Raw genomic sequence first — 57,671 nt, forward strand, 5'->3', positions numbered from 1 at the left:
TAACTGAGCATACCTGGATTCTTCCCCCCTATCCTCTGTTCCCTATTTCTTTTCTTTTTATGTAAATGCTTCCTGCAATTCAACCAGATAGCTATATAAAAATTTAATATTTGCTTCCCATCTACCCAGTAATAATTTATATTCTGGAACTGCTTAGTAAAGCTCAGGCAAACAAACTTAAGTATATATTTTTGTAGCAAACAATACCTGTTATATTTGCTTGACAGAAATACTGGGAGAATTGTAAAGTTAAAATCTAACAAAGGTATTATTTTTATAAAGTCACTTAAATAACTACAAAATGATCCTCAATACATGGCATAATTAGTTACTTACAAGGTTGAAGTCAAAACAGTATCAATTTCATCAAAATTTGCTTTGCTTCACAGCAATTATGGTAAACACTGATTTAACCATATATCAGCCTGATATTAACACTTTAATAGTGAAAAGATTTCATGGTATTATTGCCACTCTTTGTTATCAGCATAGGTTTTTATTTAAGGAATTTTCTTTACGTAAAAACTACTAGGTGCATTACTGAAGCAGAGAAACTCCATGTAGCTATTGTAATGAAATCAATAAGGGTTTCCAAGTTATGAGGTAGAAAATTTTTTACAACATATTCATGATTTGGCAGCCCACACAGATTGTTTGAGCTTTTACCTGTTCCCTATTAATTACTATGTGTTTACCGAAATCAAGCTACTTGCTTGGGAATCAGGAACACAAAAGAAAGTTAGCACTAGGAAGATCTATCAGCAAGTATCCCGAAAATTGTAATTATGAGATATTGAGACTCAAAATCAAAATCCGGTAATCGCAGATAGAACACCTAAAGTAGTTACGAAGAAATGGGTAATAAATATTAGAAAAATATATTTTATTATCCCCAAGGTGCAAGGTAATGTTAACCTATCTACCACTCAATATCAGGGGTGATATCGTATCTACTTTTCTAGCTATCTTTTCCATAAAATAAATGAAAATTTATTAATTTCCAGTCACGATTTTAAAACCTGGCTTGAAGTTCAGTATTAAATATTAAATATTAATCTGACTGGATATTGATACTTGCATATTTTAGGGTAATTTCATTGACTGACAGGTGAAAATTTTTTATGAACAATAGGCTTCATGGCAACAATACTTTGACATCAGAGTATCAGCCATCATCTTTAAACCCACCCGTAAACCTTGAGCAGCAGAGTAATTACTCCCTAGGATTAGGAGCGCCAATTCCTCAACATCAACAGGCACAGCAAGGATTAATTAAGTCTTTATTCCAGCGATTTTATAATCTTTCTATTGGACGCAAACAACTGATTGCTTTAATAGCATCAGAATTAGTATCGATTGTCGGCATTAGTTTAGTTGGTCGATACTTAATTACGAGTAACTTACAAACTCTCTCACTTGAACAAGCCAAGTCAGAGTTAGCTGTTACAGATATTAATTACAATATCAAAATTAATCAGATGGGCTTTGGTTTCCGTGGTCAATCTGATAATCCAGCAATTATTCAAGCTGCGGTTTTGCATAGCTCAGGGCAAGGATTAACGCCAACATTAAAGCAAGAAGTTAAGCAAATTCTCTCCAACGAACTTAAAGCCAGAAAAATTGAATACGCCACCTTAGTGGGCAAAGATTTCAAAATTATTGTTAATGGCAATAATAATCGGGAAGGCGAGATTTTCAACCCCGATAATTTAGTGAATGAGGTATTAAATAATCCGCAACAAATTAAAGCCACAAGAATAGTTAATTGGGCAGAAATTAGCAAAGAATCACCTGTTTTACCAGAAGGTTTTAGTAACCAAAATGCCCTGATTCGCTATACTGTCACACCTGTCAAAAACTCCAAAACCCAAGAAGTCGTTGGGGCTTTAATTTCTGGAGACATTGTGAATGGCAAAGAACCCATTGTTAGAGGAACATTAAAAGCTACTGGTGGTGGCTATAGTGCGGTTTACCTACGCCAACCAACAGGTGAATTTTCTTTAGCCACAGCTTTAGATCAAGGCTCATCTAAAGATATTAATCAAGCACAAACAAATGTGCCATTACCCGCAACCGGGAAAAATTTCTTGGCAGCAGCAATATCAGCCAATGGTAGCCCAGTTACCGGCAGGATAAAAGTAGGTAACCAAACTTATACAATGGCAGCTAAAGCAGTGCCAAATAAAATCATTGAAACCAATGATGGTTTAGCTACTGTAGTAGATGAAAACTCGGTAGCAGTGTTAGTGCGAGGAACTCCAGAAACTGCCCTCAATCAATTGCTAGAAAATAGCTTTTGGGTAGAAGTTCTGACCATAGTTTTAGCATTATTAATCATATCGTTTTGGGCACTCGTATTTCGGCGCGGAATTGTCAAACCAATTCAGCATCTAGAGCAAACAGCTCAAAAATTCGCCACAGGCGATCGCACTGCTCGCTCTGAGATTTTTGCCACTGATGAAGTCGGGCAATTGGCTAACACTTTTAATCAAATGGCAGATAAGCTAACAGAACAAGCAATTCGCCAAGAAAATGAAGCCAACCTAGCACAAATAGTCAATGAAATTACCGCTCGCTTCCGGGGTACGCTCAACGCTAAAAAAATCCTCAATGTAGCAGTCAGCAGCACTAGAGAAGCCATCAAAGCTGATCGCGTCATTGTCTATCGCTTCAACGAAAATTGGGAAGGCACAATTATTGCCGAATCCGTGGGAGCTGATTGGCCATCCTCTTTAGGAGAACAAATTACCGATCCTTGTTTTGCCAGGGATTATGTTCAAAAATATCAAAGAGGCCGGGTGCAAGTGCTAGAAAATATCTATGCAGCCGGCTTGAGTGACTGTCACCTTGTGCAACTAGAAAGATTTGCAGTTAAAGCCAATTTAGTAGCACCAATTTTGATTGACAACAAACTCTATGGTTTGTTGATTGCTCACCAATGTTCTGGTTTCCGTGAATGGCATGATTTAGAAATTAATTTGTTAAAGCAGGTAGCAATTCCTATCGGCTATGCACTAGAGCAATCATCTCTCTTAGAACAAATCGACACATCACGTTCCCGCGCCGAATTAACTGCACTAGAACAACGCCAATACAACGAGGCTTTACAACAGCAAATCCTCACACTCCTCAGCGATATCGAAGGCGCATTCCAAGGAGATTTGACAGTGCGATCGGAAGTTACCTACGGAGAATTGGGAACAGTTGCAGACTTTTTCAACTCCATTGTCGAAAGTTTGCGTGTGATTGTGACAAAAGTGAAAGCCTCGGCTATACAGGTAAATACAGCCCTGGGTGACAACGAAGTAGCCATCCGTCAACTTGCGGATAAAGCCCTCAAACAAACAGATGATATCAGCCTCGGCTTAAATAGCATTCACCAAATGAAAGTTTCTATTGAAGCTGTAGCCGAAAATGCCCGACAAGCTGCGCTAGTGGCTCACAGAGCATCTTCTACGGCTCAACAAAATGGCGAGGCGATGGATTTAGCTGTACAAAACACCTTAAAATTGCGTTCTACAATTGGTGATACAGCGAAAAAAGTTAAGCGTTTGGGCGAATCTTCACAACAAATTTCCCATGTAGTCGCCTTGATTAACCAAATCGCTATGCAAACCAACTTTTTAGCCATCAATGCTGGTTTAGAAGCCACCAGATCAGGTACAGAAGGCGAAGGTTTTGCAATAATTGCTGAAGAAGTTGCTTCCCTAGCAGCCCGTTGCGCTGATGCTACCCAAGAAATTGAGCAGATAGTCAAGAAAATTCAACGGGAAACTACAGAAGTAGTGAAAGCGATGGAACAGGGAACTCAGCAGGTAGTAGAAGGCACTCACATTGTGGAAAATGCCAAAACCTCCCTAAATCAAATTCTCAATGTATCAGCACAAATTGATGAGTTAGTCCAGTCAATTTCTGCAGCCACAGCATCTCAGGTAGAAACATCGCAAGCAGTCAGCAAATTGATGCAGGACATTTCCAAAGTATCCGTACTGACTAGCAATGACTCGCGCAAAGTTTGCCAATCTCTACAACAGACTGTGGAAATTTCACAAGAATTACAAGCAACTGTAGAGATGTTCAAGGTCAATTAATCAACTTCACTCTAATTTTGGCTTGTCAACAGGTCATCCCTTACTAGAGATGACCTTTTACTATTTTGGTATAAACAGATTCCATTCCCAATACTGCTCGGTTAAGGATTTTATACTCGGAATTTGGTTTGGGGAAAAGGTGAAAGGTTAAGGGTTAAAGGTTTTTCTTGCCCCTTTTCCCCTTCCCCTTTCCCCCTTAACCGACAAGTATTGATTCCATTCCTAGTTGATGAAAAAAAATAGAAAAATTTTTTCTAAGACGCACCCGCAGCAGAAAAAAGTATCCTCATCAAATCCTCTAAATCTATATGGGGATTACCTGTATTACCCAATGCAAACATTTCCCTACATCAAGCAAGCAACACTGAGATAGCGGTAATATCCTCATGAAATTGCCGTGCAGAGACAGTAGCGGATTATAAAGAATTGGTATTAGCTCATCATTGATATATAGTCATAATTGCTACTCGAATGGTAAAATGTCCCTACAATATCAAGTAATCAAAGAAAAAGTTATTCTATTTCCCTATTTTCATGACTTAGCTTAAATATCCGCTCTTTTTTATGAAGCCCCTTGGTAAAGTTCTACAACAAGCTGACCTCATCTCATCAGCACAGATAGAGATCGCTCTTCAAGAGCAGACGCAGTATGCTGGCGTGAGGATCGGTGAGATTCTCGTCTCGCATGGATGGCTCAAACAAGAAACAGCTGATTTTTTCTCTGAGCAATGGCCTGCTGTATTGCAACAGCAAGCAAAACAGCCTTTGGGAGCGTATTTAAAAGATGCTGGTTTGTTAGATGAGCAGCAAATTGTCACTATCCTTGCAGAACAACCACATAAAGGATTGCGCTTTGGCGAATTAGCTATATTTAAGGGTTGGCTGAAACCAAATACAATCAAATTTTTTCTGGAGCATCTGGTTTTGGAAGCACAACAACAGGGAGAAGAATCCACAAATAGCTCTCCAGAGCAAATAGAGCGATCGCATTTGCCAGGAGAAGAAGCACAAAATAACCTGAACACCTCGAATTACGTTTCTCAATCAGGTTTAGATCCGCATTCGGCAGAGTCGGAATTTACAAGATTAAGATTGTTTAATCGCAGCACAATTAAATTATTCAAATTAGAAGAAAAAGCTGCTTCTCCAGAAGCAGTGCTGACAGAAGTGCTTTATTGGACTGATGGCCAGCCAATTCTTACCCAAAAGCTGTGTCGATTAATTGCCGAGTCCGACGATTTTATTGCCACAGGGAAAGAAGCGGCAAAAGTACAACAGCTAGTAGAAAACCGCTTGATTAACAATTGGGAAACGCAAGTAGCAGCTGAACATTTACAAACAATTCGCAACAGCATCCTCAAAAATCAGCAATGCAAACCTTCATTGTTGTTGCAACTGTACCAACAAATCTGGCAGCAAGGAGAAGTTGAGGCGCATAACTCTCCAGAACAAACTGAGCTTTTGCAGTTGCGATTAGTAGTGAAGCAAAATCACAAGCTCAGAGTTGCTAATCGCATTTACCAGTTGGTTTTTGATGATAACTGGATTCAGCAAGAATTAGCCAAATTAAAACTGTTTAGCCGTAGCACAATCAAATTATTTAAATTAGAAGAAAGAGCTAGCTGTCCTGATATTGTTTTAGCAGAAGTCCTATCTTGGACAGAGGGTCAGCCATTACTCACACAAAAAGTTTGTCAATTGCTGTCTGATTCCCAGGACTTTATTGCCCAAGGTGCAGAAGCCGAAAAAGTGCAACAGCTAGTACAAAGCCGCTTAATTAATAATTGGGAAACCAAAATAGCTGCGGAACATTTACAGAAAATTCGCGACAGCATCATCAAAAATCAGCAATCCAACCCTTTAGCACTGCTGGAATTTTACTTAAAAATTTGGCAACAGGGCGAGGTAGCCACCAATGACAGCCCAGAACAAACAGAACTCTTAAATTTGGGATTGATCGCCAAACAACATAGCAAACTGAAAGTTGCTAACCGCATTTACAAATCAGTGTTTGATGCCTATTGGATTAAACAAGAATCAGCTAAATTAAGACTGTTTAGTCTCAATACCATTAAATTATTTAATTTAGATGCTAAAGCCAGTTCCCCAACAGATTTGCTCGTTGAAGTCCTGTATTGGACAGATGCTCAACCAATTCTGACTGAAAAACTTTGCCGATTACTGTCAGAAACCGACACTTTTATTCCGGCTGGTGCAGAAGCCGCCAAAGTGCAACAGTTAGTCCAAACCCACTTAATTAATAATTGGGAAAATCAGATAGCATCTGAGCATTTACAAACAATTCGTGACAGCATTATTGCTAATCAGGAATTCGATCCCTTATCTTTATTAGAGCTATATCAACAAATTTGGCAACAAGGAGAAATCGTTGCTAATAATAGTCCAGAAGAGGCAGAACTCCTGAATTTGGGGTTAATAGTGCAACAGCACGATAAATTGAGAGTGGCGAATCGAATTTATCAATTAGTATTTGACCGCCAGTGGATAGAACGGGAATTAGAGAAAATTCTCCATCCCGCAATGGCAAAAACAGCTATATCCAATTCCACAGCCAATTCTACCGCCGCAGTTACGGCTTTGAGTGGTGCTAAAACTACCATTGCTTCTGAGCATCGGGGAGAGAAAAAATTATGGGCTTTACTAGGAATAGCAGCCTTGATGGTATGTGGTTCCGGCTTGATGTTGTTTGGGTTAAATGTCTTTAAGTGGTTAGAAGTAGAAACAATTTTTAAACGCGGTAATGATTTATTGCACCAAGGAGAGTATCAAGAAGCGATCGCCAAATACAACAAGCTGTTAAAAATTGATAGCAACTACTATCAATCTTGGACTAATCGGGGCTATGCTCTAGCAGGCATGAAAGATTACAAGCAAATGCTAGAATCTTGCACCACAGCCACAATTATTCAACCAAGCGCTGTTTATGCTTGGAATTGCCGTGGTGAAGCCCTATACAATCTCAAGCAATACGAACAAGCGATCGCAGCTTTTGATAAAGCCATTGCCCTTAACCCCAGAGATCCGGTTTTCTGGGTGAATAAAACTGACTCCCTTCTCGCACTCAAGCAACCAGAGGCAGCAATTACCGCCATTAGCCAAGCAATTGAGATGTTGAAAAAGCTGCAAGAAGCAGAGGGACAAGAATCTCATGCCAAAGAGTTATCAGTGGCCTTTAGTTATCAAGCTAAGGCATTTTCTCAAAAACAAGACCACCAAGCAGCACTGAACGCCTATGACCAAGCATTAAAGTATAATCCCCAATACTTTACAGCTTTGCGCGGTAAAGGCATCGCCCTACAAGGATTAAAACGAGACGATCAAGCGATCGGGCAATTTTATTTAATGCTAGAGCGTCCACAACTGAGCAATTCCCAAAAAGCCGAAACTTGGTATTACCTAGGCTTGAGCCTGTGTGAATTCAACCAACCAACAAAAGCGATCGCAGCTTTTGATCAAGCTTTAAAGCTGCAACCAAATTACGAAGCCGCAGAGCAAGGAAAGAGAAATTGCCGATAGCTTGGTGGTTTGACAGACAGGAGGGAGGAGGTAGAAGGGTTTCGCCGTATGAACGGCGCTTGCAATTGGGAGGAGTTTGAATCTTCTCCCAAGGGACTTCCAGAAATTAAATTATCCAGTGTTCAGAGCGAAGGCTGTATATAATATTCCTCCTCTGCTCCCTCTGCATCCTCTGCTCTCTCTCCTCCCCTGCTCAAGCGCGCGATTGATTATTTTTTATTTGGAAGTTCCCTGTAGTGATAGTTGTGCGAACCGTAAAAACAAAGACTAGTATTATTTTTGACTGCAAATTATCCAAGCCACAGGGAAATTATTTAAATGGCCACCAAGAAGGTTTGGTATCCGTATAAATACGGCTAATAGTTCGCACATCAGGAGCTTGTACTTGCTTAAAATCATTACCTAAAATTGCGTACAGAGCTTGAGAGGGGTTATCTGTAGGTTGGAAAGTAAATAAAAGCTGGGCACTGTAGTGATCACAACCAACACCTCTACGGGCTACAGCACACACGGTAGATTGACCATTGAGCTTGTCAGTTGTCAAATATTGAGCAGTGCCTTTGTCATAAACAGCCTGTAAATTTGTAGCTGCATTCTGACAGGTTTTTAGAGCATCTTTGTCAGAGAAATATTGGGGCAGAAATTTAAAAAGAGTGTGTTCTTTAGTAGTGCGTTCTTGAAGTAAAGTAACAACTACCGTAGGAGTACTGGCATCATTCTGACAGCTAACTTCTACTGTGCTAGTAGCTGTACTGGGTACTGAGAGAGCCGCTACTGCGCCTAAAGCCCAAAGCGGAACTGTTCCCATTGTCAACCAAGAGTGGTTTTTACTCATTTTTACTGACTTCCTTTCTTGACCGAAAATTACAGTTGCATATAGACTCAATATTATTATTTTTTTAGTTGAATTTACTGAAATTCAACCTAAAAAAAGCTTTAAGTAAATTTTAAGTAAAGTTTACGTGGGGTTTATTTTCCCCTGTAGAAAATGAAACAAGTTCCTCGCCAAATTCTGATTACCTGTAGTGTTTATCTATGCTCTTTATTTGCTGCTTACTCTGCCTCTGCACAAATTTCTTCAGATAGCAGCGTTGGTACCCAGGTGAATATTTCAGGTTCTGCTAGCAACATCTATGAAATTACTGGTGGTTCACAAGTAGGTAGCAACCTTTTTCACAGCTTTCGAGAATTTTCTGTACCCACTGGCGGCGAGGCTTTTTTCAATAACAATACAAATTTAAATAACATTACTAACATCATCAACCGCGTCACTGGCGGTTCAATTTCTAATATTGATGGTTTAATCAGAGAAAACTATGGTGCCAATTTCATTTTGATTAACCCTAGTGGAATTAATTTTGGTGCTAATGCCCAACTGAATATTGGTGGCTCTTTTTTAGCAAGTACGGCGGCAAGTGTCAAATTTGCTGATGGTGCAGAATTTGGTGCTACTAATATTGCCACTCCCCCGTTACTAACAGTTAGCGTGCCAGTGGGTTTGCAATTTGGGCAAAATCCCGCAGCTATTAGACTGCAAGGACAGGGGCATAATATCACACTGCAAAGTCCCATTTTCTCCCCCTTCACTAGAGGCACAACTAATGGCTTAAAAGTGAAACCTGGTAATACATTAGCTTTAGTCGGCGGAGGAATTATCTCTGAGGGTGGCACACTCATAGCTGAGGGCGGACGCATTGATTTAGGTAGCGTCGCGGGTGGTCTAGTCAGCCTCAATCCTAATGCTCAAGGCTGGAGTTTAGGCTATCAAGGTGTGAGCAATTTTGGGGATATTTCTTTATCTCAAAAAGCATTAGCTGATACTAGTGGCCCAGGTAGCGGCTCAATTCAGTTGCAGGGAAGAAATATTGGTATCCGCGACGGTTCAGTAGTATTAATTCAAACCCAAGGAGCAGAATCCGCTGGTAGCATCAATGTAAAAGCCACTGATTCCTTAACATTAGTGGGTACTACCACCGATGGGCAAATCTCTAGCAATTTATTTACCGAAACTCTAGACGCTGGTAAAAGCGGCGATATTAATGTTTTCACCCCCCGCTTAGTCATCCAAGATGGTGCTGCTATTTCTGCGGTTACCTACACGGCAGCTCCTGGTGGCAATATTAATATCAATGCCGATCAATCTGTGCAGGTAATTGGCTTTTCACCTTTTAACCTTAGCCGATTTACTAATATTACTGCCGCAACTTTTGGTGCTGGTGATGCTGGCAGACTCACAATCTCAACTACACAGTTGAGTGCTTTATCTGGCGGGACGATTACATCAGTAACTGTTGGTGGCACGGGTTCTGGTGGAAATTTAAATATAAATGCCGATAAATTAGTGGAGTTAATTGGTGTTGCACCAGGTGTTTTTACACCTAGTGCCATTTCTGCTGGCACTGCTGGCCCAGGTAAAGCAGGCAGTGTGGCAATTAATACCGAGCGTGTAGTCATCAAAGATGGCGGCAGAATAGATGCTTCCACCCTAGCAAGTGGCCCAGCTGGCAGCATTACCATTAATGCGAAAGAGTCAGTAGATTTGAGTGGTAAAGTCTCCGGCTCTGTGAATCCTAGTTTGATTATCTCCTCTGCAAATATTGTCGATCCAACTTTGCAACAGTTATTAAGGGTACCCCCTGTACCCAGTGGGGCATCAGGCGACGTAACAATTAACACGGGAAGATTCACCGTTACAGATGGGGCGCAGGCAACTGTGAGGAATGATGGTTCGGGGGATGCAGGGACGCTGCGAGTCAATGCTGACTCGATTTTGCTGAATAATCAAGGTGGTATTACCGCAGTCACTAGCGGGGGTAAGGGTGGCACAATTGATTTAAAAGTCAAAGATACTTTAGAGATGTCTGGTAGCAGCCAGATATCTAGCGATAATTTGGGTGCAGGAGCCGCCGGCAACTTAACGATTGATACAGGTAAATTAAAAATGAGCGATCGCTCGTTTTTCTCTGCACTTACCTATGGTGAAGGTAAGGGTGGAGACCTCAACATCCGTGCTGCTGATTCTATCGACATAGTAGGTACTGGATTTGCCGAGTTCCAAGGTACTTTTCAGGTGGGAGCTTTATTAGGAACGCTGAAACCCACCGATAGAGGCACTGGTATTTTTATTGGCTCTGTGGGTGCAGGTACTTCTGGTAACCTCAATCTAGAGACTCGCTCGCTCAAGATGCAGAATGGCGGCATTATCTTCAGTCCCACATTCACCTCAGGGGTAGGAGGAACTGTTAATATCCGCGCCAGCGATGTTGTAGATGTGAATGGTTCTGCTATTCAAACCGGAAATGTCCGTGGCAGTACTGGTACAGCGAGTGACATCATCATTGATACCAAGCAGTTAAGATTGCAAGATGGCGGTACAATTGTTAGTCCTACCTTAGGCAATGGTGCAGGTGGGGATGTATTGATCAAAGCCAGTGATTCTGTGCAAATAGAGAGAACGCCACCCGGTGCGGCATTGTTAACAGGTATCTACACTAACACTACCTTTGGTACAGGGCAGGGCGGCGACCTGCGAATTGATACAGGCAAACTATTTGTCCAAGATGGCGTAATTGGTAGTAATACAGGCAGTTCCTTACCATTTGGTGTGATTCCCTTTGGTGGCACTGGGGGTAATGTCATAGTTAATGCCACTGACTCTGTAGAAATTGCTGGTATTCTACCTGATGCGAGATTTCCTAGCGGTTTGGGTACTACAGGGTTTAGTGCCTCTCGCTCCGGCGACTTGACGATTTCTACCAAGAAACTGATTCTGCGCGATGGAGCAGATGCATCAACTGCTACCTTGGGTGCAGGAAAGGGGGGAACCTTAACTGTCAACGCTTCAGAGTCAATTGAACTTAGCGGTACCAAAGTCGGCGATTTAGTGCTTGGGGGTATCTCAGCGGCAGCGGGACGTGCTAACTTACCCGAACTGCCAGCGACAGGTGCGTCTGGTGATGTCAGGATATCTACTGGCAAACTGATTGTCAGAGATGGTGCCAAAATTGACGTACAAAGTTTAGGGCCAGGCAATGCAGGTAATATGCAAGTTGTCGCTAACTCCATCTTTTTAGATAATCAAGGCACTATATCTGCAACCACTACATCTGGTGAAGGTGGCAACATCAACCTGCAAACTAGAACTTTGCTGATGCGTCATAACAGCCAGATATCTGCTACCGCAGGTGGCAGTGGTAATGGGGGTAACATTACCATTACTGGCTTTAGTCCAGCTAACTTTGTGGCGCTACTAGAAGGTAGTAAAATTACCGCCGATGCTTTCCAGGGTAGGGGAGGAAACATCAGCATTAACACTAGAGGTTTATTTACCTGTCCAGAATGCCAGATTAGTGCCAGTTCCGCACTGGGGGTAGCTGGTGAAATCAAAATTATTACACCAGAAGCAGAAAGTAACTTTGAAATTGTGGATATTCCCCAAGAAGTAGCGCAACCAGAACAGGTGGTAGCACAAGCTTGTCGAGCCACAGCCAGACAAGCACGGAGTGAATTTACTATTACCGGACGTGGCGGATTACCACCCCGTCCTAGCGAAGCCCTCAGTAGTGGAGCTTTAGTCAGTTTTGAACCTGCTGTTCCTAGCACCGCTACAGAGGTAAATCGTACCGCCCAGCTACCAGAGCCAGCGCGTGGTTGGTATGTGAACAGCCAAGGAGTATTAGTTCTCGCCAGTCAAGCACCATCTGCTAGTCCCTATAGTTCTGGATTACCTTCATCTAACTGCCATGCAAATTAAAGAAATAGGGGGAAAAGGGAAAGGGAAAAAGGGGAAAGGGATTGAATTACCGATGTTGTTTCCATTGATCTCAGGTAGTGCGTCATTGAATGCGAGTGTGAGGAGACCGAAATTTTCTTGGTCTCCGTATCTTTCTTTGATGGTGCTGGTGACTCTACTAAATCAGACAAACGCTGTGCGGGGACAAACAATTAATCCTGTAACACCGCAGCCGCCAGAACTACCGCCACCCCAGCCTCTACCGCCGACAACTGCACCGATTCAAATACCGCCAACAGCGCCACCATCACCCGATGAAGTGCGTGATATTCCCGGGAATATCACAGTAAAACAGTTTGAGTTTGTCGGCAATACGGCATTTAGCCAAGCAGAATTAAATCAGGCGATCGCAGATTTTACCAATAAACCCATCGCCTTTGCTCAACTCTTACAAGCGGCGAATCAAATCACCCAACTATATGTCCAAAAGGGTTACATTACCTCTGGTGCTTACATCCCTAGTCAAGAATTCCGTTCTGGAATCATTAAAATTCAGGTGGTAGAGGGCAGTTTAGAAGATATTCAAGTTAACGTCACTAAAGGACGGTTGAACCCAGATTATATTCGCAGTCGAATTGCTTTAGGCGCAAAAAAACCGCTGAATATCAATCAGTTACAGGAGGCTTTGCAAATATTGCAACTCAATCCTTTAATTGAGAGTTTGGATGCGGAATTAACCGCTGGTACTAGGCCGGGTGTGAATTCTTTGGCGGTAAATGTCAAGGGTGCCAGAACTTTTAATGCCCAAGTTAACCTCAATAATAATCGCAACCCTAGCGTCGGCAGTTTTGAGCGTGGTATTACTTTATCAGAAGCTAACCTGCTGGGAATAGGAGATAAGTTGAGTGTTTCCTATAGTAATACAGATGGTAGTAATCAATATGAAGGTGGCTATACTGTACCTATCAATGCTCGCAATGGCACGATTGGCTTTAACTACCGCATCACAGACAATCGCATCGTGGAACCGCCATTCAATGATTTGGATATTGAAGTCAATTCGCGGGAATTTGAACTAACTTATCGTCAACCCGTCATCCAAAGGGCGACACCAGAATTCAGTCAAGAACTGACACTTAGTTTCTCAGCCGCTAGAAGGGAAAGTTTTTCTTCGATTCAAGGTGTCAAATTTCCCTTATTTCCTGGTGCTAACGATCAAGGAGAAACACGGTTAACTGAATTAAGTTTTGCTCAAGAATGGTTACAACGCAGCCGTAAAGAGGTATTAGCTGCGCGTTCCGAGTTTAACGTTGGGATTGGGGCTTTTGATGCCACGATTAATAACAACGAACCAGATAGTAGATATTTCCTCTGGCGGGGACAACTGATATATTTACGGCTCCTCGGTACACCCTCAACCCAAGGTGCGATCGCTCCCACATTATTGTTGCGTTCTAATTTGCAATTAGCAACTGAATCGCTGCTTTCCATTGAACAATTTAGTTTAGGTGGACAAGGAACAGTACGCGGTTATCGCCAAGATACCTTACTCAGCGATAACGGCATTTTCGCATCCGCCGAATTGCGTTTACCCGTCGCCCGTTTCCCAGAAGTCCAAGGAACTTTGCAATTAGCCCCATTTATTGATGTCGGTACTGTATGGAATACAGGCAGAGAAAACCCCAGCCCCAACACACTCGCAGGCTTAGGATTAGGCTTACTCTGGCAAATGGGCGATCAATTCACAGCCCGCCTCGATTGGGGAATTCCTCTAGTGAGTATTGATACCGACAAGCGCACATGGCAAGACAATGGGTTGTATTTTCAATTGGAGTATAAAGCGTTTTAAAGGGTAATTGGTAATGGGTAATTGGTAATGGAAAAAACATCAAATGACAAATAACAAATGACAAATGACAAATAACAAATAACAAAACTATGTTTTATAAAAAATATCGTCGTTTATTGGTTTTTATACTTTCGGCTTTATTGGGACTTTTATCTAGTTTGAGTATTCCTGCTTGGTCAAATTCTAGTAGTCAACAAGTTAGGAATTCCCAAGAATCAGAAAAATTATCGACTCCCCAATTACCAATTACCAATTACCAATTACCAATTACCCAATCCCCAGCTCTAGACCTAGCTCGAGAAGGTCAACAACGCTACAATGCGGGACAATTAGAAGCAGCAGCGAAGTTATGGCAAAGGGCGGCTGAGGCTTATCAAAAAGCGGGCGATCGCGAGGGGATGAGTAAGAGTCTGATTAATAAGTCTCAGGCTTTGCAAGATTTGGGGCTTTATCCCACTGCTTGTAAGACTGTATTGCAAGCTTTAGCGATAAAAAACCCAGCTTGTAGCCCTAATCAAATTGACGAAGTTCAAAAAACCTTTGCTCAACAACAAGGTTCTTTGTCTCTCACTCAAGGAATTGGTTTACATAGCCTGGGTGATATTCTTCGCAAGCAGGGATTATTACAACAGTCACAAGAAATTTTGCAGTTGAGTCTGTCTGCAATGGGAGAATCACCTGCAAAAAGTGGGGTGCTGCTGAGTTTAGGAAATACTCAACGCCTGTTAGGAAACCAAAGCCGCGATCGCTGGGATTATGACGCAGTTACGGAAATTATCGATCGCAAATCTCTGGCGGATGCACTAGCACCTTACCAGCAAGCTTTTAACTACTATAGTCAAGGGGCAAAATTAGCATCAGCACCAGCAATTCCTAAAATTCAGGCTCAACTGAATCACTTTCAATTATTACTAGATATTCAAAAATGGTGGGGCGAACAGACGCAACGCCGTATCGCTTCTTGGACGAGATTTAATGAAGCTGATTTGATTCAACGGGCGCAAGATTTTCTCTCGCAGTTGCAGTCACAGTTAAACCAAGATGCACAAGCTTTGCAAGGTGAAATTGCATCGCAATTGGGTAATCTTTCTCCCAGTCGTGCTGCAATTTATGCCCAAATTAACTTTGCCGAATCTTTGATGCAAAGCGAACAATTAGACAAAGTTGAACCAGTATTAAGTACTGCACTGCAACAGGCGCGTAATCTCCAAGATAGGCAAGCTGAAAGTTACGCTTTGGGCTACTTGGGTAAACTGTATCAAAAGCAAGGAAAATTCAGCCAGGCTACAACACTTACCCAGCAAGCGCTGATGTTAGCCCAAGAACAAAATATTAATGGTGATGCGCGGGAAGTTACCTATCTTTGGCAATCGCAGTTAGGGAGATTATTACGCAAGCAAGGAGATTCTAAAGGTGCGATCGCAGCTTACACCGCCGCTTTTAGTACTTTGCAATCTCTGCGTAGCGATTTAAATGCTAACAACCAAGATGTGCAGTTTGACTTTATCCAAGAAGTCAAACCTGTTTATGTGGAATTAGTAGATTTGCTTTTGCAATCTAATCTCAGCGCTGAAGAATTAAATTCCCTCATTGTCTCCAATGCAGGTCTTAAAGAGCAAAAATCAACCACTAAACAACCCCAAGAACGGTTAGAATTAGCCCGCAGAGTTATAGAATCTTTGCAACTAGCAGAACTCGATAACTTCTTTCAAGACCCTTGTTCAGAAACTACAAATGTGGCGGTACAAATTGATAATATTGACCCCCACGCAGCTGTTATTTATCCTATAGTTTTGCCTGACCGATTGGAAGTAATCGCTTCGCTGCCGGGTAAATCTTTGCAGGAAGTAAAAATTCCTATCAGCGAACAAAAAGTTAATGAAACTCTTGATAGGCTTTACGACAATTTAGACAACGCCAGTATCAATACTTCGGCGCGCAATATTGTCTTTACTTCTAACCCAGACCCCAAGGAATTTCAAGATAATCTGCAGACCTTGTTACCGATATTTGGTGAAGTTTATAACTGGCTAATTAAACCTTTTGAAGCAGAATTAGACAGTAACAAAATCCAAACTTTAGTATTTGTCTTAAATGGCAGATTGCAACGAGTACCAATAGCTGCCCTTTACAACGGACAAAATTATTTAATTGAGAAATATAGTGTAGCCTTGGTTCCTAGTTTGCAATTAATTAATCCAAAACAATTGCAAAGAAGACCACTAAAAGTATTAGCCGCAGGAGTGAGCGAGCAACTGAAAGTTCAAGGAGAATATTTTGCTGCATTGGTGAACGTTCCCAAGGAATTAGACCAAATTAAACAAACATTTCCTAGTTCTAAAAAACTGCTGAATCAAGAATTCACTGCCAAAACTATTCAAAAGCAATTGCAAGCAAATTTTCCTGTAGTTCATCTCGCAACTCATGGTTTGTTTAGTTCTAATCCCCAACGGAATTTTATTATTACAGGGGATGCCAAAAGTATCAGTATTAATGAGTTAAGTACCTTGTTGCGGGGACAAGATAGGGCTGTGGAATTACTCGTGCTGAGTGCTTGTGAAACTGCAACTGGCGATGAACGAGCAGTATTAGGTTTAGCGGGAATGGCGGTACGTTCTGGGGCACGTAGTACACTAGCAACTCTATGGCCTGTAGGCGATGCTTCCACTACCAAACTCATGGGTCAATTTTACCAAGACCTCAAACAACCAGGAGTAAAACAAGCAGACGCACTCAGAAACGCCCAGCGATCGCTGTTAGAATCTTTGAAGCAAAATCCACCGTTCCCTCAGTTAAAGAATTTACCACCGCATCCTTATTATTGGGCACCTTACGTTTTGGTGGGGAATTGGCAGTAGGGATTGGGGACTGGGGATTGGGGACTGGGGATTGGGGACTGGGGATTGGGTAAGGGGTAAGGGGTAAGGGGGGATGAAGGAGATGAGGAAGCAGGGGAAGCAGGGGAGAAATTTCTATTACCCATTACCAAACACCAAACACCAAACACCAAACACCAAACACCAAACACCAAACACCCAATTACCAATGACAAATGACAAAAAATTGCCTTTATATGGCAAAAGAATATTGGTGACAGCGCCGAGGAATTATGCTTCTAGGTTGTCGGAGGTAATCATCAAAAAAGGTGGATTACCTTTTTTGATGCCAACTATCGAAACTACTTCACTCACAGATTACGCTGAGTTAGATGCTGTTTTGAGGCGGATAGATGAATTTGATTGGATTGCATTTACTAGTAGAAATGGAATTAATGCATTTTTTCAACGCTTGAATGTTTTGAATATTTCTCTATCAGCGCTGAATAATTGCAAACTTTGTGCGATTGGTAAAGATGCAGAATTATTATTATCTCTTTGTCGCAGAGTTGATTTAATTCCGGCAGAATCTAGCCCAGTCGGGATTGTCAATGAATTAGCAAAAATTGCTGATATTCATCAGCAAAAAATTCTAGCACCAGTTCCAGAAGTAGTGGGAATGCCAGAACCGGATGTTGTGCCTAATTTTATTGCAGGGTTGCAAAAATTAGGTATGCAAGTAACTCGCGTACCTAGTTATATGACTGCTGGTTTAGATCAAAATATTTATGCTGTGGAATTAGATTTACTGCGTCAAGGAATGATCGATGTAATTGCTTTTAGCAGTACGGTAGAAATAGAAAGCTTTTTAACAATGGTTAACTCAAAATCTGATTATCAGCATTCTGTAATTGCTTGTTTTGGCCCTTATACTGCTGCTAATGCGAAAAAATTAGGTTTAGAAGTTGCCATATTGTCACAAGACTATAGCTCATTTGCAGGTTTCGCAGATGCGATCGCACAATTTTTTCACAAGCCCTAATTCTCTCGAGGATGCGTTACGCTAGCGTGGATGCGTTAGGGATTTCCAAATAAAAAAACATCCCAGTATTTATTGTGGGGTGGACATCTTGTCCGCCCAGTTTATGTGGCGGGCAAGATGCCCGCCCCACAAGATGGAATAATTTATTTCTTGGAAATCCCTTACGCTAGTGCGGATGCGTTACGCTACCGCTAACGCATCCTACGTGAAATTTCCCCTTCCCCCTTCCCCATTACCCATTACCCATTACCCATTACCATCACCCCTTCCCCTTAATCATTCCCATCGAGAAATTCAATAATTTGCACAGATGAACTTTTGAGGAAAAGTGGATGAGCTTGTTGTAGTAAGTCCTGAAGCATTAAACCAAATACCTCAAATTATGACATCTACAGTGCAAATTGGCTCAGAACTTTGCCAGGCAGTTATTTACGAGAAAATTAATGATGCTAGTTATGATGCACAGCAATTAATCAGGGTTCAGCAGTATGAGCAAGCGCTGAATATATACAATCAAATCCTTAGTAAGATTCCCCTCCTCTCTAGCCGCGAACAACGGGAATATGTAATTGTCAGTCTGATTGCGGATGAACAGAATATTTTTCAACCCTTAACTCAACTCCCGCGTGCAGAACAAGATAAGTGGGTTGAGTGGTTGGGGAAAGCACAGGAATATGTGCTGAGTTTAGCTGAAACTGCTAGTTTCGCCATTTCTCAACAGTTATACCAATTGGCGGAAGCTTATTACATTCTCGGGAGAAACGAACAGGTGGCGATCGCAATGCAACAAGCCACCACAGCAGCGCTGCAAATCGCCGATCCTGGCTTTCGCGCTAATGAATTTATTCAAATAGCCAGATTTTGCCTGCAATTCCAACAACAAGCTGAAGCTCAACAAGCATTATCTCAAGCTTTGGCAGCGGTGGAACAAATGCCGAGCGATAATCCCTACGCTCAAGGGGATTATTTATACTCGATTGCTACACTGTATATTCAATTAAGTGAAGCAAGACGCGCTTTGTCATTAGCTGACAAAATTATTAATGAATTTTATCCTAATTACATTCGCCAAGAAGTTGTACGTGATGCTATTAAACGCGGAGATTTACATTTAGCTCAAGCTGTTACACCGAAAATTCAAGGCGCTGAAAGTCAAGCACTCGCCTTAGTAGATATGGCAGTTTATTGGGCAACTAATAATCAACCTCGATTAGGTAATCGCCTGTTTGCCCAAGCTTTAAAACGAGTTGCTAAAGAAGAATACGCACAAAACATCCAATCAAGACTGATTCAAATTTACAGTAAAACAGGTCAATTAACTATCAGCTTGAATGCGGCTCAAAGACTGACTCAGGATGAAGCAAAGGCGCTGGCTTTGGGTGCAATTATGGTTGCTTATGCGAAAGCTAAACAACCGCAGCAGGTACAAAAAATTCTTGCCCAACTTACCGATTTAATTCAATCGGCAGTCGCAGTTAATAATGTTGGTTACGTCAACAATATATTGCAATTTGCTGTAGATGCAAGACAGTATAATTTGGCGATCGCAATTTTAAATGCGGTGAAGAATAACGCCAACTTTGACTCAAAACCTTATTGGTATCGGCAAGTTGTCTCAGCACAGCTAGCATTGCCAGATATAGATAAAGCACTACAATTAACAAAGCAGATTCCTGGTAAGTTTTGGCCAGAAGAACGCAATATCAGCTTACAAGAAATTGCCATCGCTTATGCCAATGCTCAACAATGGAATCGAGCTATTGATGTGCTGACACAAATTGAAAATTCCGCTTTTACTCCCTATCAAGTATTAACAGGGGCAGAATTAGCAGTAATTGCACCTTCACCGATACAATTCACCAGCTTGATTCAAAAAGCAATTGCACAAACACAAGCCTTAAAACAGGTTGAACTAAAAGCCTGGGCGTTAGCTGCGATCGCCCAAGCTTATCTACGTGCAGGGTATGCAGAACAAACACAATCTTTCCTAGAAAAAGCGATTCAAACAGCGCAGCAGGTAGAAGATAACGAAATGCGCGGTCGTTTGTTTGACCAAATAATCAATTATTTAATTCAACAAAGACAATACACTGCAGCTTTGACCATAGCGCAAGCTCATCCTGTTGCTTATGGGCAAGGGTTAACTTACTATAATATTTTCCAGCAAGCGCTTTCATCGTACGCTTTTGATGTGGCGTTGCAAGTAGTGGAATTAGAAACAGTACCCGATATACTAGCCACAAAATTATTAGCGATCGCAAAAACTTATATGCAACTGGGGCGCAATGAAGATGCAATTACATTACTCGATCGCGCTTTTGTAGTAGCTCAAAAAATTGCCGACCCAGAAAGTCGTGTTGTTCAGATTACCGAATATATGGAAGTAAATGATGAGAACGATCGCGGTAGTCAATACACCCACTTAGTGAAGCAATATGTTGCTTTAGAACACCCAGATAAAGCTCAACAAGTAGTTGCAAAAGTTGAGGAAGCATCTCTGCGCGATTACCTGCAAGCTTGGATTGATTGTTAAGTATGAAAGTGCTGAGTGCTGAGTAACAATCCCATTGAGTATTTTATGTAGGATGCGTTAGCGCTAGCATAACGCATCCGCCTCAAAGCTGTTCGTGTGTTACTGAAATTTTCTCAGAAATCAAATTGAATTCCTATATCAGGATTAATTTTGAATTTGGAGTGAAGCAATATGACATCTAATATTCAAATTTCCCCAGAAGTTTACCAAAAAGTTATTGCTGATAAAATTAATGAAACTATTCCGCAAGCAAGTTATTTAGTGCGTACCCAGATTTATGACCAAGCACTGAAAAAATATCATCAAATTATTAATCATATTGCACTCCTCAGCAACAGCGAACAACGCTCATATTGGCTTTCCTATCTCTTGGGCTATGATGACATTGTCAATCTACTTAAACCTTTAGTTAAACTAACACCTCAAGAACAAGATAGGTGGATTGAGTGGCTAGAGCAAGTTCAGCAATCTGTGCTGAATTTCCATGAATATCCTAGAGCAATTACCCAAGATTTAAAACAACTGGCAAAAGTTTATCAAAATTTGGGACGAAGCGAGCTAGTGGAAATCGCCATGCAAAAAGCCACTACAGCAGCGCTACAAATTCCCGATCCCACAACTCGCACCGAACAATTAATTCAATTAGTATCTGTTTGGCTAGAATCTCAACAAAAAGCCAAAGCCCAAGAATTACTCACCCAAGCTTTGACCTCTGCAGAACAAATTTCCAATGAAGAACCTTATACCCGCAGTAATTTCCTGAGTTCAATTGCAATACTGTATATTCAAATGGGTGAACCAAAACGCGCTATAGCATTAGCCGAAAAAGTTGCCAATGAATATTCTCCTGAGTCAATTATTATAGAAGTTGTACGTGATGCAATTAAACGAGAAGATTTGCATTTAGCCCAGGCTGCCATCCCTAAAATTCAAACAGTAGAATTTCAAGCTTTTTGCTTAGGAGAAATAGCAGTTTATTGGGCAACTCATAATCAACCCCGGCTGGGTAATCGCCTGTTTGCTCAAGCAATGAAGCAGGTAGCCAAACGAGAGGCTGCTGAAAGCCATCAAGCAAACCTGATTCAAACTTACAGCAAATCAGGTCAGCTAACCATTCTGCTGAATGCAATTCAAAGACTAACTAATGATGGACTAAAGAGTTCAGTATTGGCTTCACTTGCTATTGTTTACGCCCAAGCCAAACAACCCCAGCAGCTACAACAGATTTTAGCACAAATTCAGCGTTTAAAGGATGGGGAAGCCATACTATTAAGTACTGCTATAAATGTACAAGAATATAATTTAGCGATCGCCCTATTCAAGAAAATTAAGAACCACGGCAACTTTGTCTATCAATCTGGTTTGTATCAACAAATAGTGCAAGCACTGCTGCGATTGCAAAATCTCGATCAAGCGCTGGAAGTAGCTAAACAAGCCAATGGTGATTTGTGGACAGAAGAACGCAATTTGATGTTGAAAGAAATTGCACTTGCCTATGCGGATAATCAACAATGGAGTCAAGCCATTGCAGTAGCTAAACTAGTTAAAAATACCTTACTCAAACCATATCAGGTATTAACGCAAGCAGAACTCGCAGCAAAAGCACCGACAATCGCAGAATTTACCAGCTTAATTCAGCCTGCAATTGCACAAGCACAAACCCTAACAGCAATTGAGCATCAAGCTTTATCATTAGCTGCGATCGCACAAGCATATCTGCGTACAGGAGAAACAGAACAGACAGAATCTTTCTTGCAACAAGCAATCCAAATTCTCCAGCAAGTACAAGATGATGAAAATCGCTCTCGTCTATTCGCTCAAACTGTAGAATATTTAATGAGCCAAAAACAATATATAGCTGCTTTCAAAATTGCTCAGGCTCATTCAAATTCTCAGCTATTAGAATACTTATATAATACGATCTACTATGAAATCAATGTTAACAACAACATTGAGATTGCATTGCCAGTGGTAGAAGCAGAATCGCTACCAGATAGACAAGCTACAACACTGCTAGAACTAGCCAGAATTTATGCTTTACAGCAACGTCCTCAAGATGCTCTTGCATACCTTGATCGCGCTTTTGTAGTAGCGCAACAAATCGCTGATCCAGAAAGCCGCACAATTACTCGTTACGAGAATTCACCAGAACCCGATTATAACGATCGCCGTAGTCAATACACCCGCTTAGTGAAGCAATATGTTGCTTTAGAACAACAGGAGAAAGCTCAACAAGTAGTTGCAAAAGTTCAGGAAACATCTCTGCGCGATTACTTGCAAGCTTGGATTAATTAGACTTCTTGCAGAAGTTGGGGAAAGGGGAAGGGGGAAATGGGAAATGGAGAAAGGTTTGGTATTTTCCCTTTCCCCTTTAACCTTTCCCCTTTCCCCACCCTTTGCAATTGATATGTATAAGGGCGATCGCATCCTCACTCAAAATGCGATCGCCATTATTAATTAACTTGTAACTACTGGCTTTCTGCGGCTGGGACGCTTACGATCTGATTTTTTCTTCAATCCCACCGCTTGCGCTTGATCGCTATCCGAGCCATATTGCCCACGTACAGCTTCTTTCATCGCTAATATTGTATTGTGGAATTCCCATTCTGCTAATCTGGCAGCATCAGCAGCAGCACGGTATAAAGTTAGCTTCTCGTTTTCTGCTTGTTGCTGTGCCAACATAGCTTGATAAGCTTGCTGAATGTTTGCAATAGAAGCATCAGCACGGGATGTATCGTAAGTGCCAATGGTTTGCAAACCATGCAAGGAAGTAACATCTTGACTAATAACTTGAGGACGCAAACGGTTTGTTGTATTTTGTACAGCCATAGATAGTTAAGTAATAAACTATATATTTAATGTGCCCATGACAACAAAAAACTTATCAGTAATAAAAAATTTTCGTGAACAGAAGATTCAATAAGCTTGGCTAACGCTTGCAAGCCTCTGTATTGACATAACAGCCTGGCGTTTTAATATAACAGCCTGGCGTTTTAACATAACAGCCCGACGTTTTAACATAACAGCCCGGCGTTTTAACATAACAGCCCGGCGTTTTAACATAACAGCCCGGCGTTTTAATATAACAGCCTGGCGTTTTAATATAACAGCCCCTTGCAGGATGTTGTGTCTTAAGTAGCTTCCTGTGATGTAACAAAACGGTTAAATTGTAATCATATTGCGATCGCTCTTGGTGACATTGTGCAATAGGGGGGAGAAAGTGCGATCGCAAATGTTGGAAACTGCTTTAGCTCTGCACTTTTTTCTGCCTTGTCCCGACTATCACTAAAATAAGAACATCGTATGGTAAATAATATATTATGAATATCTCTTTGACTCCAGAGCTAGAGCAATTTATCCAAAGTCAAGTTACAAGCGGCAAGTATGCTTCAACAGAGGAAGTGATTATTGCGGGGATTAAACTGTTAGAGGCAAGAGAATCTATTTATCAGGGTAGATTTGAGGAATTGCAACAGGAAATCATGATAGGGGTAGAAGCTTCAGAACGTGGGGAAGTGATTGACGCAGAAACGGTTTTTCACCAACTAGAACAAAAACTACAACAGCGCCGTCAGCATACTAATTTAAATGCACTGTTTGATGAAGAGTAAAAACACGCTTCACAATTTAAGCATATAACAGGAAGGCGATCGCTCTTGGCGACATTGTGCAACAGGCGGTATAAAGTGCGATCGCTAATTTTGTAGACTGCATTAGCTTTGGTGTAATACCAATTCAAATACTGTTTGCAACAGATAAATTCTTTGTAGGGGCACGGCACCATTCATACGTGTCAACTTAAGCTAAAAGCTATATACGGCGCGTGTTGTACAAAAACCCTCGCCCTCATCCCCTAACCCCTTCTCCCCCAGGAGAAGGGGAATTGAATCTCTTGCTCCCCTCTCCCGGTGGGAGAGGGGCTGGGGGTGAGGGCGAAACTTTGCAACAAAGCCTTTCACGTTAAGTTGACACGTACGGGCATTGCCCATTGGTGTCAACTTAAGCTAAAAGCTATATACGGCGCGTGTTGTACAAAAACCCTCGCCCTCATCCCCTAACCCCTTCTCCCTCAGGGAGAAGGGGAATTGAATCTCTTGCTCCCCTCTCCCGGTGGGAGAGGGGCTGGGGGTGAGGGCAAAAACCTTGCAACCAAACGGGTTTCACGTTAAGTTAACACCACTGGGCAATGCCTTACCCATCGCTCTAAAATTTGAGCTTATACTGATTATTCATACAGCCTAAGCAACAATTTTAGCCCTTGCTCGGTCAACTTCCTGCATGAACGCTGATTTTCAACATTATCTAGAATCAGTCTGCCACACTTACCAACATTGGTGGGAAAAGTACACCATTACAGATGTAGAAGGGCGTAGACAAAACTCACCGTTTGAGGGCTTGATGGTAGCAACGGTGTCGCCAAAGCAAGACAACCGAGGTGACACCCAGGAGAAAACAGAACGCTTACCAGTGCAGGAAGGGTTACGTAAATATGCAGACAATCATGTATTACTTGTAGGTAAACCAGGTTCAGGCAAATCAACAGCCTTAGCGCGGCTGTTGTTGGAAGAAGCAGAGAAAGCAAAATCTCTAGGCGATTCCGGGTGCATACCCGTGCTGGTGGAGTTGCGGCAATACACAACTTCGGTGCTGGATTTGATACAAAATTTTTTGCACCGACATGGAATATATATAGATGTAGAAATCAAAACCTTGTTGCGTAACCGGCAATTTTTGCTGCTTGTGGATGGGGTAAACGAGTTACCCAATGAAGAAGCAAGGCGAGAGTTAAAAACCTTTCGGGAAAATCACCCCAAAACCCCAATGATTTTCACTACGCGAGATTTGGGGGTAGGTGGCGATTTGGGAATTGAGCAAAAGCTGGAAATGCAACCCCTAACCGAAGAACAGATGCAGCAGTTTATCCGCGCCTATTTGCCCGAAACAGGTGAAGAAATGCTACGGCGGTTAGGTGAAAGATTGCGTTCCTTTGGGGAAACGCCTTTGCTGCTGTGGATGCTGTGTGAGTTATTTAAACTAACAAACGATATACCGCCGAATTTAGGTTTGGTGTTTCGACAATTTACGCAATTTTATGTCGGCAAAATCAAAGATGATGTTCGAGTAGTTGAGGAGTTGCGCGGCTGGTGGAAGCAGTCATTGGAAGCATTAGCTTTCACCATGATGCAAGGAGAAACGCCAACAGAATTGCGAGTTATCATTGATAGGCTTGAGGCGGAAGAAGTTTTGACGAAGTTTCTGGAAGGGAAAGTTGATTATCCGCCTACTCGAGCCAAAGAATTGCTGAAAGATTTACTCAAGCATCATTTAATCCAAATTAGTAGCAATGAAAAAATAGAGTTTCGCCACCAGTTGATTCAGGAATACTACGCTGCGGAATGCCTACTTCAGAAGCTTCCCCATATTAGTAATGAAAAGTTGCAACGGGATTATCTAAATTATTTAAAGTGGACAGAACCCTTAGCGCTGATGTTGGCTTTAGTGGAGAAAGAAGCACAAGCAGTAGGGGTGGTGAAGTTAGCTCTAGAGGTGGATTTAGAGTTAGGGGCAAGGTTAGCAGGAGAGGTAAAGCCAGAGTTTCAGAAAAAAACAGTTGATTTAATTCTAGAGTTAGAAGTTTCTGAATTGCTCAAGATAGAGTTTTTAGCGAGTACGCGCTCTAGGCATAGAATTGCATTTTTAACTAATCGACTACAACATAAAGATTCTGATGTGCGTAGAACTACAGCAGGAGCATTAGGAGAAATCAAAGATAGCCAAGCAGTAGCAGCATTGATTCATGCTTTGAATGATCCAGATGATTCGGTGCGTAGAACTGCCGCATATGCATTAGGAGAAATTAAAGATAGTCAGGCGGTAGCTGCATTGATTTATGCTTTGAATGATCAAGATTCTGATGTGCGTAGTTCTGCCGCATATGCATTAGGAGAAATTAAAGATAGCCAGGCGGTAGCTGCATTGATTCATGCTTTGAATAATCCAGATGATTCGGTGCGTAGTTCTGCCGCATATGTATTAGGAGAAATCAAAGATAGCCAGGCGGTAGCTGCATTGATTAATGCTTTGAATGATCCAGATTCTGATGTGCGTAGTTTTGCCGCATGGGCATTAGGAGAAATCAAAGATAACCAGGCGGTAGTCCCATTGATTCAGGCTTTGAACGATCAAGACTCTTTGGTGCGTAGAAATGCCGCAGAAACATTAGGAAAAATCAAAGATAGCCAAGCAGTAGCAGCATTGATTCATGCTTTGAACGATCAAGACTCTTTGGTGCGTAGTTCTGCCGCATATGCATTAGGAGAAATCAAAGATAGCCAAGCGGTAGCTGCATTGATTCATGCTTTGAATGATCCAGATTCTGATGTGCGTAGTTCTGCCGCATATGCATTAGGAGAAATCAAAGATAGCCAGGCGGTAGCTGCATTGATTTATGCTTTGAATGATCCAGATGATTCGGTGCGTAGAAATGCCGCAGATACATTAGGAGAAATCAAAGATAGCCAGGCGATAGCACTATGGATTGACGCTTTGAATGATCCAGATGATTCGGTGCGTGGAACTGCCGCATATGCATTAGGAGAAATCAAAGATAGCCAGTCGGTAGCTGCATTGATTCATGCTTTGAATGATCCAGATGATTCGGTGCGTGGAACTGCCGCATATGCATTAGGAGAAATCAAAGATAGCCAGGCGGTAGCTGCATTGATTCATGCTTTAAATGATCCAGATAATTGGGTGTGTTATACTGCCGCAAGAGCATTAGGAGAAATCAAAGATAGCCAGGCGGTAGCACTATTAATTGATGCTTTGAATCATCAAAATGATGGGGTGCGTTATTATGCCGCAGAAGCATTAGGAGAAATCAAAGATAGCCAGGCGGTAGCTGCATTGATTCATGCTTTGAATGATCAAGATTCTGATGTGCGTAGAAATGCCGCAGGAGCATTAGGAGAAATCAAAGATAGCCAAGCAGTAGCACCATTGATTCATGCTTTGAATGATCAAGATTCTGATGTGCGTAGAAATGCCGCAGGAGCATTAGGAAAAATCAAAGATAGCCAAGCAGTAGCACCATTGATTCATGCTTTGAATGATCAAGATTCTGATGTGCGTAGTTCTGCCGCAAGAGCATTAGGAAAAATCAAAGATAGCCAGTCGGTAGCAGCATTGATTCATGCTTTGAATGATCCAGATAATTGGGTGCGTAGAAATGCCGCAGATGCGTTAGGAGAAATCAAAGATAGCCAGGCGGTAGCACCATTGATTCATGCTTTGAATGATCCAGATGATTCGGTGCGTAGAAATGCCGCAGATGCGTTAGGAGAAATCAAAGATAGCCAAGCAGTAGCAGCATTGATTCATGCTTTGAATGATCCAGATGATTCGGTGCGTAATTCTGCCGCATATGCATTAGGAGAAATCAAAGATAGCCAGGCGGTAGCTGCATTGATTCATGCTTTGAATGATCAATATTATGATGTGCGTAGAAATGCCGCATATGCATTAGGAGAAATCAAAGATAGCCAAGCAGTAGCAGCATTGATTCATACTTTGAATGATCAATATGATTCGGTGCGTAATTCTGCCGCAGAAGCATTAGGAGAAATCAAAGATAGCCAAGCAGTAGCAGCATTGATTCAAGCTTTGAATCATCGAGATTATTGGATGCATTATTCTGCCGCATATGCATTAAGAAAAATCAAAGATAGCCAGGCGGTAGCACTATTGATTGATGCTTTGAATGATCAAGATGATTCGGTGCGTAGAACTGCAGCAGATGCATTAGGAGGAATCAAAGATAGCCAGGCAGTAGCTGCATTGATTGATGCTTTGAATGATAAAGATTCTAGGGTGCGTAGTTCTGCCGCAGAAGCATTAGGAGAAATGTGTAACTCTGAAATACTTACTGAAATGTGGCAGTTACGATTAACTGGGGTAGACGTTGCAAAAAATGCCATTTCAAAGATTCAAGAGCGTTACAAATTTTATAACCATGAAATTTTTCATTCTGCCTCAATTAAAAACGTAACTCAAACAGAATCAAAGCCGATGAAATACCAAGATTTTCAAATATTAGTTGATAAAAATCACCAAATTCGCGCCTCTTCAGAACAAGGTGATGTTTCAGGTGAATTCCGCTTAGACATGAACGAAATTGAACTAGCCTTAGAACTGATTGAGTTGAACAAAACAAATGATAAATTACTCAAAAGATTAGGCAACCAACTTTACCAAGCACTGTTTCCCAACCAAATTAACGCTCGCTTCCATGCCACAATAGCAGGGGCGCAAGCAAATAAAGAAAACGTTCGTTTGCGCTTAATATTTCAATCTCCCCAATTAGCCGCACTCCCCTGGGAATTCCTCTATGACGCAGAAACCAATACTTTTTTAGGAAACAACATCGAAACAGTGCTTTCTCGCTATATTGATGTTCCCCTGCTAAAACGCGATATCATAACCGCTAAGTTACCCCTAAAAGTGCTACTCGTCATTTCATCTCCTACCGACTTAGCTGCATTAGACGCAACTGGCGAAGCAACGCTGATTAACTCAGCCCTGGAAACACATATTAAAGCAGGTCAAATAGAATTAGATATTATCAAAGAAGCTACCACCCGCAACATTAATCAAAAGCTGCGCGAAAAACCCTATAATATATTCCACTTCATCGGGCATGGTGTTTTTAAAGACAACAAAGGCTACATTGCCCTAGAAGATGACAATAAACAAGCTAAATTGATGGATGAAGAAAGTTTCGCCAACTTCTTCTTAGGCTACCGCAGCTTGGGGTTAGCTGTACTCAATTCCTGTCAAGGCGCAGAAGTGTCAGAACAGCAAATCTTTACCGGAATCGCACCCAATCTCGTACAACGGGGAATACCTGCGGTAGTGGCGATGCAATATTCTATCCGTGACACCACCGCCAAGATTTTTGCTGATGAATTTTACCGCACCCTGGCTCTCGGCTATCCTGTAGACGCTGCTATCCAAACAACCCGCAACGCCATCTCTCAGGAAATCGGATTAAATCAACGCGACTTTGCTACACCAGTACTTTATATGCGTGCAAAAGATGGCATCATCTTGGATTTTCACGCATAATATCTCGTCGGTAACGCACGCTACATACAATACCATTTTGAAACAAGAACGCGACAGATGGGTAGGGGCACGGCATCCACAATTTTTTGGCATATCCAATATCTTACTGGTGCCCACCTGTGTCAACTTAAGCTAAAAGCTATATACGGCGAGTGTTGTACAAAAACCCTCGCGCCCTCATCCCCTAACCCCTTCTCCCTCAGGGAGAAGGGGAATTGAATCTCTTGCTCCCTTCTCCCTCAGGGAGAGGGGCTGGGGGTGAGGGCGAAACCTTGCAACCAAGCGCTTTTCAAGTTAAGTGGGCACGGCATCCACAATTTTTTGGCATATCCAATATCTTACTGGTGCCCACCTGTGTCAACTTAAGCTAAAAGCTATATACGGCGAGTGTTGTACAAAAATCCTCGCGCCCTCATCCCCTAACCCCTTCTCCCTCAGGGAGAAGGGGAATTGAATCTCTTGCTCCCTTCTCCCTGAGGGAGAGGGGCTGGGGGTGAGGGCGAAACCTTGCAACCAAGCGCTTTTCAAGTTAAGTGGGCACGGCATCCACAATTTTTTGGCATATCTAATATCTTACTTGTGCCCACCTGTATCAACTTAAGCTAAAAGCTATATACGGCGCGTGTTGTACAAAAACCCTCGCGCCCTCATCCCCTAACCCCTTCTCCCTCAGGGAGAAGGGGAATTGAATCTCTTGCTCCCTTCTCCCTGAGGGAGAGGGGCTGGGGGTGAGGGCGAAACCTTGCAACCAAGCGCTTTTCAAGTTAAGTTGACACAACTGACTGGTGCCGTGCCCCTACAAAGAATTTATCTGTCGCTAACATGAAAATGATGCAATTTAAATAACGATTAGCTTACTGTTTTCAGCCGATACATTAACAATGTAGAGCGATGCATTAACAATGTCAGCCCATACATTGCCAATGTAGAGCGATACATTAACAATGTAAGTCGATACATTGCCAATGTAGGGCGATACATTAACAATGTCAGCCTATGCATTCAATATTGCCTTGTTTATGGGTAATCATTTTGCTTGCGATGGCTAATTTTGAAGTGTGAAGATACAGCCAAAAACTTTTCAAATAAATCCTAACCCACTGCGATCGCTCTACCCAACAAAACCGCGATAATGTTGGGTTTCGTCCCTCAACCCAACCTACGCCTACGCCTGAATTTGGGCAAAAGGTTTTGTATTTTCCCCTTCCCCTTTAACCTTTCCCCTTTCCCCACCTCTTGCAAATATAAGAAGTTTATTACTCATCCCCTTTGATGAGAGCGATCGCATCTTCTGCTTCTTTACCTACAGACCACCATAAAGGCACAATAGCATCATCTGTCTGTGCTAATACTTGCAGTTTAGGTAATGCATCTTTTGCACGGATAGCGCCTACAGCAAAACAAGCCCAAAATCTCACCTCAGCTTCAGCATCATCTAAGCATTGAATCATCACAGTCACAGCACATTGATATAAATCCTGCGGTAATTCCTCCGAAAGTTTATTACCTAGTCCTTCTAATGCTTGCGCTCTCACAGAGGGATTTTCGCTATTGTTAGCAGCGACTTGAGTCAGTATATCAATCACTTGTGAGTTTACTTGGCATTTTGTCAGGAAAGAAAGCGCGTATGCTGCACTTTCTTTCTGATTTGCGTGGGGACTGTTACTCAGAATCAATAATAAGGAAGTCAAATGTCTTTCAGTAGCAATCAGACTCAGCGCAGTTGCAGCATACATCCATAATTCACTGCGTTGACTGGACAAAATACTAACCATTGCATCAGCATCATCATCATTGCCGACTTTTCCAATTAACCAGCAAGCTGTTTGTGCTGTTTCTTCGTCAAGCGCTAATAGCCAGCTAAGAGTACGCTGATGAAATCCTAGCTTTTCCAGTCTCTCAATCTCCACGGCTGTTTCTGGAAATTGATTCTTTACAAACTCAAGTATCATAAAATATAAGTATTAAGCGATTAATCTACAGCGAAAATCACAAATAAAAATACCAGCTTGAGCATCACAGAGTTTTTCCCTATTATTGCCTTAATTTTCCATGCTGTTATTGCGGTTTCCTGAATACAGAATCATGGCAATTGATTTGCCACAATTAGCGTGACCCAGGCATTTTTAATTGTGGAGATAACAAGTGCAGATAGTTAAACGCAATGTTGAGTTAAGAGTTGATGACAGTTTAATGCGCGTTTATGTCGCATCTCCCAAACCAAGCGGAACCTATCCAGGGATAGTATTTTATAGTGATATTTATCAGTTAGGTGGTGCAATGATTCGTCTTGTCAACTACCTGGCTGGTTTTGGCTATGTAGTTGCAGCACCAGAAATTTTTCACCGCACTGAAGCCATTGGTCATGTAATTGAGCCAGATGATTTAGGGAGAATGCGGGGTAATGACAATGCACGCCGCACTGCGATCGCAGCTTATGATGCAGATACTCGTGCTGTGATTGATTTTCTCAAAGCTGACAGTGCTGTTGCTTCAGGAAAAATCGGCACTCTCGGCTTTTGTATAGGTGGTCACTTAGCCTTTCGCGCCGCCTTTGAAAGTGAAATGAAAGCAGTAGCTTGTTGTTACCCTACAGGCATTCCCAGTGGTAAATTAGGTCAGGGAGTCGCTGATACAATCTCACGTGTAGGAGAAATCACAGGCGAAATGCTGATGGTATTTGGCACTCTTGACCCCCACATCCCAGAAAGCGATCGCCACACTTTAATCACAGCAATTGAAACTACTGGTATCCCCCATCAAGTTCTCTTATATGAAGCAGAACATACTTTCATGCGTGACGACGGTTATCGCTATGATTCCGCCGCCGCTACCTCAGCTTGGTCAGCAATCACCACTTTCTTTGAACGCATATTTGCAACTATAAATTAACCCCCTCTTTCCCCTTCCCCCTTCCCCATTCCCCATTCCCCAGTCCCCAATCCCCAATCCCCAGTCCCCAATCCCCAGTCCCCAGTCCCCAGTCCCGCTTGACTGCTAGGATTATTTGCAATTAAGGTAGTGTTTCGACAGCGATCGCTGTGTTTAACCTTACATCTACCCAGTGAGTAAACAAGTAAAAACTACCAAAAAATCAGGGGCAAAACATTGAAACAAGAGCAAATCATCCTGGGAAGCATCACCGCTACAGTATCCGCAATGGGGCTGGGATATTTAGGCGCACAATATTTGAATCAAACCACAATGTATACTGTTGCTGGTGCCATGATGGGACTGGGTGCAACAGTACAAATTCGGCAACTCAAGCCCAAATCTAAACCGCAAACACCAAGGTTACTATTATTACCGGCTGCTTCATCAATTCCTGTGCATGATGAACCACAGCCACAGCTCATGCAACCACTTTTTCAGCCCATAGAACAAAGTGTTGAGCAGCATCATGAGATTATTGAACTTGAGCCAAGTACAGAAGTTATAGAAGTTAGATCGGAAGTCGATCCAGTAATTGAACGCTTTCTAAAGCTGGGTTTGGAAGAATTTTAATATTTGAGGGACTGGGGACTGGTGACTGGGGATTGGGGACAAATGCCAAACACCAAATACCAAACTTGCTTGTTCGTGTTGAGTAATTTATAGTTGGCGATCGCACTCAACACCGAACAAGCCGAACTTGCAACAGAAAAATCTCGGCTTTGAGCTACATTTCACCACCAATCACTTCTAAAGGAATCTCCTCGGGATTGCCAATTAGATGCCAAAACAGCGTAATATCTCCTGCAGCATTGGCAATAAACTGTAATTTCTCCGTTGTCGCACCATTATCCATCTCAACTAAAAAATTTTTAGCTGCGAGAATTGTGCTTTCTTCTCTCAAGGTTTTCCACTCGGCTTTTTTAACCATCTTTACCCCAAAAGATTCAAAAGATTAAATTTAAATTTATTTTTATAATGCTCAAAATACTCTTGAGTTCGCATCAACCTTGAGTATCATGTCTACTGGTCGTAAGTCTTATTAAATACTTCTTTGTGTTACATATAACCTCTGAGAATATGCGACAAAAATGCATCGCGCAGGTACGCGATCGCTTGATGTTTATAAAACAAGTATTAGAATTGACTGCTATACAACTTACCAGAAAAGTGTCCAATAGCACAATAACTGCATACCCATCATCAAATTGTGGGTTGAGCTTTTGTTCCCAGGTCTCTCAAGTACTGTCTCCAGGTAAGCCTTGCAGTCTAACATAAGTTGCGACGCACCCCTAAATTTCACTGCAAAAACCAGAAAAACTCTCACTATAAAAGTGAGAGTTTAAACGCACGCAATTGTTGTTTAGACTATGAATTATCAGAGTAATGGGAATAAAGCAAAGTACAGGTAACTTGTTTTAAAATTTTCTCACTTCAGCAAGATTAAATTCTGACATAGTGAGCCGGAACCCATTTGCGACCATATCTTGTTTGTTCCCAATGTCCAGGAATTAACTTTTGGTGAACAACTGGACGTGGACGGATAACAACATTATTGTGACGAACAGTTGGTCTCACAATAATTTGTGCTGCAGAAGCTTGGGAAGGTAAAGACGCAATTGCAAATGGTAAAGCTAGTAACGAACCGAAAAGAATACGTTTCATAATTGAATCTCCTGTCAATTGATTTGAGTTTTATATTCTACAGTTTTGCTAAATAATCTTAAGCTAACAACTTTATATTCAAAGTGATTTAGCTATATTCAAATTAATTTAGTTTTCCTGTATGCTTTAATTCTAGAAGATTAAATATCTAATTTTTTAGGAAGAAAGTCATATTTTCACTATTATAAAAGTCATACTTAATATCTAATTAAATAAAAAAGGTGAGCAAATAAATGCCCACCAGTAACACCTCACGCATCAAATCAAAATTTGAAAATTTAATTGGATGAACCTTGCCTCCTAGAGCTACGGTTTTGTTGCAATTTGGCTTTTTGCTCTGGAGTAAGAATCCCTTGAAATTGTTGCCTTTGGTTACGTTGAATTTCGCGAATCTTTTGTTTTTGCTCTGCTGATAAATTGAGCGATCGCAGTACCCTAAATTGCTGACCCTGACTAGCCGATTTAAATTTTTCTTGCTGTTCAGGAGTTAAAACAGCCAGTATTTTAGCTTGGGTTTGCTCACCTATCTGCTTTGCTTGGGCTTTTTGTGCGTCAGTTAAATTTAGGTCAGCTATTCTCTCTAAGGGCGTAGATACATTTGTCGCAGCCCCATCACTTGTATTTTCAGTAGAGTTATTGGGAGCCACAGAGTTACTTGGTGATGATAATTGACAACCCGCAGTTAAAATCGCGATCGTCACTGCACCTAATAACAGCTTGAAATTAAATTTATGCTCCATAAATATATCTCCTGTAGAAATGGAAATAAATTAAATCAACGTAATTCTTATAAGACTATATTCGATTTCTGCAATAAACTTATCTGAAGAATTATTTACTAAATCCTCCTTGAAGCAAACAACAAATACTCTATCTATATTTCCTGGGCAAGTATACAGGCTTATTTCAAAAATCAATCCTGATATATACTTATTTTTGCGTTAATAGCAAGATAGATATAGGAATCCGATTTGATTTCTGAAAAAATCTAAGTATATGTAGGGTGCGTTATCACGAAGTGTAACGCACCGTGTTCTAGGCTTTGGTGCGTTGCGCTGCGCGACAACACACCCTACGTATTTGTTCAAAAATCAAATATGAATCCTATAGCTTTAAGATACACATAAATACTTTCAAATTATCCAGGATGTTTACACTTATTGAAGCTCTATTATGACTAACAGATTTAGACTCAAATAATGAATTCAATTTCTTATTAACGCTTATTTATTTAAAAAATAATCATGACAATAGTCACGAATAGAACCATGACTTTTTGCATAAAATTAAATTCTCAATTTTTATCAATCAAATTTATACTGATACCCAACTCAAAAATAATTTAAAAAATCCAGCGTATTTCATGTAAATAAGGTAAGCAGATAGGGGCATGGGCAATGCGAAACTCAGCATTTGGGACTTCAAAACCCCTCCGCGCCACTCCGCGCTACCTTTGCGATACTTTGCGTTTAAAAACCCTCTTGCTGATCATCACGAAACATCGGTAATTCAATTCCTTCAATTCCTTTCCCCTTTTACCTTTCCCCTTTCCCCCGTATTTCTTAATATTCCAGTATTGATAACTTTTTCTACAACCAGACTCTTGACTTCCAGTAAATATATGAGAAGCTAATAGTTAGGCTATCTAAATTAATTCTCAAGGAAGTGCATCTGACTTGTGACGAAACTGACAGGAAGAGCAGACCGAATGGAAACTGCTACTAACTTTCCGAAATCGGTCATATTGGAAACTCACGAACTCACACGCCGTTTTGACAGCTTTACTGCTGTTGATGGCTTGAATTTATCTGTAGCAGCAGGTGAAGTATTCGGCTTACTTGGCCCCAATGGAGCAGGGAAAAGCACAGTAATTAAGATGTTGACAACCCTACTACCGCCCAGTGCTGGTAGAGGAACCATAGCTGGTTATGATGTAACTCATCAATCTCAGGCTGTGAGAAGAGCTATTGGTTATGTACCACAAGCGCTTTCTGCTGATGGGAGTCTTACAGGCTATGAAAATCTCTTAATCTTTGCCAAGCTGTATGACATTCCGTCTCAGCGTCGCCAACAGCGCATCCGTGATGTGCTGGAATTTATGGGTTTAGAGGAAGTCGCCCATCGTTTGGTGAGAAATTATTCTGGGGGGATGATTCGCAAATTAGAAATTGCCCAATCCATCTTGCATCGTCCGCAAATTATGTTCCTCGATGAGCCAACAGTGGGACTCGATCCGGTGGCGCGCAACCAAGTCTGGAATTTGGTACAGGAACTCCGTGAAGATTACGGCACAACTATATTTTTAACTACTCACTTTTTAGAAGAAGCAGACAGTTTGTGCGATCGCGTAGCGATTATGAATCAGGGTAAGGTGATTACAACTGGCTCACCCACAGATTTAAAAGCTGCTTTAGATACACCAAACGCCACTTTGGATGATGTGTTTATTCACTATACAGGGGCCGAATTAGCATCAGGAGTTAGTTATCGTGACACAGCAAGAACCAGACGTAATGCTCAACGGTTGGGTTGATCCTCGGACTAGAAAGAGAGGTAATTTTAATTCTGCGATCGCACAATTATTTAGCAAGACTCTTGTCATCGCTGAACTAGAAATACGTAAACTGCGCCACGATCCCTATGATTTAATAATTCGGGGCGTACAACCTGCATTGTGGCTGTTAGTTTTTGGGCAAGTTTTCACCCGCACTCGCGCTATCCCCACGGGAGACTTATCTTATTTAGAATTTATGGCTCCGGGGATTTTGGCTCAAAGCGTACTTTTTGTAGCCATTTTCACTGGTGGAATGACGCTAATTTGGGAGCGAGATTTAGGAATTGTGCATAAATTCCTCGCTAGTCCTGTACCCCGCGCTGCAATGGTGCTGGGTAAAGCCGTAGCCTGTGGAGTCAGGAGCTTATCACAAATAGTCATTATCTATGGATTAGCGCTGCTGTTGGGTGTCAAGCTCAACCTGCATCCCTGGGCTATTCTCGAAGTCGTGATAATTGTGCTGTTAGGTGCAGCCTGTTTTTGTATTTTTTCATTAATTATTGGCTGTTTGGTAAGAAGTAGAGAAAGGTTTACAGGTATAGGGCAATTAATTACTATGCCCTTGTTTTTTGCGAGTAATGCCATCTATCCCTTATCACTCATGCCAGGATGGTTGCATCTAATTTCTAGTATCAATCCCTTAACTTATGAAGTTGATGCCTTACGCGGTGCAATGATCGCTCATGGCTCCAGTATCTATGGGTTTGGTCTGGACTGTACAATTCTCTTGCTAACATTAATAGGCTTGACTATCATCTGTGGAAGATTGTACCCACGGGTGGCTATGTAATTAGGAGAAAAAGATGCCCAAGCTCGGAAAACCCACGGAAGAATGTGCTGCGAGAGTAATGGAAACAGTTCCCTTGCTGATGCGGTTTATCCGAGCAGATATGCGTAGTCACAATGCTGAATCTCTGTCGATACCTCAGTTGCGATCGCTAGCTTTTCTCAACCGCAATCCTGGTGCATCATTATCTGAGGTAGCAGAGCATTTAGGAGTTACTTGCGCTACAGCATCAACCACCATTGAACGCTTAGTACAACGCGATTTAGTGCAGCGTACAGATCATCCTCAAGAACGGCGGCGAATAGTTTTGAATTTAACAGAATCAGGAAAATTTCTGTTACTGCAATCCCAAGCAACTACTCGCGCTCATATTGCCGATATTCTTGATGGTCTGACACCAGAACAAATATCACAAATTGAAGCAGGGTTGACTCTACTAAAAAATGTCTTTGAGCAAACAGAAGTTAAAAAAGCTCCTTAATCTAGAGGGAAAACAACACGACTCCTTTGCAGCATTAAGGTTTCGCGATTATCGATTATTTACTATTGGGCGGGTAGTACTGTTTACAGGCTCACAAATGCAAACAGTAGCTATCGGTTGGGAACTCTATGAACGTACCAACTCAGCGATGGTATTAGGTGGGGTAGGACTGGCGCAAGTTGTCCCAATGATTGCCCTGACATTAATTGCTGGCCATGTGGCTGACAGACGCGATCGCAAACTTACCACATTACTATCTATTCTACTGCTGGCTTTTTGCTCCTTGGCTTTGGCAGTAGTTTCCTATACTCAAGGTGCAATTAGTCTTTTTTATACCTGCTTGGTCTTCTCAGGTGTAGCTAGAGCGTTCTTAAAGCCTGCAAGCGATGCGATGATGTGGCAGTTGATACCTACAAGTGCCTTTACCAATGCCGCTACTTGGAATAGTACCAGCTTTCAGTTAGCGACAGTGATCGGCCCAGCTTTAGGAGGATTTGCGATCGCAGCTTTTGGAAATGCTACAAGCGTATATATATTAGCGGCTGTGGCAGCATTTTTATGTTTTGCCTTAACATTGCCAATTAAACAGCAAAACACCACTCTTTCTAAAGAACCAATCTCACTCAAAGCCTTAGCTGGGGGCGCTGAATTTGTCTGGAAAAATCAGATAATCTTAGCGGCAATTACCCTAGATATGTTTGCAGTCTTACTAGGTGGTGCAGTAGCCTTATTACCCATCTTTGCCAAGGATATTTTGCACGTCGGCCCTGTAGAGTTGGGGTATCTGCAAGCTGCCCCTTCCATAGGTGCGCTGATTATGGCGGTAACTTTAGCACATCTGCCACCCATGCGTAAAGCTGGGCCAGCCTTACTTTGGTCTGTGGTAGGTTTTGGGGTAGTAACGATTATCTTTGGCTTATCGCGCTGGTTTTGGCTGTCGTTGCTAATGCTGGCGTTAAGTGGCGCATTAGATAGTATTAGTGTTGTGATTCGCCATACCTTAGTTCAGATTCGCACACCTAACCATTTACGCGGTCGAGTTGCAGCAATTAATAGTGTGTTTATTAGCGCTTCCAATGAATTAGGGGGCTTTGAGTCAGGTTTAGCGGCGGCTTTATTCGGCCCAATAGTTTCCGTTGTTGGTGGTGGAATTGGCACAATTCTGGTTGTGGTTGCAACCGCGATGATTTGGCCAGAGATGCGAAAGTTAGGGGCGTTGCATGAGTATGAGTAAAAACAAGTAGATTGGCATAATAAGTTCTAAATAGGTCAATAGAATTAAAATTCTGTATAATATGACCATATTATACAGAAAAATTCTGTTTCCTCAGGGATAGAATAATTTTAGAGAACAGATAACATCATCAGATGTAAATAAAATTGGTCGAATCTGAGGACAGAGATCATGACTGCTCTAGTACAAGAACTATTAAACACTTTTGAGCAATTGACAGATTCAGAAAGACTAGAGTTTGCATCAGAAATTTTAAAGCGCATAATTCACTTAGATTTTCCGCCTTTATCTGATGAAGATTTAATTCTAAATGCTGAAGGGATTTTTTTAGAGTTAGATCAACGAGAATCTGCTCATGAGTAGTCCTGATCGTGGTGAAGTTTGGCTTGTCGATTTAGGCTATGTAGCGAAAGTTAGACCATGTTTGGTAATTAGTGTTCCTGCTCTAGATCAAGATCGTGCCTTATCATCGGCTTTAATCCCACATAACAACCAGCCCACGGGGTTCAAGATTTAACGTTGAGCGATCGCATCGGCTTTTTATATTAATCATCAGTCTGCAATTGAATTGCATCGCCCTGTAATGCCATTGCATCGGCTCGTTATATTAATGCATCGCCCTGTAATGCCATTGCATCGGCTCGTTATATTAATGCATCGACCTGTAATGCCATTGCATCGGCTCGTTATATTAATACATCGCCCTGTAATGCCATTGCATCGGCTTGTTATATTAATGCATCGACCTGCAATTGAATTGCATCGCCCTGCAATGCGATCGCATCAACTGGTTTTGTAACATTAAGCCACATGATATTTGAGCAAATCCACTACCCTAGGTATGTATTCAGCATCAAATTAGATTGCTCTGTTGCGGGTGAAGAATGCTGTGTAAATGCTGCAAGTTGAGCAACCATCTCAGCACGAGAGGAAACTTCAAGCTTACGAAACATTCTTTTTAGTGCTTGTTTCACAGAATTTTCAGTAATCCAAAGTTGATGACCGATTTCGGCGTTGGTGTAACCTAACGCCACTAATTCAGCAATTTGCAATTCCCGAGGCGTTAAACGATCGCACTTGAAATTATAAGATTGCGATCGCATTGTCGCATTCCAAATCGAGAGGTGCAGACACAGCGCACTTAAATCTGCTAAATTCTGGGCATCAAATGCAGTCATTTTCTGTTCGCGGGTAAAGCCAATTGCACCTACTAATTTTCCCTGACTGACAATCGGCCCTGCCATGACGTGCCAATGATCGCTGCGTGGACAAATCATTCTCCAGACATGGGGTGATGTCACTAAGGCTTCATGAACCGGAGTATGACGTTCCACCAAGTAACGTGCAACTGGATTATGTTCGATTGATAGTGCAATTTCTAGTATTTTCTGTAACTTGCGATCTAAAAGGCGCAGCTGATCGAAGAAGAAAATGCCACATTTTTTAGTCGTAAAATACTCACCAAGTTTCGGCACAACTTGCGATCGCAATTCCTGTTCATTATGGGCCTGGTTGATGGCTTCAAAGAGCATCTGCAAGGAATTTCTCATAATTATTGTGTCGAAAACTGTACACGATCGAGGACTGGGCGAGCTAAGTCTCTTCTCCTAATCTTAGTTTTAGTGTAAATCACAGGAGAACCGCCGATGTCTCAGTATGCTCATCCTGAAGTTGTGATCGATACGCAATGGCTGATGGATCATCTCAACGATTCTAGTGTGCGGGTGGTTGAGGTGGATATGAGTCCAGAACCATACAAAAATGCTCACATCCCTGGAGCAGTCTTTTGGAATATTTTCACAGATATCTTAACTCCCGATTTGCGGATAAATTTAGATCCCACATCTATAGAAAAGCTGCTTTCGCGATCGGGTATTTCCCCTGACACAACAGTTGTCGCCTATGGTAGCTATCCTGGAACCGGAGGTTGGATTTTCTGGCTGTTGCAACTTTTTGGACATAATCGCGTATATTTTCTCAATGGTGGCTATCAAAAATGGGTAGCAGAGGGGCGCCCACTAGCGGCAGAGTTGTCTACTTTTACACCTACTCACTACCAAGCCAAAGCACCCGATGCTAACTTGCGGGTTTTGCTGGCGGAAGTTCAAGCCTCTTTGAGCCAAAAAGAGCGTGTATTATTAGATGCGCGTACTTCTCAAGAGAACAATGGTGAATTATTCATGATGCAACCGCCACAAGGAACAGAACGCGCCGGACATATTCCGGGTGCTGTGCATATTGAACATACCTTGACTTTGAATGCGGATGGAACTTTCAAGTCAGCCGAAGAGTTGCATCATCTCTACAGTAGTCAAGGGATTACTGCTGAAAAGGAAGTATTTCCTTACTGTGCCATTGGTGGGCGATCGGCATATACTTGGTTTGTTTTGAAATACTTGTTGGGTTATCCCAAAGTGAGAAATTATGATGGTTCTTGGAATGAATGGGGACGCTTACCTGATGCACTGATTGAGCAATCATCAATCATTGGATAAATGGTAAGCAACTGATCAATCATTCCCCGTTTTCCTCATCTTAAGCTAATCGTCATTTAAATTGCATCATTGTTTATGCTGGTAAAAGCTGCAAACCCTCTCCCTTGCTCCCTGCTCCCTGCCCCCCTGCAGTCTCAATGTGCTTTCTTATATGCTTAACAGCTTACCCAACGCCTGATTTTTCATTTCTTCACCAATATATATGCATTAGCATAGTCGGGCATTTGGGCAATTCGCTGTCCAAATTCTTGGTGATTATTAAAAATCCCTGCTAAAAAATCAAGCTGATGCAGGTTAGGTAAAAAAGCTCCGCCTGTATCAGCAATCACGCCCATTTGCAGTTGCTTGCGTCCACTTATAGTATGCTCAAGTACGATAATTTTCCCTAAGCCAATATTGAGCACATCGCCTGCAAAGGTGACTCCTGGTTTAATGGAAATTTTGGCATCAATTTTATAGCCATAACCTTTAATAGCATTGACTTTTCTAAAGTACCAGTAACGCTTTTGGGCAGTAGCTTTTAATCCCCGGATATAGGGCATTTCATTACTTCTATCGACATTGAAATATTCTTCTGTACCATCGGTAAATTTAATTAAAATTGTTCCCTCCATCAAGGCTTCTTCTAAACCTTGGCGGGTTAAATATGCAATGGGTTCAACTTTGCCATATTCTTTACCACCAGGTTCATAAATTCCTGAGAGCACATCTTGTTTTGTATATCTGGTGTAGAATTTGTCAGCAGCTAAATTATCTTTGAGGCTATAAATTGGAATATTATATGTAGCTGTTTTTTTATGGGAGCCTGGGTGATTAAAAACAGCATATTTTGTAATTCGCAATTTTTGTTGATTTGTCTGCTTAGGGTTATAAGGAGTCCATTTGATGACTTTAAAATTGCTGTTAATAAAATTAGCATTTTGTAAACGCGTAGTGCGATTGTTAGCAATGTCCTCTTGTAAGACAGCAACCATGAAATCTAAGGTTTTGAGAACATCATCTATAGTTATTCCCTGAGTACCTAGTAGACCTGTACGTAAAACATCTGGGTCTGCATTAGCATGGTCTTGATAATATTTTCTGGTATTGGTAAGAACAGTTAACAAATCTTTTTGGTTGAAGCTTATCTTTGTCGCTGGCAATTTACCAGCAGAGAAAACTTGACTATTATTAACACTAAATTTAAATTTCTTAAACTCATCAATTACATTATATTTTTTCGAGGCTGATGCTACATTCTGAACCAATTTATTATTATCTGTTTCGCTAAGTTCCCCAGCAATTATTTGTTGATTTGTCGCAAAATTTTGCCCACTTGCAGCAAGTATTTGAGCAGATTTAATTAACGGAAGAAGGAAAGATGATAAGGTTAGGGGTTTTTCTGGCTGAGTAACAATATTCTGTGTAGTCTGATGTGCTGAAGCGATTTGTTTATCTTGTGACTGAGCAGATAGATGACTACTGGCAAAACCAAAAAGTAATAAAGTAACAAAACCAACTGTAAAGCGAATTTTTTTGCTGAATATCATAAACATACTATTGAAAAAATTTCTATTGCTAGATAATAATTACACTTAGTTGATATCTGAACTAGTCAGCCTCAAAAAGGTTCCCTTTAACTGCAATCAGAAACTTTGTGGTTACAAATTTTGGCAAATATACCACAATTCAAGCAATTTTAAAATAAATCAATACAAATTGTAAGGTGGACATAACCATATTAGAAGTAAAGCAGATGGAAGGAATGAGGATAAGTAACAAGAAAAATGTAGAAATGCAGCGATCGCGCTGATGTTGCTAAATTAACAAGAGATAATCACAATGACAACGCTAGCTGCAATCAACAATGGTATCTACTTCTACAGCGTTCTCGGATATTAAAGGCCATTGGGCAAGCTCATTTATTGGAGCTTTATCAGGGCGGAACTTGATCAATGGGTATCCTAACGGTACTTTTCGCCCAGATAACTCAGTAACTCGTGCTGAATTTGCTGCCCTCATTGCCAAAGTCTTTACACTTACTTCTAAGCGCAAATATTCCCCATTTACTGATGTACCGACTAATCATTGGGCAGCCAATGTTATTAAAAATGCTTATGAAGCAGGGTTTATTTCTGGATACCCTGATAAAACTTTCCGCCCCAATAATAGAATTTCTCGGGGTGATGTTTTAGTGGCAATAGTTAATGGCTTAGAGATTGCTAATAAGATAAAACCTGACTTAGTCAATAAATTGTCGCAATATTATACAGATGCGACTGCGATCGCCAGTTATGCTAAAAATCAAGTAGCTATTGCTACGAGTGCAGGGTTAGTAGTTAACTACCCAAATATAAAATTACTCAACCCTAATCTAGCTGCAACCCGTGCTGATTTAGCGGTCATAGCCTATCAAGCTTTGGTATATCAGGGGAAAGCAGACAAGATTAGCTCTACGTACTTAGTGCCATCTCCCAACCCACCTGTAGTAGTAGAGCCTAAACCTGATCCAAATCCACCTGTGGTAGTAGTAGAGCCTAAACCCGATCCAAATCCACCTGTGGTAGTAGTAGAGCCTAAACCTGAGCCAAACCCACCTGTGGTAGTGGTAGACCCTAAACCTGAGCCGCCTGTAGTAGTAGATCCTCCAGTTGAGCCACCTGTGGTAGAAGTTCCACAGAATACTGTGAGGCTAAGTCATCAAAGAGAATTTCGTGGGGCGTGGGTAGCAACTGTTTGGAATGGTGATTGGCCTTCTAAACCTGGACTACCTGTTGCACAACAGCAATCGGAATTAGTTGCAATCATTACTAAATTACAACAACTCAACTTTAATGCTTTAATTTTCCAGGTGCGACCAGAAGGAGATGCTGTGTATGCTTCGACCTTAGAACCTTGGAGTGCTTGGGTTACCGGAACTCAGGGGAAAGCACCAGCTCCATATTACGATCCCTTAGAGTTTGCGATCGCAGAATGCCACAAGCGCAACATTGAACTTCATGCTTGGTTTAACCCTTACCGCGCTAAGACTAGTGTTAATAGCGGAATTAATGTCAGTCCCCATATAGCTGTTACGAATCCAGACGTGGTTTATAAATGGGGCAATCAATTGTGGATGGACCCAGGGATTAAAATTGTTCAGGACAGGGCATATAACGTTATTCTTGATGTTGTGCGCCGGTATGATATCGATGGCGTTCACTTAGACGACTATTTTTATCCTTATCCCATATCTGGGCAAACTTTCCCCGACAGCAAAACCTATGACACTTACAAAAACGCTGGCGGTGGACTTAGCTTAGGTGATTGGCGACGAGAAAATGTCAATCTGATGGTGCTGCGGCTATCGGAAGGAATTAAAGCCACAAAGCCGCACGTTAAATTTGGCATTAGTCCCTTTGGAATTTATCGCCCTGGACAACCAGCAGGTATTACGGGCTTAGATGCCTATAATGTTCTGTATGCTGACTCGAAGAAATGGTTAGAACTAGGCTGGGTTGATTATATTGCGCCTCAACTATATTGGCGTACCGACCAAACACAACAAAGTTATCCTGCTTTACTCAATTGGTGGACACAGGTAAACACCAAGCAAAAACACGTTTACGCTGGTAACAATTTGACCGAACCCAGCAACAAGAGTCGGGAAAGTGAAGAGATTGAAAAGCAGGTAATATTTAGTCGTAGCCAAGCTGGAAGGTATTCCCTGGGTAATATCTTCTTTAATTTGGGTGTTTTGATGGAAAACAGTCAAGGTATCGCTGATAAATTCCAAACTCAAATTTATAGCAAGCCTGCCATTCCTCCTACTTGGTCTTCCCAAATTACCACAGCACCAGCAGCACCCACAGGGCTAGTTTATGTGAATGGTAGACTCAATTGGAAACCTGGAGACGATCAGCCAGTTCGTTCTTGGACGCTTTATCGCCAAACTACTGATGGCTGGGTAATTCAACGCATTTTATCTGCTGGTACAAACTTTGCTACTGTTGGGGCGGGAACATACGCTGTGTGCGCCGTCGATAGGCTAGCGAATGAAAGCCAGGGAGTGATGATTACAGTCACTTGATTAAATGGGAAAGGGGAAAAGGGGAATGGGGAATGGGAAAGAAACAACCTTTAACTGGAAAAGGCAGGGGGAAAAGGAGCAGGGAGCAGGGGGAACAAGCCTTTTCCCCCGGCGTGGAGGGAGCGTAAAGCCATTGGTGTCAACTTAACGTGAAACCCGCTCTTGTGCAAGGTTTCGCCCTCACCCCCAGCCCCTCTCCCACAGGGAGAAGGGAGCAAGAGATTTAGTTCCCCTTCTCCTGCGGGAGAAGGGGTTAGGGGATGAGGGCGCGAGGTATTTTTACAACACTCGCCGTATATAGCTTTTAGCTTAAGTTGACACAGGTGGCGTAAAGCCTGCGCCCTAGCTATGCTTACCGCATAGCGTCTCGTAGAGAAACGAAACATGGGTTGTTCGTGTAGCGTGTCTTCGGCACGCTCCGGCTCAATTTCTCCCCCTTGCTCCCTGCTCCCTGCTCCCTTGCCTCTTTTCACCCTTACCCTTTAACCTTTTCCCCAAAAAATTTACATCGGTATTTGAATGAGGAATTCTGTACCTTCACTTAAAACAGAGTTACAAATTAAACGCCCGTTGTGAGTTTCTTCCACAATTTGACGTGCGATCGCTAATCCTAAACCAGTGCCTTTACCAACTCCTTTGGTGGTAAATAGATGATCGAATATCTTGTGTTTGACTTCCTCAGGCATTCCGGTACCGTTATCTTGAATGCTAATTACCGCCTGTTTACCATCTTCACTTTTAGCCGTGCGAATTGTAATTTGATTGGGGTTGGCTTGAATTTCGGCAAAGCTGCGATCGCTATTTGACTCTTCTAAAGCATCGATCGCATTCGCCAACAAATTCATAAATACTTGGTTTAATTGTCCGGCGAAGCATTCCACCATTGGCAATTCTCCGTATTCTTTGACAATCTCTATAACTGGATGATGTTCGTTAGCTTTTAAGCGATGCTTGAGAATTAAAATTGTGCTGTCGATACCTTCGTGAATATTAAACGGGACTTTATAGGCTTTATCGGCTCTAGAGAAAGTGCGTAAACTGGTGCTAATGTTGCCAATGCGTTCAATGCCCAAAGACATCGAATCTAGTAATTTTGGTAAATCTTCTCGCAGATATTCTAAGTCAATAGCGGCAATTTTCTTGTTGATTTCCGCATTTTCATGAGGTAATCCTTCATACAACTCTATTAAATCAAACAAGTCTTGCACATAGTCTTTTGCTGGTTCCAAGTTACCAGCAATAAAGCCCACGGGATTGTTAATTTCATGAGCCACACCAGCTACTAAATTACCTAAAGCTGACATCTTCTCGTTCTGCACTAGTTGCAGTTGAGTTTGCTGGAGATGTTGAAGCGCTTGTTCGAGTTGAGTTGCTTGTTGACGAGTTTGCAGCAGTAAATCTGCTTGCTGGAGTGCAATACCTAATTGAGCAGCTATTTGCTGGGCAAATTGAATTTCCGAACCTCGCCACTCACGGGGGCGATCGCATTGGTGAATGCACAGCAAACCCCACAGTTGGCCATTTTGAATAATTGCTACCACTAAGGAGGCTTTGACATGAAATTGTTCTAAAATCGCACGATGGCAATCTAGTACCTGGGCTGAATCTAAGTCAGCCATAGCGCAGATTCGCCCTTGTTTATAAAGGTTGGCGTAGTCTTCACCAAAGCAATGATCTTTAACGTTAACAGCTAGCGCAGAAGGAAATTCGGGGATGACATCTTCGGCAATAAACTTACCATATTCATACTTTGATTCTGCCTCAAATTGATAAATGCCAACGCGATCGGCATTTAAAATCCGTCGCATATTTTGGGTAACTGCACAAAATATCGCATCTAAGTCTAAAGACTCTCGCATCTGCGTCACCACATCAAACAAAGTTTTCTGTTTTTTGAGTGATTGTGCTATTTTTTGGGCATTTACTTGGGATTCTTGATAAAGGCGGGCATTTTCGAGAGAAATTGCTCCTTGAGTACACAATAAATTGAGTACTTTGAGGCGATCGCTGGTAAAAGCCCCAACTGTCAGGTGATTTTCTAAATAAAGGATGCCTAGTAGCTTACCTTGATGGATAATGGGTGTACACAACAAACTCTTGGGCTGTTGGGAAATAATATAAGCATCAACCATCAATATGGGATCGGTGGTTGCATTGTCAATGGTTGTGGCTTGCAGATTGCGTTTAACGCTGTTAATCAAGGAAATTGGGATATCTAGCGATTCTTCTAAAGGCAGCGATCGCATCAGTGTAGGTGATTCCCCTAATGTAGCAATAGCTTCTAATACTAACTTTTCTTGTTTCTGTAGCAGTAATACACCTTTATCTGCACCAGCATTTTCTATGACTACAGACAGCAAAGTTGAAAGTAGCTTTTCTAAATGAATTTCGCTAGAGAGAGCGTGAGAGGCTTTGAGAATAGTTGCCAAATCGAGAAATTCTGAAACTGTGCGATCGCTTAATGTCGTGCTGCTGCTTTCAGAGATAGTATTAGCAATGGTTGTGGTTGCATTCAAAGAATATTGTTGTCTTTGCAACATACTCTTGAGCAATTGTGGGTAGCGCTGTTCTAAATCTTCTATCTTGGCTTTGGCTCCCCAACGAGCATAACCGTAATAGGCTTCTTGTAGATAAGCTTGAGCTACTTTCTCTTTGCCACAATCCAAATAGAAGCTAGCCGCAAGTTCATTAGCCAGTGCTTCGTCGCGCAGATAACCATTTTCTTTAGCACCAGCAATGGCGCGATCGTACATCTCCATTGCTTGCCATTTTTCCCCAAATAGCCGTTGATATTCTGCCTCGACTAAATCAAATTTGTACTGGCAATTCATGGGAGCGGAATGCGCCCAATTTTTCATTTTCTCTTGATTTGTCGTGATTTTTGCTAATAACTTCTCTTTATCTGCAACTAAATTCTCTCTATAGGCTGCCAGTTGTGTCAGAGAATCATAAAAGTAAAATATGGGAACATAAGCAAACCCTGCAGCAGCATCTACATATTGTTCTGTCAGTGCAGCATCTACAACCGCTTGTTGATAGTTACACAGCAAATAATTCAACAGCAATTTATGAAAGTATAGATAAAAAACACCTAGTCTATCATTAGCTTGTAAATGCTGAGTTAGCATTTTCTGTTCGTCGTAATATTCCCCCTGTAAGTATGCAACAACATTTCTGGCTGAACGTAAATCATGTATTGCCTGTTGCAACATTTGAAAATATTGCCAACAAGTTACCTGCTTAATTTGATTGATAGAATCGCTCAAGGCAAATACTTCTCGCTGCAAGTCAGATAATTCTTTTTCTATGCCTGCAAAATAGGTAAATCCGCAATACATTACGGCTGAGTAAGCAGCAAACTGTAAATCTCCAGTTTCCAAACCAATATAATAGGCTGAACGTAAAGGTATTAAAGTTTCTTTGACAGCAATTTTCCAATGCTTGACAAACCCATAAACCATAGATTGAACTTTACATTCCAATTCTTTGGCTTTGAGTTGGGGTAATAAATCTAAAGCGAGTTTACCAAATTGATAACCTGTTTCAAAATCTCCTACTATGGCGCTAAGAATCAGAGCATAACAGGCATAACTATGGGTAGAAATGGCAGTATTGCCATATTTAATTGATAAACTTACCTGCTTAAAATAAATCAACGGATAAAGTGCTGGTGCTGCTAAATAGCTAGCTGCTGAGATGCTAGATAATATTTGCATCGCCGCTAACTGAGTGCGATCGCTCATTACAGGTAAGTTAATTAATTCGGCAATTCCTTTCTCTTGCCAAAGGCTTTGAGTTGCTTGCAATCCCGATATAATATCAGCTTGGCTGGGTGCTGTGGGAAATTCTATGCCCAATAATTTGAGAAATTGTAGCCCATTATTGACTGCTTCTACAGGTTTATTTTGTGCTACTAAAGCCTGATTTTTAACGTCATATACTTTAACTTGATCCATCAAGTTTTTTGCTGCTTTGAGCAAAATTTCTGCTAGCCTTTCCATTTCAGCAAAGTTACCACTGAGATAAGCAACTTCTACTGATGCGTCGTATAAACTTAACGCCAAATTATATTGACTTTGCCAATAATCATCAGCTAATAACTGCCGCCCTATCGTTAAATATTCCCAAGCAGCACTGTAAGCTGTAGCATTCTTGGCTTTGTATCCTGCTTGGAAATTTAACTGGGCTAATTCATGTTTCTCATCCTGTGCGGTGAGTAATTCAACTCCCTGATTTAACTGATTGACAATCTGAAATATTTTATCTTCTATTTGCGCTTGGGGAGTATTATTTAACATTAATCTCCCGATATTTAAATGGGTAAATTTTTTCTGTGCTTCTGGAATGAGAAAATAAGCTGCTTGTTGTACACGGTCATGTAAAAACTTATAGGTAGGAGTTGGGGAATTTTGATATTTGAATAATTTGCTATCGGTATTATTCTCAGCTTCTTGAAAGAACTTATAAACCTCACTTTGCGGTAAAATTAAGCCAGATTGCAAAGCAGACCATAATTCCGCAGCTGCGGCTACTAGAGATTTTTGTCTCACAGTTGCCAATGTCGCTAAATCAAAAGTGTTACCAATACAAGCAGCTAATTTTAAAACATCTTGAGTGGCTGCAGGCAATTTTTGTAATTGCATAGACATAAACTCAACCACATCATCTGTGAGTGCTAAAGCATTAACTTTAGCAATATCGCATTCCCAATAGCCTTGCTCTACATTAAAAGTAATTAATCCTTCTTCATATAAAACCTTGAGAAATTGATTATTAAAAAAGGGATTACCTTGAGTTTTCTGATATACTAATTTTGTTAAAGGTAATGCCAATTCCAGAGAACAACTGAGGGTATCAGCTATTAGTTGGTTAATCTGAGATAATTTTAAAGGAGGTAATGTCAGGGTATTGATATTTGCCCCAGCTACTTGAATTTCATTTAAAGTTACTATTAAATGATGAACTGGAGAAACTTCGTTATCTCGATAGGCTCCCATCATTAAGAGATAGCCAATATCGCTTTCGCTCATCAATAATTCCATCAACTTTAAAGAAGCCAAATCTGCCCATTGTAAATCATCAAGAAAGATGACAAGGGGGTGTTCTTTAGTTGTAAAGATGGCAATAAATTTTTGGAATAGTAAATTAAAGCGATTTTGAGCCGCATTTCCTGCTAATTCTGGTATAGCTGGTTGCACACCAATAATTTGTTCTAATTCGGGAATCACTTCCACAATTACCTGTGCATTCTCACCCAAGGCTTGGAGAATTTGGCTTTTCCATTTTTGCAATTGTGCATCACTTTCTGATAGTAATTGCACCATCAAATGACGTAAGGCTTGCACAAAAGCAGAGAAAGGAATATTGCGATTAAATTGGTCAAATTTACCTTTAATGAAGTAGCCTCGCTTCTGCACAATTGGCTTGTGAACTTCATTAACAACAGCAGTTTTCCCAATCCCAGAAAAGCCTGCTACTAAAACCATTTCCTTAGCACCTACACTGACTCGCTTAAATGCTGTCAGCAGCTTTTCAACTTCTGCCGTTCTGCCATAAAGTTTATCAGAGATGAGAAAGCGATCGCACACATCCCGCCGTCCAATCGGAAAACTCTCAATCTTACCTATTATCTGTAGTTGTTCTAAGCAATTTTCTAAATCATATTTCAAACCTAACGCACTCTGATAGCGGTCTTCCGCATTTTTCGCCAGCAGTTTCATCACAATATCTGCTAGTACTTGCGGAATTTCCTCCCTATTCCCCAATGCTGTGGGTATTTTCGCAATATGACAATGTACCAACTCCATTGGATCATTTGATTGAAATGGTAATTCTCCGGTGAGTAATTCGTAAAAAGTCACACCTAAAGAATAAAAGTCGGTACGATAATCAATCCCGCGATTCATTCTCCCCGTTTGTTCTGGCGATAAATAAGCGAGTGTACCTTCCAATATATTGGGACTAATTAGCGTTTGAGTTTCTCGTGGTAGTAAAGATGCAATACTAAAGTCAATTAATTTAATTTGCTTGGTTTCGGGATTAATTAGAATATTCGCAGGTTTAATATCCTTATGAATAATGCGATGGCGATAAAGTATATCTAATGTATTGCACAGTGCGATCGCAATTTGGAAAAACTCTATTAAGCTCAATACATTTGTTCTGATTTTGTGCCATTGGCTAAGAGCAATTCCGCCAAAGTCCTCCATAACTAACACATAGCCATTCTGATATGCTTCCAGGCTATATGTCCCAATAATTAGCGGTGATTGCAGATTTTTAGCAATAGTGTACTGATTGCGGAACTGTACCAATTCGTTGAAACTAGGATAAGAATTTTTTAATAGCTTCAGTACCACAGGTTTATTGTCAGTCTCTCGAAATCCTCGATAAACCAGTGTTCTAGAACCGTTGTAGATTTCTTCATTAACGCGATAACCAGGAATCTGAGGAATACTAACTTCGATGCTAACCATAATAATTGGATTATTAAATCTGTGGTTCCAGAGATTTAGTATTCCCAACTTTTTTAAGCGTTTATAATATAGGTCAATAAACTTTACCTAATGCAGCTTCGATGTAAAGGTAGATAAATTGCGTCATAGAAATATTTTTGTACGTAGAAAAGTAACAGAAAATAACGAATAAATTTATAGAAAATTTTTTCAAAAATCAAATATGACTCCTAATATTAGTAAAATTCATCAAAAGTTATTAGGAGCAGATTGGGCGAGTTATTTCGTTATTGATGAAGGTTAACTCTCAAATACGCTTATAAATGCCTAAATTTATCTCAAAAGCAATTGGCACTCTCTAAGGTCAAAGACGGTGAGAGTGCCAAGTAGCTTTATATTTAGGGTCTTTATAATGGCTGACCCCATTAAAAATGAGAGGTTTTATTGTTTATTTACAATCTCATGCAATCAGCAATAATTTCTAATATTTAATAATTTCTTTAGATTTTTATGTAGATAAATGTTTTCTCGTAACTGTTTTGCTATCTGACATCAGCAATCACTCTCACAATCAGGATTTGTGGTTGTGGATAATTTCCACGGTATGCTATTCAGTCTGCTGACAAGGCTGTAGATGAACTGTCAAAGCGTCAGCGTAGATTAAAAATTCTTCATAATCTGTAATAATAAAATGATTAGACATCAATCTCATCTGGAAAAGATTGTTGCAACACATCAAACATCTGCAGGGGCGCACAGCTTTCATTGGTGTCAACTTAACGTGAAACCCGCTTGGTTGCAAAGTTTCGCCCTCACCCCCAGCCCCTCTCCCACGAGGCTATCCATTACCCGGATCTTTCTCAACATTTACGAGAGTATTCACTCACGCTTTTTATAACCCTGATTCCTTCGTCATCAATTCTCAATAAAAACCTAATTTTAGCGAGAAGACTAAGAGTTAATCTGTCAAGTATGTTTGACACCTCAGTGTTCAAGATGCCCACAAAATAAGCATTTCAAGATTGTAAAGAAAGATGTGACTAATGGATAGCCCACGAGGAGAGGGGAGCAAGAGATTTTATTCCCCTTCTCCAGGGGGAGAAGGGGTTAGGGGATGAGGGCGCGAGGTACTTGTACAACGCCAGCCCTATATAGCTTTTAGCTTAAGTTGACACAGGCGCAAAGCTTTGCGCCCCTCTTCATAAATTCAAGGCTAGTCAATGCTGCTCGGTTAAGGATTGTCAACTCTTAATTTGGTTTGGGAAACGGTTAAAGGGGAAGGGTTAAAGGTTTTTTCTTGCCCTTTAACCCTTCCCCTTTTGCCCTTAACCGACAAGTATTGCATGGCTAGTAGAGTTTACACGGGAATTTCGATGACAAATTCTGTCCCTTCACCCAAAACAGAGTTACAGCTTAAACTCCCATTGTGGGTTTGTTCAACAATTTGACGCGCGATCGCTAATCCTAATCCTGTACCTTTACCAACTTCTTTGGTGGTAAACAGATGGTCAAAAATGCGATCGCGAATTGACTCTGGTATTCCCGGGCCGTTATCTTTGATGGCAATTATGGCCATGCGTCTATCAGGTGAAATATCTGTACAAATAGTAATTTGCTGAGGATGGGCTTCTAAATCAGCATAAGATTGTCCCTCACTAGCAGTATCTAAGGCATCAATCGCATTACTCAGGATATTCATAAATACTTGATTGAGCTGCCCTAAAAAGCATTTAACCTGGGGTAGGTTACCATACTTTTTGATTACCTGAATAGCTGGGCGTTTTTCGGAAGCTTTCAGGCGATATTTCAAAATTAACAGGGTACTTTCAATTCCCTCATGGAGATTGCAAGCAACTTTTTCGGCTGTGTCTGCCCGGGAGAAAGTACGCAAACTGGTGCTAATATCTTTGATGCGTTCAGATGCAACTTTCATTGAATCCACCAGCTTGGGTAAATCGGCTTTTAGGAATTCTAAATCAATCTCTTCGGCATGATCGATAACTGCAGGAGCGAGAATAGGGTTGTTTTCTTGCCACAATTGCAGATGGGTAAGTAAGTCTTGAATATACTGTTCAGTATTATTCAAGCTACCTTTAAGAAAGCCTACAGGATTGTTAATTTCGTGGGCTACCCCTGCAACTAAATTACCCAAGGAAGCCATTTTTTCATTTTGCACCATTTGCAGCTGTGTGTGCTTGAGTTGCTGTAGCATCTGTTCCAACTTTTGGGCATAATCTTGAGCTTGTTGGTAAAGATGGGCATTTTCTAGGGAGATGGCAGCTTGAGTACATAATAGTTGGATAACTTCTGTGCGATCGCGAGTAAAGGCTGCGATCGTTAATTGATTTTCTAAATACAATAAACCAATTAATTTGCCCTGATGCCAAATTGGTGTACACATCACACTTTTTGGTTGTTGCTCCATCAAATAAGGATCAGCAATAAAATCTGTTTGGGAAGTTGCATCATCCAAAACCACAGTTTGACCGCTACGTTTGACGTAATTTACCAATGTCTCCGGAATTGCTTGATTAACTTCTAATGGCACAGTTTGCTGATTTGTACCTTCATTGGTCGTAGCAATTGCCTCAATTACCCAATTGCCATCTCTAACTATTAATAAAACTGCCTTTTTTGCCCCCGCATTTGTCATCAAAACTTCCATGAGAGTATTGAGCAATTTTTCTAATTCAATTTCACTAGATAAAGCTTGTGAGGCTTTAAAGATAGTGGAAAAATCGAGGTTTTTAGAAATACTGCTACTGCTACTTGATCTAGTAGTTTGGATAGTTTGATTGAGATATGAAGAAGCATCAATAGTAGAAATATAAGTTTCGCTAAGTTGGAAGCGATGATTTTGAGCTTGAAATATCGGCAATAACAGTTCAGAATAGCGTTTTTCTAAATCTTGAATTTTAGCTTTAGCACCCCAATGAGCATAGCAATAGTAAGCTTCTTGCATATAAAATTGAGCTACCTTATCTTTACCCCATGCCAAATAAAATTTAGCTGTCAGTTCATTAGCGAGAGCAGCTTCTTGCAAGTACTGATTTTCTTTGGCCAGGGTAATAGCGCGGTCGTAATATTCAATAGCTTCCGCTTTTTGCCCTAATACCCGATGTTTTTCTGCTGCAATTAAACAAAATTTATGCTCATAATTTTCAGGAGCATAATCAGCCCATTTTCTCAGTTTTTCTAGATTGATTGTGACATATTCAATCATAGATTCTTGCTGTGGAGATGGTGAATCTGGATACAAAGCTAGTTGTGTCAACAATTCATAGAAATAAAAAGTTGGAATCACAGCCAAGCTAGTAATGCTGCTGAAATACTGCTTCACAACATTGGCATTTTCTACCGCTTGGTCATATTCACCAAATAAATAGCAAAGAATCAACTTACAAAAATGAGCCTGACAAATAATACTGAATTGATTAGCAGCATAATGTAAAGGTAACATTTCTGCTTCGTTGTAGCTTTCACCAATCAACAAACAAGGATTATCTGCCCTTCCTAGTAAGTTAAAAACTGATTGTTGGTAGATACTATTAAAGTTCAAGTATGTGGTTTGCTTTAATTGTTTCATGACATTGGCATAATTGCTCATAGCTTGCGCTAATCCGCCCAATTCTTGACCACTTAAGTAAGCGTATCTACCAAACACATAAGCAGACATCATCGCATATTCAATATCTCCGGTTTCTAAACCGCAAGTGTATGCTTCTAATAAAGAATTTAAGGTTTCTTTGAGATGAACTTTCCAATGTCTAATAAAACAATTGACAGCAAAAATAGTTTTTGATTTTAGCTTTACTGCATGAAGTTGATTGACTAACTCTAATGCTAGTTGTCCCAATTCATAGCCTGCATTAATTTTGCCTAATACACCGCATAACATCAAGCCATAGGTAGCATAAGCATAGGTAGATTCTGGTGCATTACCGTAGCTAAGAGACAGTTGAACTTGCTTGAGTACAATTAACCTAAATAATTCAGGAGCAGCTTGATAAGCAACAGAGATAATATTAGAGAGAATTTGCATCCCAGCTTTAATAGTGACATCTGTCATTTCTGGTAGTGCGAGCAAATCTGCCAAAGTTCTGTTTGCTAATAGACGCTTGGTCTCATCCAACTCATGCTCTATATTGCTTTTATCGGGTTGTTTAGGTAATTCTATACCTAACATTGCCAACACATTCAGAGCAACTTGTAAAGCATCAAGATGTCTGCTCTGTGCCATATGAGCCTGAATTTTAATATTATAAATAGGAACTTGTTCAAGTAGCAATTTGGATTTTTGCAACGCTACTTCAGCGTAGGTTTCCATTGCTGCAAAATCGCCACTAAGACACAATACCTCTGTAATTGATTCATGCAGCGCTAGTGTCAGATGATAATCAGTTTCCCAGCTATTTGTAGGCAAAGATGCCACGCCAATTTTTAAATATTCCGCTGCTACAGCATAGGCATTTGCTGCTTTAGCTTTTGTCCCAGCTCTTAAATTTAAATTAATAAATTCCAGAGATGCTTGTGGTTCAGAAATTAATGCCTTGCCAAGATTCAAATGATTAACTATTTCAAATAGTTTATCTTCTTGTTTAGTCTTAGGCGTATTGTTTAATAATAAATTACCGATTTGCCAATGAGTTACAGGCTTTTTATCTTCAGTAATTAAAGAATAAGCAGCTTGTTGAACGCGGTCATGTAAAAACTTGTAAGTTGCAACCTGATTATGAGAATTGTAAGAAAACTTAGCTTCAGAATTATTACTAGTTCCCTGAAAAAACTTATAAACTTCGCTAGTAGGGATAATTAAACCCACTTGTAAAGCACGCCACAAATTCGCCGCAGTTTCAACTTGAGATTTTTGATGGACAATCGCGAGAGTTTCTAAATCAAATAAGTTACCAATGCAAGCTGCTAATTGTAAAACTTCTTGTGTGGCTGGTGGCAATTTCTGTAGCTGCATTGCCATAAATTCCACTACATTATCTGTCAGCGCTAAGGTATTGACTTGAGCAATATCACATTGCCAATAACCCACATCAACATTAAAGATAATCAACCCTTCTTCATACAATACTTTGAGAAATTGGTTATTAAAAAAGGGATTACCTTGAGTTTTCTGATAAACTAATTTAGTTAAAGATAAAGCTATATCGGGAGAACAATTGAGCGTATCAGCTATTAGTTGATTAATCTGAGATATTTTTAGTGGGCTTAAGGTAATGGTAGAAAAATTGCTTTGCTTTTTACTAATTTCATTTAAAGTCACCATTAAAGGATGAGCAGGAAAGA

Annotated in this window: 32 protein-coding genes (1 of these 32 running past the window's edge); 22 read left to right on the forward strand and 10 right to left on the reverse strand. The window is 41.0% G+C overall.

Features of this window, described 5'->3' with window-relative positions:
• Positions 1-1,121 precede the first annotated feature (1,121 nt).
• Both AACU25_RS30180 and AACU25_RS30185 read left to right on the forward strand, forming a co-directional pair.
• On the forward strand, positions 1,122-4,091 hold the full coding sequence (locus AACU25_RS30180) for a methyl-accepting chemotaxis protein (RefSeq protein ID WP_096581983.1): 2,970 nt from the start codon (positions 1,122-1,124) through the stop codon (positions 4,089-4,091).
• A gap of 564 nt (positions 4,092-4,655) precedes the next feature.
• Positions 4,656-7,628 carry a tetratricopeptide repeat protein gene (locus AACU25_RS30185; protein WP_096581985.1) on the forward strand — a complete coding sequence of 991 codons (2,973 nt, stop codon included), beginning with the start codon at positions 4,656-4,658 and terminating at the stop codon, positions 7,626-7,628.
• Between the two features lie 310 nt (positions 7,629-7,938).
• Here AACU25_RS30185 and AACU25_RS30190 read toward each other — a convergent pair whose 3' ends face one another.
• Positions 7,939-8,463: a COP23 domain-containing protein gene (locus AACU25_RS30190; RefSeq protein WP_321206804.1), complete on the reverse strand. Its 525-nt coding sequence runs from the start codon at positions 8,461-8,463 to the stop codon at positions 7,939-7,941.
• A gap of 153 nt (positions 8,464-8,616) precedes the next feature.
• On the opposite strand from AACU25_RS30190, the gene AACU25_RS30195 reads away from it, so the two are divergent.
• The 7 genes from AACU25_RS30195 (at position 8,617) to AACU25_RS30225 (ending at position 23,061) form a co-directional block, all read left to right on the forward strand.
• Entirely contained in the window at positions 8,617-12,381 is a 3,765-nt protein-coding gene (locus AACU25_RS30195; protein ID WP_096581987.1) for a two-partner secretion domain-containing protein, read from the forward strand.
• A gap of 97 nt (positions 12,382-12,478) precedes the next feature.
• Entirely contained in the window at positions 12,479-14,209 is a 1,731-nt protein-coding gene (locus AACU25_RS30200; protein ID WP_339382080.1) for a ShlB/FhaC/HecB family hemolysin secretion/activation protein, read from the forward strand.
• 89 nt (positions 14,210-14,298) lie between these two features.
• Complete coding sequence (locus tag AACU25_RS30205; protein WP_096581989.1) at positions 14,299-17,067, forward strand: CHAT domain-containing protein; 2,769 nt, start codon at positions 14,299-14,301, stop codon at positions 17,065-17,067.
• 187 nt (positions 17,068-17,254) lie between these two features.
• Positions 17,255-18,067, forward strand: a complete 813-nt coding sequence (locus AACU25_RS30210) for a uroporphyrinogen-III synthase (protein ID WP_096584292.1) — start codon at positions 17,255-17,257, stop codon at positions 18,065-18,067.
• Between the two features lie 328 nt (positions 18,068-18,395).
• Entirely contained in the window at positions 18,396-20,600 is a 2,205-nt protein-coding gene (locus tag AACU25_RS30215) for a hypothetical protein (RefSeq protein ID WP_096581991.1), read from the forward strand.
• A 171-nt stretch (positions 20,601-20,771) separates the two neighbouring features.
• The gene (locus AACU25_RS30220) at positions 20,772-22,895 is read left to right on the forward strand and encodes a tetratricopeptide repeat protein (protein WP_096581993.1); all 2,124 of its coding nucleotides are present in this window, start codon (positions 20,772-20,774) and stop codon (positions 22,893-22,895) included.
• A 43-nt stretch (positions 22,896-22,938) separates the two neighbouring features.
• A complete protein-coding gene (locus AACU25_RS30225; protein ID WP_321206805.1) occupies positions 22,939-23,061 on the forward strand; it encodes a hypothetical protein in 123 nt (40 codons plus the stop codon).
• Here AACU25_RS30225 and AACU25_RS30230 read toward each other — a convergent pair.
• The gene (locus AACU25_RS30230) at positions 23,058-23,429 is read right to left on the reverse strand and encodes a hypothetical protein (RefSeq protein WP_096581995.1); all 372 of its coding nucleotides are present in this window, start codon (positions 23,427-23,429) and stop codon (positions 23,058-23,060) included. The genes AACU25_RS30225 and AACU25_RS30230 overlap by 4 nt on opposite strands.
• A gap of 491 nt (positions 23,430-23,920) precedes the next feature.
• Here AACU25_RS30230 and AACU25_RS30235 point away from each other — a divergent pair, with 491 nt between their 5' ends.
• Entirely contained in the window at positions 23,921-24,211 is a 291-nt protein-coding gene (locus tag AACU25_RS30235; RefSeq protein WP_096581999.1) for a type II toxin-antitoxin system ParD family antitoxin, read from the forward strand.
• A gap of 667 nt (positions 24,212-24,878) precedes the next feature.
• On the forward strand, positions 24,879-29,723 hold the full coding sequence (locus tag AACU25_RS30240) for a HEAT repeat domain-containing protein (protein ID WP_096582001.1): 4,845 nt from the start codon (positions 24,879-24,881) through the stop codon (positions 29,721-29,723).
• Positions 29,724-30,979: 1,256 nt separating this feature from the next.
• Here AACU25_RS30240 and AACU25_RS30245 read toward each other — a convergent pair.
• Positions 30,980-31,675: a HEAT repeat domain-containing protein gene (locus tag AACU25_RS30245; RefSeq protein WP_096582003.1), complete on the reverse strand. Its 696-nt coding sequence runs from the start codon at positions 31,673-31,675 to the stop codon at positions 30,980-30,982.
• Between the two features lie 193 nt (positions 31,676-31,868).
• On the opposite strand from AACU25_RS30245, the gene AACU25_RS30250 reads away from it, so the two are divergent.
• Both AACU25_RS30250 and AACU25_RS30255 read left to right on the forward strand, forming a co-directional pair.
• The gene (locus tag AACU25_RS30250; RefSeq protein WP_096582005.1) at positions 31,869-32,615 is read left to right on the forward strand and encodes a dienelactone hydrolase family protein; all 747 of its coding nucleotides are present in this window, start codon (positions 31,869-31,871) and stop codon (positions 32,613-32,615) included.
• Positions 32,616-32,831: 216 nt separating this feature from the next.
• Positions 32,832-33,227, forward strand: a complete 396-nt coding sequence (locus AACU25_RS30255; RefSeq protein WP_096582007.1) for a hypothetical protein — start codon at positions 32,832-32,834, stop codon at positions 33,225-33,227.
• A gap of 154 nt (positions 33,228-33,381) precedes the next feature.
• Here the strand turns inward: AACU25_RS30255 and AACU25_RS30260 are convergent, their stop codons facing one another.
• From AACU25_RS30260 to AACU25_RS30270, 3 genes are all read right to left on the reverse strand, one after another.
• Positions 33,382-33,585 (reverse strand): hypothetical protein, encoded by a 204-nt coding sequence (locus AACU25_RS30260; protein ID WP_096582009.1) that lies wholly within the window; start codon positions 33,583-33,585, stop codon positions 33,382-33,384.
• A gap of 512 nt (positions 33,586-34,097) precedes the next feature.
• The gene (locus AACU25_RS30265; protein WP_096582011.1) at positions 34,098-34,319 is read right to left on the reverse strand and encodes a hypothetical protein; all 222 of its coding nucleotides are present in this window, start codon (positions 34,317-34,319) and stop codon (positions 34,098-34,100) included.
• Between the two features lie 278 nt (positions 34,320-34,597).
• Positions 34,598-35,059, reverse strand: coding sequence for a Spy/CpxP family protein refolding chaperone (locus tag AACU25_RS30270; protein WP_096582013.1), 462 nt, complete (start codon positions 35,057-35,059; stop codon positions 34,598-34,600).
• 938 nt (positions 35,060-35,997) lie between these two features.
• Between AACU25_RS30270 and AACU25_RS30275 the strand changes: the two genes are divergently transcribed.
• From AACU25_RS30275 to AACU25_RS30305, 7 genes are all read left to right on the forward strand, one after another.
• Positions 35,998-36,852: an ATP-binding cassette domain-containing protein gene (locus AACU25_RS30275; RefSeq protein WP_096582015.1), complete on the forward strand. Its 855-nt coding sequence runs from the start codon at positions 35,998-36,000 to the stop codon at positions 36,850-36,852.
• Positions 36,809-37,663, forward strand: a complete 855-nt coding sequence (locus AACU25_RS30280) for an ABC transporter permease (protein ID WP_321206905.1) — start codon at positions 36,809-36,811, stop codon at positions 37,661-37,663. Before AACU25_RS30275 ends, AACU25_RS30280 begins: the two co-directional genes overlap by 44 nt.
• A 13-nt stretch (positions 37,664-37,676) precedes the next feature.
• Positions 37,677-38,141, forward strand: a complete 465-nt coding sequence (locus AACU25_RS30285; protein ID WP_045868093.1) for a MarR family winged helix-turn-helix transcriptional regulator — start codon at positions 37,677-37,679, stop codon at positions 38,139-38,141.
• Positions 38,104-39,375 carry an MFS transporter gene (locus AACU25_RS30290; protein ID WP_096582019.1) on the forward strand — a complete coding sequence of 424 codons (1,272 nt, stop codon included), beginning with the start codon at positions 38,104-38,106 and terminating at the stop codon, positions 39,373-39,375. Before AACU25_RS30285 ends, AACU25_RS30290 begins: the two co-directional genes overlap by 38 nt.
• 171 nt (positions 39,376-39,546) lie before the next feature.
• Positions 39,547-39,738, forward strand: a complete 192-nt coding sequence (locus AACU25_RS30295) for a hypothetical protein (RefSeq protein WP_096582021.1) — start codon at positions 39,547-39,549, stop codon at positions 39,736-39,738.
• Positions 39,731-39,892 (forward strand): hypothetical protein, encoded by a 162-nt coding sequence (locus AACU25_RS30300; protein ID WP_321206906.1) that lies wholly within the window; start codon positions 39,731-39,733, stop codon positions 39,890-39,892. Before AACU25_RS30295 ends, AACU25_RS30300 begins: the two co-directional genes overlap by 8 nt.
• A 66-nt stretch (positions 39,893-39,958) precedes the next feature.
• Positions 39,959-40,174 carry a hypothetical protein gene (locus AACU25_RS30305; RefSeq protein WP_190446061.1) on the forward strand — a complete coding sequence of 72 codons (216 nt, stop codon included), beginning with the start codon at positions 39,959-39,961 and terminating at the stop codon, positions 40,172-40,174.
• A gap of 31 nt (positions 40,175-40,205) precedes the next feature.
• On the opposite strand, the gene AACU25_RS30310 is transcribed toward AACU25_RS30305, so the two are convergent.
• Positions 40,206-40,925, reverse strand: coding sequence for a LuxR C-terminal-related transcriptional regulator (locus tag AACU25_RS30310; RefSeq protein WP_096582023.1), 720 nt, complete (start codon positions 40,923-40,925; stop codon positions 40,206-40,208).
• Between the two features lie 96 nt (positions 40,926-41,021).
• On the opposite strand from AACU25_RS30310, the gene AACU25_RS30315 reads away from it, so the two are divergent.
• On the forward strand, positions 41,022-41,870 hold the full coding sequence (locus AACU25_RS30315) for a sulfurtransferase (RefSeq protein WP_096582025.1): 849 nt from the start codon (positions 41,022-41,024) through the stop codon (positions 41,868-41,870).
• Between the two features lie 182 nt (positions 41,871-42,052).
• Here AACU25_RS30315 and AACU25_RS30320 read toward each other — a convergent pair whose 3' ends face one another.
• Positions 42,053-43,405: a hypothetical protein gene (locus tag AACU25_RS30320; RefSeq protein ID WP_096582027.1), complete on the reverse strand. Its 1,353-nt coding sequence runs from the start codon at positions 43,403-43,405 to the stop codon at positions 42,053-42,055.
• Positions 43,406-43,716: 311 nt separating this feature from the next.
• Here AACU25_RS30320 and AACU25_RS30325 point away from each other — a divergent pair, with 311 nt between their 5' ends.
• Complete coding sequence (locus tag AACU25_RS30325; RefSeq protein WP_096582029.1) at positions 43,717-45,918, forward strand: glycoside hydrolase family 10-like protein; 2,202 nt, start codon at positions 43,717-43,719, stop codon at positions 45,916-45,918.
• Positions 45,919-46,421: 503 nt separating this feature from the next.
• On the opposite strand, the gene AACU25_RS30330 is transcribed toward AACU25_RS30325, so the two are convergent.
• A complete protein-coding gene (locus AACU25_RS30330) occupies positions 46,422-52,394 on the reverse strand; it encodes a trifunctional serine/threonine-protein kinase/ATP-binding protein/sensor histidine kinase (RefSeq protein WP_096582032.1) in 5,973 nt (1,990 codons plus the stop codon).
• 1,336 nt (positions 52,395-53,730) lie between these two features.
• Positions 53,731-57,671, reverse strand: partial view of a trifunctional serine/threonine-protein kinase/ATP-binding protein/sensor histidine kinase gene (locus tag AACU25_RS30335; RefSeq protein ID WP_096582034.1) — the 3' portion only. The gene runs 1,516 nt beyond the window's last position; the window shows 3,941 of its 5,457 coding nt (coding positions 1,517-5,457); the start codon falls outside the window, past its right edge; it ends in the stop codon at positions 53,731-53,733.

Origin of the sequence: Tolypothrix tenuis PCC 7101, from assembly GCF_963874875.1 — a bacterium.
GTDB lineage: Bacteria > Cyanobacteriota > Cyanobacteriia > Cyanobacteriales > Nostocaceae > Aulosira > Aulosira tenue.

Bases quoted from the DNA above. Each gene is read 5' to 3' on its own strand.
- AACU25_RS30180 (WP_096581983.1), top strand. From the start codon at position 1,122: ATGAACAATAGGCTTCATGGCAACAATACTTTGACATCAGAGTATCAG.
- AACU25_RS30185 (WP_096581985.1), top strand. From the start codon at position 4,656: ATGAAGCCCCTTGGTAAAGTTCTACAACAAGCTGACCTCATCTCATCA.
- AACU25_RS30190 (WP_321206804.1), bottom strand. From the start codon at position 8,463: ATGAGTAAAAACCACTCTTGGTTGACAATGGGAACAGTTCCGCTTTGG.
- AACU25_RS30195 (WP_096581987.1), top strand. From the start codon at position 8,617: ATGAAACAAGTTCCTCGCCAAATTCTGATTACCTGTAGTGTTTATCTA.
- AACU25_RS30205 (WP_096581989.1), top strand. From the start codon at position 14,299: ATGTTTTATAAAAAATATCGTCGTTTATTGGTTTTTATACTTTCGGCT.
- AACU25_RS30210 (WP_096584292.1), top strand. From the start codon at position 17,255: ATGACAAATGACAAAAAATTGCCTTTATATGGCAAAAGAATATTGGTG.
- AACU25_RS30220 (WP_096581993.1), top strand. From the start codon at position 20,772: ATGACATCTAATATTCAAATTTCCCCAGAAGTTTACCAAAAAGTTATT.
- AACU25_RS30225 (WP_321206805.1), top strand. From the start codon at position 22,939: ATGGAGAAAGGTTTGGTATTTTCCCTTTCCCCTTTAACCTTTCCCCTT.
- AACU25_RS30230 (WP_096581995.1), bottom strand. From the start codon at position 23,429: ATGGCTGTACAAAATACAACAAACCGTTTGCGTCCTCAAGTTATTAGT.
- AACU25_RS30235 (WP_096581999.1), top strand. From the start codon at position 23,921: ATGAATATCTCTTTGACTCCAGAGCTAGAGCAATTTATCCAAAGTCAA.
- AACU25_RS30240 (WP_096582001.1), top strand. From the start codon at position 24,879: ATGAACGCTGATTTTCAACATTATCTAGAATCAGTCTGCCACACTTAC.
- AACU25_RS30245 (WP_096582003.1), bottom strand. From the start codon at position 31,675: ATGATACTTGAGTTTGTAAAGAATCAATTTCCAGAAACAGCCGTGGAG.
- AACU25_RS30260 (WP_096582009.1), bottom strand. From the start codon at position 33,585: ATGGTTAAAAAAGCCGAGTGGAAAACCTTGAGAGAAGAAAGCACAATT.
- AACU25_RS30265 (WP_096582011.1), bottom strand. From the start codon at position 34,319: ATGAAACGTATTCTTTTCGGTTCGTTACTAGCTTTACCATTTGCAATT.
- AACU25_RS30270 (WP_096582013.1), bottom strand. From the start codon at position 35,059: ATGGAGCATAAATTTAATTTCAAGCTGTTATTAGGTGCAGTGACGATC.
- AACU25_RS30285 (WP_045868093.1), top strand. From the start codon at position 37,677: ATGCCCAAGCTCGGAAAACCCACGGAAGAATGTGCTGCGAGAGTAATG.
- AACU25_RS30290 (WP_096582019.1), top strand. From the start codon at position 38,104: ATGTCTTTGAGCAAACAGAAGTTAAAAAAGCTCCTTAATCTAGAGGGA.
- AACU25_RS30295 (WP_096582021.1), top strand. From the start codon at position 39,547: ATGACTGCTCTAGTACAAGAACTATTAAACACTTTTGAGCAATTGACA.
- AACU25_RS30300 (WP_321206906.1), top strand. From the start codon at position 39,731: ATGAGTAGTCCTGATCGTGGTGAAGTTTGGCTTGTCGATTTAGGCTAT.
- AACU25_RS30305 (WP_190446061.1), top strand. From the start codon at position 39,959: ATGCCATTGCATCGGCTCGTTATATTAATGCATCGCCCTGTAATGCCA.
- AACU25_RS30310 (WP_096582023.1), bottom strand. From the start codon at position 40,925: ATGAGAAATTCCTTGCAGATGCTCTTTGAAGCCATCAACCAGGCCCAT.
- AACU25_RS30315 (WP_096582025.1), top strand. From the start codon at position 41,022: ATGTCTCAGTATGCTCATCCTGAAGTTGTGATCGATACGCAATGGCTG.
- AACU25_RS30320 (WP_096582027.1), bottom strand. From the start codon at position 43,405: ATGTTTATGATATTCAGCAAAAAAATTCGCTTTACAGTTGGTTTTGTT.
- AACU25_RS30325 (WP_096582029.1), top strand. From the start codon at position 43,717: ATGGTATCTACTTCTACAGCGTTCTCGGATATTAAAGGCCATTGGGCA.
- AACU25_RS30330 (WP_096582032.1), bottom strand. From the start codon at position 52,394: ATGGTTAGCATCGAAGTTAGTATTCCTCAGATTCCTGGTTATCGCGTT.